General features: G+C 65.0%; 50 protein-coding genes. 28 read left to right on the top strand and 22 right to left on the bottom strand.

The annotated features are described in order from the left end of the window. Nucleotides 1-102 precede the first annotated feature (102 nt). The 11 genes from murG (at nucleotide 103) to ligA (ending at nucleotide 15994) form a co-directional block, all read left to right on the top strand. Nucleotides 103-1203, top strand: coding sequence for an undecaprenyldiphospho-muramoylpentapeptide beta-N-acetylglucosaminyltransferase (murG, locus tag Q2941_RS06795; protein WP_027522345.1), 1101 nt, complete (start codon nucleotides 103-105; stop codon nucleotides 1201-1203). Nucleotides 1204-1323: 120 nt separating this feature from the next. Next, complete coding sequence (gene murC, locus Q2941_RS06790; RefSeq protein ID WP_254111182.1) at nucleotides 1324-2727, top strand: UDP-N-acetylmuramate--L-alanine ligase; 1404 nt, start codon at nucleotides 1324-1326, stop codon at nucleotides 2725-2727. A gap of 193 nt (nucleotides 2728-2920) precedes the next feature. Beyond that, on the top strand, nucleotides 2921-3838 hold the full coding sequence (murB, locus tag Q2941_RS06785) for a UDP-N-acetylmuramate dehydrogenase (protein WP_458191993.1): 918 nt from the start codon (nucleotides 2921-2923) through the stop codon (nucleotides 3836-3838). A 130-nt stretch (nucleotides 3839-3968) separates the two neighbouring features. Continuing rightward, complete coding sequence (locus tag Q2941_RS06780; protein WP_027522342.1) at nucleotides 3969-4955, top strand: D-alanine--D-alanine ligase family protein; 987 nt, start codon at nucleotides 3969-3971, stop codon at nucleotides 4953-4955. Between the two features lie 346 nt (nucleotides 4956-5301). Continuing rightward, nucleotides 5302-6327 (top strand): cell division protein FtsQ/DivIB, encoded by a 1026-nt coding sequence (locus Q2941_RS06775; RefSeq protein WP_027522341.1) that lies wholly within the window; start codon nucleotides 5302-5304, stop codon nucleotides 6325-6327. Next, nucleotides 6324-7643 carry a cell division protein FtsA gene (ftsA, locus tag Q2941_RS06770; protein WP_027522340.1) on the top strand — a complete coding sequence of 440 codons (1320 nt, stop codon included), beginning with the start codon at nucleotides 6324-6326 and terminating at the stop codon, nucleotides 7641-7643. The genes Q2941_RS06775 and ftsA overlap by 4 nt, the downstream gene beginning before the upstream one ends. An 87-nt stretch (nucleotides 7644-7730) precedes the next feature. Then, nucleotides 7731-9518, top strand: a complete 1788-nt coding sequence (gene ftsZ, locus Q2941_RS06765) for a cell division protein FtsZ (protein WP_458191992.1) — start codon at nucleotides 7731-7733, stop codon at nucleotides 9516-9518. A gap of 360 nt (nucleotides 9519-9878) precedes the next feature. Next, on the top strand, nucleotides 9879-10841 hold the full coding sequence (gene lpxC, locus Q2941_RS06760) for a UDP-3-O-acyl-N-acetylglucosamine deacetylase (protein ID WP_027522338.1): 963 nt from the start codon (nucleotides 9879-9881) through the stop codon (nucleotides 10839-10841). Nucleotides 10842-11095: 254 nt separating this feature from the next. Beyond that, nucleotides 11096-11995 carry an outer membrane protein assembly factor BamD gene (locus tag Q2941_RS06755; protein ID WP_027522337.1) on the top strand — a complete coding sequence of 300 codons (900 nt, stop codon included), beginning with the start codon at nucleotides 11096-11098 and terminating at the stop codon, nucleotides 11993-11995. A gap of 16 nt (nucleotides 11996-12011) precedes the next feature. After that, nucleotides 12012-13685, top strand: coding sequence for a DNA repair protein RecN (gene recN, locus Q2941_RS06750; RefSeq protein WP_027522336.1), 1674 nt, complete (start codon nucleotides 12012-12014; stop codon nucleotides 13683-13685). Between the two features lie 161 nt (nucleotides 13686-13846). Then, nucleotides 13847-15994 (top strand): NAD-dependent DNA ligase LigA, encoded by a 2148-nt coding sequence (gene ligA, locus Q2941_RS06745; RefSeq protein WP_027522335.1) that lies wholly within the window; start codon nucleotides 13847-13849, stop codon nucleotides 15992-15994. A 164-nt stretch (nucleotides 15995-16158) separates the two neighbouring features. Here the strand turns inward: ligA and Q2941_RS06740 are convergent, their stop codons facing one another. Continuing rightward, nucleotides 16159-17436 (bottom strand): multidrug effflux MFS transporter, encoded by a 1278-nt coding sequence (locus Q2941_RS06740; RefSeq protein ID WP_027522334.1) that lies wholly within the window; start codon nucleotides 17434-17436, stop codon nucleotides 16159-16161. 274 nt (nucleotides 17437-17710) lie between these two features. Beyond that, entirely contained in the window at nucleotides 17711-19537 is a 1827-nt protein-coding gene (locus Q2941_RS06735; RefSeq protein ID WP_027522333.1) for an aminopeptidase P family protein, read from the bottom strand. 186 nt (nucleotides 19538-19723) lie between these two features. Here Q2941_RS06735 and Q2941_RS06730 point away from each other — a divergent pair, with 186 nt between their 5' ends. Next, complete coding sequence (locus Q2941_RS06730; protein ID WP_254111186.1) at nucleotides 19724-19906, top strand: hypothetical protein; 183 nt, start codon at nucleotides 19724-19726, stop codon at nucleotides 19904-19906. Nucleotides 19907-20069: 163 nt separating this feature from the next. Here the strand turns inward: Q2941_RS06730 and Q2941_RS06725 are convergent, their stop codons facing one another. Next, the gene (locus tag Q2941_RS06725) at nucleotides 20070-20957 is read right to left on the bottom strand and encodes a 50S ribosomal protein L11 methyltransferase (protein WP_027522331.1); all 888 of its coding nucleotides are present in this window, start codon (nucleotides 20955-20957) and stop codon (nucleotides 20070-20072) included. Nucleotides 20958-21127: 170 nt separating this feature from the next. Between Q2941_RS06725 and Q2941_RS06720 the strand changes: the two genes are divergently transcribed. Together Q2941_RS06720 and Q2941_RS06715 are read left to right on the top strand one after the other, a co-directional pair. After that, the gene (locus tag Q2941_RS06720) at nucleotides 21128-21283 is read left to right on the top strand and encodes a Flp family type IVb pilin (RefSeq protein ID WP_156944231.1); all 156 of its coding nucleotides are present in this window, start codon (nucleotides 21128-21130) and stop codon (nucleotides 21281-21283) included. 187 nt (nucleotides 21284-21470) lie between these two features. Then, nucleotides 21471-21716, top strand: a complete 246-nt coding sequence (locus Q2941_RS06715; RefSeq protein ID WP_458191991.1) for a DUF7336 domain-containing protein — start codon at nucleotides 21471-21473, stop codon at nucleotides 21714-21716. 181 nt (nucleotides 21717-21897) lie between these two features. On the opposite strand, the gene Q2941_RS06710 is transcribed toward Q2941_RS06715, so the two are convergent. Further along, nucleotides 21898-23508 (bottom strand): phytoene desaturase family protein, encoded by a 1611-nt coding sequence (locus Q2941_RS06710; RefSeq protein WP_027522328.1) that lies wholly within the window; start codon nucleotides 23506-23508, stop codon nucleotides 21898-21900. A 164-nt stretch (nucleotides 23509-23672) separates the two neighbouring features. On the opposite strand from Q2941_RS06710, the gene Q2941_RS06705 reads away from it, so the two are divergent. Beyond that, on the top strand, nucleotides 23673-25964 hold the full coding sequence (locus tag Q2941_RS06705; RefSeq protein ID WP_254111189.1) for a spermidine synthase: 2292 nt from the start codon (nucleotides 23673-23675) through the stop codon (nucleotides 25962-25964). Nucleotides 25965-26110: 146 nt separating this feature from the next. Here the strand turns inward: Q2941_RS06705 and Q2941_RS06700 are convergent, their stop codons facing one another. The 3 genes from Q2941_RS06700 to Q2941_RS06690 all read right to left on the bottom strand — a co-directional run bounded on the left by Q2941_RS06700 (nucleotide 26111) and on the right by Q2941_RS06690 (nucleotide 28757). Then, a complete protein-coding gene (locus Q2941_RS06700) occupies nucleotides 26111-27034 on the bottom strand; it encodes a glycerophosphodiester phosphodiesterase (protein WP_458191990.1) in 924 nt (307 codons plus the stop codon). Between the two features lie 137 nt (nucleotides 27035-27171). Further along, a complete protein-coding gene (locus tag Q2941_RS06695) occupies nucleotides 27172-27774 on the bottom strand; it encodes a YcxB family protein (protein ID WP_458191989.1) in 603 nt (200 codons plus the stop codon). Nucleotides 27775-27959: 185 nt separating this feature from the next. After that, nucleotides 27960-28757 (bottom strand): L,D-transpeptidase, encoded by a 798-nt coding sequence (locus Q2941_RS06690; protein WP_458191988.1) that lies wholly within the window; start codon nucleotides 28755-28757, stop codon nucleotides 27960-27962. Nucleotides 28758-29049: 292 nt separating this feature from the next. Here Q2941_RS06690 and Q2941_RS06685 point away from each other — a divergent pair, with 292 nt between their 5' ends. Beyond that, on the top strand, nucleotides 29050-29373 hold the full coding sequence (locus tag Q2941_RS06685; RefSeq protein ID WP_027522323.1) for a hypothetical protein: 324 nt from the start codon (nucleotides 29050-29052) through the stop codon (nucleotides 29371-29373). Nucleotides 29374-29474: 101 nt separating this feature from the next. On the opposite strand, the gene Q2941_RS06680 is transcribed toward Q2941_RS06685, so the two are convergent. After that, nucleotides 29475-30236 carry an ABC transporter permease gene (locus tag Q2941_RS06680; protein ID WP_027522322.1) on the bottom strand — a complete coding sequence of 254 codons (762 nt, stop codon included), beginning with the start codon at nucleotides 30234-30236 and terminating at the stop codon, nucleotides 29475-29477. Further along, complete coding sequence (locus tag Q2941_RS06675; RefSeq protein WP_254111192.1) at nucleotides 30233-31156, bottom strand: ABC transporter ATP-binding protein; 924 nt, start codon at nucleotides 31154-31156, stop codon at nucleotides 30233-30235. The genes Q2941_RS06680 and Q2941_RS06675 overlap by 4 nt, the downstream gene beginning before the upstream one ends. A 276-nt stretch (nucleotides 31157-31432) precedes the next feature. On the opposite strand from Q2941_RS06675, the gene Q2941_RS06670 reads away from it, so the two are divergent. Next, the gene (locus Q2941_RS06670; RefSeq protein ID WP_027522320.1) at nucleotides 31433-32152 is read left to right on the top strand and encodes a hypothetical protein; all 720 of its coding nucleotides are present in this window, start codon (nucleotides 31433-31435) and stop codon (nucleotides 32150-32152) included. Nucleotides 32153-32190: 38 nt separating this feature from the next. Here Q2941_RS06670 and Q2941_RS06665 read toward each other — a convergent pair whose 3' ends face one another. Next, a complete protein-coding gene (locus Q2941_RS06665; protein ID WP_458191987.1) occupies nucleotides 32191-33318 on the bottom strand; it encodes a threonine synthase in 1128 nt (375 codons plus the stop codon). Between the two features lie 297 nt (nucleotides 33319-33615). On the opposite strand from Q2941_RS06665, the gene Q2941_RS06660 reads away from it, so the two are divergent. Next, a complete protein-coding gene (locus Q2941_RS06660; protein ID WP_254111193.1) occupies nucleotides 33616-34566 on the top strand; it encodes a LysM domain-containing protein in 951 nt (316 codons plus the stop codon). Between the two features lie 13 nt (nucleotides 34567-34579). Here the strand turns inward: Q2941_RS06660 and Q2941_RS06655 are convergent, their stop codons facing one another. The 6 genes from Q2941_RS06655 to Q2941_RS06630 form a co-directional block, all read right to left on the bottom strand. After that, nucleotides 34580-35206: a methyltransferase family protein gene (locus tag Q2941_RS06655; RefSeq protein ID WP_458191986.1), complete on the bottom strand. Its 627-nt coding sequence runs from the start codon at nucleotides 35204-35206 to the stop codon at nucleotides 34580-34582. Between the two features lie 30 nt (nucleotides 35207-35236). Next, nucleotides 35237-36268, bottom strand: a complete 1032-nt coding sequence (locus tag Q2941_RS06650; protein WP_458191985.1) for an NAD-dependent epimerase/dehydratase family protein — start codon at nucleotides 36266-36268, stop codon at nucleotides 35237-35239. 32 nt (nucleotides 36269-36300) lie between these two features. Beyond that, nucleotides 36301-36750, bottom strand: coding sequence for a DUF962 domain-containing protein (locus Q2941_RS06645; protein WP_245287995.1), 450 nt, complete (start codon nucleotides 36748-36750; stop codon nucleotides 36301-36303). A 238-nt stretch (nucleotides 36751-36988) separates the two neighbouring features. After that, nucleotides 36989-37675, bottom strand: a complete 687-nt coding sequence (locus Q2941_RS06640; RefSeq protein WP_027522314.1) for an OmpA family protein — start codon at nucleotides 37673-37675, stop codon at nucleotides 36989-36991. Beyond that, the gene (locus tag Q2941_RS06635; RefSeq protein WP_027522313.1) at nucleotides 37675-38091 is read right to left on the bottom strand and encodes a hypothetical protein; all 417 of its coding nucleotides are present in this window, start codon (nucleotides 38089-38091) and stop codon (nucleotides 37675-37677) included. Before Q2941_RS06635 ends, Q2941_RS06640 begins: the two co-directional genes overlap by 1 nt. Nucleotides 38092-38182: 91 nt before the next feature. After that, nucleotides 38183-40756 carry an ATP-dependent helicase gene (locus Q2941_RS06630; RefSeq protein ID WP_458191984.1) on the bottom strand — a complete coding sequence of 858 codons (2574 nt, stop codon included), beginning with the start codon at nucleotides 40754-40756 and terminating at the stop codon, nucleotides 38183-38185. Between the two features lie 254 nt (nucleotides 40757-41010). Here Q2941_RS06630 and Q2941_RS06625 point away from each other — a divergent pair, with 254 nt between their 5' ends. Continuing rightward, nucleotides 41011-41184, top strand: a complete 174-nt coding sequence (locus Q2941_RS06625) for a DUF1328 domain-containing protein (RefSeq protein ID WP_027522311.1) — start codon at nucleotides 41011-41013, stop codon at nucleotides 41182-41184. A 129-nt stretch (nucleotides 41185-41313) separates the two neighbouring features. Here the strand turns inward: Q2941_RS06625 and Q2941_RS06620 are convergent, their stop codons facing one another. Further along, complete coding sequence (locus Q2941_RS06620; RefSeq protein ID WP_027522310.1) at nucleotides 41314-41829, bottom strand: thioesterase family protein; 516 nt, start codon at nucleotides 41827-41829, stop codon at nucleotides 41314-41316. A 97-nt stretch (nucleotides 41830-41926) separates the two neighbouring features. On the opposite strand from Q2941_RS06620, the gene Q2941_RS06615 reads away from it, so the two are divergent. Beyond that, nucleotides 41927-43345 carry an FAD-binding oxidoreductase gene (locus Q2941_RS06615; protein WP_027522309.1) on the top strand — a complete coding sequence of 473 codons (1419 nt, stop codon included), beginning with the start codon at nucleotides 41927-41929 and terminating at the stop codon, nucleotides 43343-43345. Between the two features lie 69 nt (nucleotides 43346-43414). On the opposite strand, the gene Q2941_RS06610 is transcribed toward Q2941_RS06615, so the two are convergent. Further along, nucleotides 43415-43681 carry a hypothetical protein gene (locus tag Q2941_RS06610; protein WP_458191983.1) on the bottom strand — a complete coding sequence of 89 codons (267 nt, stop codon included), beginning with the start codon at nucleotides 43679-43681 and terminating at the stop codon, nucleotides 43415-43417. Between the two features lie 6 nt (nucleotides 43682-43687). Between Q2941_RS06610 and Q2941_RS06605 the strand changes: the two genes are divergently transcribed. Together Q2941_RS06605 and Q2941_RS06600 are read left to right on the top strand one after the other, a co-directional pair. Next, entirely contained in the window at nucleotides 43688-44797 is a 1110-nt protein-coding gene (locus Q2941_RS06605; protein WP_254111198.1) for a Spy/CpxP family protein refolding chaperone, read from the top strand. A 122-nt stretch (nucleotides 44798-44919) separates the two neighbouring features. After that, nucleotides 44920-45315: a hypothetical protein gene (locus Q2941_RS06600; RefSeq protein WP_027522307.1), complete on the top strand. Its 396-nt coding sequence runs from the start codon at nucleotides 44920-44922 to the stop codon at nucleotides 45313-45315. A gap of 5 nt (nucleotides 45316-45320) precedes the next feature. Here Q2941_RS06600 and Q2941_RS06595 read toward each other — a convergent pair whose 3' ends face one another. The 3 genes from Q2941_RS06595 to Q2941_RS06585 all read right to left on the bottom strand — a co-directional run bounded on the left by Q2941_RS06595 (nucleotide 45321) and on the right by Q2941_RS06585 (nucleotide 49751). After that, nucleotides 45321-46988: a SulP family inorganic anion transporter gene (locus Q2941_RS06595; RefSeq protein ID WP_027522306.1), complete on the bottom strand. Its 1668-nt coding sequence runs from the start codon at nucleotides 46986-46988 to the stop codon at nucleotides 45321-45323. Between the two features lie 255 nt (nucleotides 46989-47243). After that, nucleotides 47244-48725 carry a caspase family protein gene (locus Q2941_RS06590; protein WP_027522305.1) on the bottom strand — a complete coding sequence of 494 codons (1482 nt, stop codon included), beginning with the start codon at nucleotides 48723-48725 and terminating at the stop codon, nucleotides 47244-47246. Between the two features lie 105 nt (nucleotides 48726-48830). After that, nucleotides 48831-49751, bottom strand: coding sequence for a LysR family transcriptional regulator (locus Q2941_RS06585; RefSeq protein ID WP_458191982.1), 921 nt, complete (start codon nucleotides 49749-49751; stop codon nucleotides 48831-48833). A 96-nt stretch (nucleotides 49752-49847) separates the two neighbouring features. Between Q2941_RS06585 and Q2941_RS06580 the strand changes: the two genes are divergently transcribed. The 4 genes from Q2941_RS06580 (at nucleotide 49848) to Q2941_RS06565 (ending at nucleotide 54549) form a co-directional block, all read left to right on the top strand. After that, nucleotides 49848-50288 (top strand): DoxX family protein, encoded by a 441-nt coding sequence (locus tag Q2941_RS06580; protein ID WP_027522303.1) that lies wholly within the window; start codon nucleotides 49848-49850, stop codon nucleotides 50286-50288. A 376-nt stretch (nucleotides 50289-50664) separates the two neighbouring features. Beyond that, nucleotides 50665-51696, top strand: coding sequence for a TRAP transporter substrate-binding protein (locus tag Q2941_RS06575; RefSeq protein ID WP_458191981.1), 1032 nt, complete (start codon nucleotides 50665-50667; stop codon nucleotides 51694-51696). Between the two features lie 7 nt (nucleotides 51697-51703). Beyond that, nucleotides 51704-53557: a TRAP transporter large permease gene (locus Q2941_RS06570; RefSeq protein ID WP_458191980.1), complete on the top strand. Its 1854-nt coding sequence runs from the start codon at nucleotides 51704-51706 to the stop codon at nucleotides 53555-53557. A gap of 14 nt (nucleotides 53558-53571) precedes the next feature. Next, entirely contained in the window at nucleotides 53572-54549 is a 978-nt protein-coding gene (locus Q2941_RS06565; protein ID WP_458191979.1) for a hydroxyacid dehydrogenase, read from the top strand. A gap of 129 nt (nucleotides 54550-54678) precedes the next feature. On the opposite strand, the gene Q2941_RS06560 is transcribed toward Q2941_RS06565, so the two are convergent. Next, nucleotides 54679-55077 carry a hypothetical protein gene (locus Q2941_RS06560; RefSeq protein ID WP_458191978.1) on the bottom strand — a complete coding sequence of 133 codons (399 nt, stop codon included), beginning with the start codon at nucleotides 55075-55077 and terminating at the stop codon, nucleotides 54679-54681. Between the two features lie 114 nt (nucleotides 55078-55191). Between Q2941_RS06560 and Q2941_RS06555 the strand changes: the two genes are divergently transcribed. After that, nucleotides 55192-55452: a hypothetical protein gene (locus Q2941_RS06555; protein WP_156944207.1), complete on the top strand. Its 261-nt coding sequence runs from the start codon at nucleotides 55192-55194 to the stop codon at nucleotides 55450-55452. 198 nt (nucleotides 55453-55650) lie between these two features. Then, nucleotides 55651-56325: a helix-turn-helix domain-containing protein gene (locus tag Q2941_RS06550; RefSeq protein WP_458191977.1), complete on the top strand. Its 675-nt coding sequence runs from the start codon at nucleotides 55651-55653 to the stop codon at nucleotides 56323-56325. Nucleotides 56326-56510: the final 185 nt, after the last annotated feature.

Below are 56510 nucleotides of genomic sequence, written 5' to 3'. Positions count from 1 at the left end.
CCACGCCGCGAAGAAGCGGCGCGCTGCGCTGCGCCCGGGGCACGAACTCTGTGACGTGGTCTGTCTCGCAATGACGGGAAAGTCCCTGTAAAACCCACGGCCATGGACACCTCCCCCTTGATTCTTCTCGCCGCGGGCGGCACCGGCGGTCATCTGTTCCCGGCCGAGGCGCTCGGCGTCGAGCTGATCCGGCGCGGATTTCGCGTGCGCCTCGTCACGGACGCGCGGGCGCTCCGCTACAGCGGGTTGTTCAGCAAGGACATGATCGACGTCGTGGCGAGCGAGACCGCGCGCGGCCGCAATCCGTTGCAGCTCGCCCATGCCGGCTTCACGCTCGCCGCGGGCACGCTGTCAGCCTTCAACCTGATGCGCCGATCGAGGCCGATCGCGGTCGTCGGCTTCGGCGGTTATCCGACGCTGCCGCCGCTGATCGCGGCCAGGCTCGCCGGCGTGCCCGGCATCATCCACGATGCAAACGCGGTGCTCGGTCGCGCCAACCGGTTCCTAGCGCGCTATGTCCGCGCGATCGCGACGTCCTTGCCGGGCGTGCTCGACCGCGATCCTGCGCTGGCGCCGAAGACCACGACGGTCGGCACACCGATGCGTCCGGCGATCCTTGCGGCCGCCGCGGTGAAGTACACACCGCCTGAGCCGAACGGTCCGCTCCGCCTGCTCGTCGTCGGCGGCAGCCAGGGTGCGCGCATCATGGCCGACATCGTGCCCGGCGCGATCGAGCGGCTTGAGCCTGCGCTCTGGAGCCGGCTGATCCTCACCCAGCAGGTCCGCGAAGAGGACATGACGCGGGTGCGCGCGGTCTACGACAAGCTCAAGATCAATGCCGAGCTCGCGCCGTTCTTCACCGATCTGCCGGCGCGGCTTGCTTCCAATCACCTCATCGTGTCGCGCTCGGGCGCCGGCACGGTCGCCGAGCTCGCCGCGATCGGGCGGCCCTCGATCCTGGTGCCACTGCCCGGCTCGATCGACCAGGACCAGTTCGCCAATGCCGGCGTGCTGGCCCAGGTCAACGGCGGCTTGCGCATTCCGCAGACCGAGTTCACCTCGGATCGGCTGGCTGCCGAGATCTCCGCTTTCGCCGCCGAGCCTGCCCGCCTTGCCGCCATGGCCGAGGCCGCCCGCGGCGCTGGCCGGCTCGATGCCGCCGAGCGGCTGGCCGATCTGGTGGTCAAAGTCGCCGGACTTTGACGCGAAAAAGCCCTTGTCTTCGCCTTCTAAAGCGGGGCATCCAGTACGAGGCGCGGCTGATTTGGGCCGTGAGATCAGCCAGATGCCGCCTTCGCAGGCGGCAAGGTCAGGGAACAGATCATGAGACTGCCGCGCGGGATCGGACCCATCCACTTCGTCGGGATCGGCGGCATCGGCATGAGCGGCATTGCCGAGGTGCTGGTCAATCTCGGCTACACCGTGCAGGGCTCGGACGCCTCCGACAATTACAATCTCGAGCGGCTGCGCAAGAAGGGCGCAAAGGTCTCGGTCGGCCACAAGGCCGAGAATGTCGATGGCGCCGACGTCGTCGTGGTGTCCTCTGCGATCAAGCGCGACAATCCGGAATTGATGGCGGCGCGCGCGCAACGCATTCCCGTGGTGCGCCGCGCCGAGATGCTGGCCGAGCTGATGCGGCTGAAGAGCTGCGTCGCGATCGCCGGCACCCATGGCAAGACCACGACCACGACGATGGTCGCCACGCTGCTCGATGCCGGCGGCCTCGATCCGACCGTGATCAACGGCGGCATCATCAACGCCTATGGCTCGAATGCACGGCTCGGTGCCGGCGACTGGATGGTGGTGGAAGCGGACGAGAGCGACGGCACGTTCCTGAAGCTGCCGACGGATGTCGCGATCGTCACCAATGTCGACCCCGAGCATCTCGATCACTTCAAGACGTTCGATGCCGTGCAGGATGCGTTCCGCCATTTCATCGAGAACCTGCCGTTCTACGGCTTTGCCGTGATGTGCATCGATCATCCGACCGTGCAGAGCCTGGTCGGCAAGATCGAGGATCGCCGCATCATCACCTATGGCGAGAATCCGCAGGCCGATGCGCGGCTCGTCGATCTCACGCCGATGGGTGGCGGATCGAAATTCAAGGTCGCGATTCGCGATCGCAAGAGCGGTGCCGTGCATGAGATTGCGGATCTCACGCTGCCGATGCCGGGACGTCACAACGCCTCGAACGCCACGGCCGCAATCGCGGTGGCGCATGAGCTCGGCGTCTCCGACGAGGCGATCCGCAAGGCGATGGCCACTTTCGGCGGGGTCAAGCGCCGCTTCACCAGGACCGGCGAGTGGAACGGCATCACCGTGATCGACGATTACGGTCACCATCCCGTCGAGATTGCTGCCGTGCTGAAGGCGGCACGCGAATCCACCAATGGCAAGATCCTCGCCGTGGTGCAGCCGCATCGCTTCACCCGCCTGCAATCGCTGTTCGAGGAATTTTGCACCTGCTTCAACGATGCGGACGCGGTTGTTGTCGCCGAGGTCTATCCCGCCGGTGAGGCGCCGATCGAAGGCATCGACCGCGATCATTTCGTCGCCGGCCTGCGCGCCCACGGCCATCGCCAGGTGATCCCGCTACCGGCATCCTCGGATCTCGCCGGCATCGTCAAGGGCATGGCGAAGCCAGGCGATCTGGTCGTGTGCCTGGGCGCCGGCAACATCACGCAATGGGCGTATGCGCTGCCCGGTGAATTGAAGGCGCTGGGGTGACGGCGATGACGATGGTCGGATCAGTTGCCCCACGGCACCCTGCGCTCCCTCTCCCCTTGTGGGAGAGGGTGGGGGAGAGGGGTAGCCACAAACTCCGACGTCGCTTGGGGCTACCCCCCTCCCTGGCCCTCCCCCACAAGGGGGGAGGGAACGGGGACAGTGTGCCTCCCTTGCATGAGGCGCGTGCTCTCGCATGAGCTTCCCCGACATCACCCCCGACCTCAAAGCCGCGATGCCTGACCTGCGCGGGCGTTTGCTGGCGAATCAGTCGCTGGCCGAGCTCACCTGGTTTCGCGTCGGCGGGCCGGCGCAGGTGTTGTTCACGCCGGCGGATGAGGATGATCTCGCTTACTTCCTCGCGCATCTCTCAACCGACATTGCGGTCTACGTCGTCGGCGTCGGCTCCAATCTCATCGTGCGCGATGGCGGCATGTCGGGCGTCGTGATCCGTCTTGCGCCGCGTGCGTTTGGCGATGCGAGTGCGAGCGGCGATATCGTCTCCGCGGGCGCTGCCGCGCTCGACAAGCGCGTGGCGGAAGTGGCGGCCAACGCTGATATCGGCGGGCTCGAATTCTTCTTCGGTATTCCCGGCACGATCGGCGGCGCGCTGCGCATGAATGCCGGCGCCAATGGCGGCGAGACCAAGGACATGCTGATCGAGGCGACCGGCATCGGTCGCGACGGCACGAAGCACACCTTCTCCAACGCCGACATGAAGTTCGTGTACCGCAACAGCGGCGTTGACCCCTCGATCATCTTCACCTCCGCGCGCTTTCGCGGCGTCATCACGGACGCGGAGGCGATCCGCGCCCGCATGGCGGAGGTGCAGACCCATCGCGAGACCGCGCAGCCGATTCGCGAGAAGACCGGCGGCTCAACCTTCAAGAATCCGCCCGGCCACTCCGCCTGGAAGCTGATCGACGCCGCCGGCTGCCGCGGCTTGCGCATCGGCGGCGCGCAGGTGTCGGAGATGCACTGCAACTTCCTGATCAATACCGGCGATGCGACCGGTCATGACATCGAGACGCTTGGCGAAACCGTGCGCGAGCGCGTGAAGGAAAATTCGGGAATTGAGCTACACTGGGAAATCAAAAGGATCGGGGTTCCATGATCACCGTCATTCCGGGGCGCGACGAAGTCGCGAGCCCGGAATCCATACTCCCGATCGTGGTTATGGATTCCGGGCCTGCGCCTACCGGCGCATCCCGGAATGACGAAGGTGGAAAGGCAGCTGGCTAATCATGCGCATCACCATTCTCTTCGGCGGCTCCAACAGGGAACGTCTGGTCTCGGTTGCAAGCGCGCAGGCCCTGCACCAGGCGTTGCCTGAAGCCGATCTCTGGTTCTGGGATGTCCAGGACAAGGTGCACGTCGTCCAGTCAAAGCAGCTCGCCGAACACGCCCGTCCCTTTGAGGACGAGTTCAATCCGGGCACGCGCGGAATTCCGCTGGAACAAGCGCTGGACCAGGCGAAAGCGGAGAACCGTGTGCTGGTGCTTGCGCTACATGGCGGCTGCGCCGAGAACGGCGAACTGCAGGTGATGTGCGAATCGCGCGGCGTGCCCTTCACTGGATCGGGCTCGGCATCCTCGCATCTCGCCTTCGACAAGATCGCCGCCAAGCAGTTTGCCGCGCTCGGCGGCGTGACGCCACCGACAGGTATTGCGCTGGAAGACATCGACGACGCCTTTGCCGAATACGGCAGGCTGATCGCAAAGCCGGCGCGCGATGGTTCGAGCTACGGCCTGATCTTCGTCAACGCCAAGCAGGATCTGGTTGCTGTTCGCAACGCTGCGAAGCACGAAGAGTACGTCATCGAGCCCTACATCGCCGGCATCGAGGCGACCTGCGGCGTGCTGGAGCGGCCGGACGGCTCGATGATCTCGCTGCCGCCGATCGAGATCATCCCGGGCGAGGGCAATTTCGACTACGCCGCAAAATATCTGCTCTCATCGACCCAGGAGATCTGCCCCGGCCGCTTCTCGCCGGAGGTCACGGCCGCGCTGATGGACCAGGCGATGCGGGCGCATCGGGCGATGTCCTGCACCGGCTATTCCCGGTCGGACTTCATCGTGTCGGACAAGGGCCTGGTCTATCTCGAGACCAACACGCTGCCCGGCCTCACCAAGTCCTCGCTCTATCCCAAGGCGCTGAAGGCGCAGGGGATCGAGTTCGTCGACTTCCTGCGCGACCTGATCGAGCTCGCCGAACAGCGCGTGCGGAAATAATTAGGGTTGGTTAACGGCCGGCCGGGCGAAACAGCCCGTTTTGGAACCCAAAATCGGTAAAATGCCGGAGATGGCGGCATAAATGCCTCACAAGACGAGGCAAAAAGCTCCGGCCGTTAACGAAGTTTACCTTTTGTTTACCAGGAAGTCCGAAGGTTAACGCTGGCGGCGCATATGGCGATTTGGCTGCCGGCGCGTGGGCTGTCACGGGTGTTCCCGTCTCCGGCCAACGCTTTGAAGGGGAGAGGCTTCTTCTGCTGAAGACCACCCGGCCGGCCGGTCCGAGACGTCATGGGCGCCAGGACCCGCGAGATTTCCGCGGGCTAACTGTTGACGAGCTCGTGCAATGGATGGTGCAGGCAGCCTCACCCGGTCAGTACTTCGATCTCTGAGGCCCCAAGCTGACCTGAAGGCGGCCGCTGTTGGAGCGGTCGTGCTTCTGCGCGAGTGGATCGAGCAGAAGCGCCAGGACAAGCGCGAAGAGAAGCTCCAGGAAAAGCGCGCCCGCGCCAAGGCTCTTCCGGAGCGCGAGCCGACGCCGCGCATCGTCGCGCTGGTCGAGCGCTTCCTGCCGCGCCGGGTCGGGATCAGCCTGACAGTCATCCTGCTCGCCGGCGCCACCGGCCTCGGCATCGTCAAGGGCGGCCATCTCCAGGATTTCATCACCGCGGTCAGCGATGCCCGCAATGCGCTGGCCAATTCCGCCGGCTTCCGAATCACCTCCGTCGTCATCAACGGCCGCAAGCAGCTCAGCCAGGACGAGATCCTCGCCATCGGCGGCGTCAGCGGCCGCTCCTCGCTGCTGTTCCTCGATGCCGACGGCCTGCGCGACAAGCTCAAGGCCAATCCCTGGATCGCGGATGCGACCGTGCTGAAGCTCTATCCGGGCCAGCTCCAGATCGACATCACCGAGCGCAAGGCGTTCGCGCTGTGGCAGGAAGCCGGCCGGCTCTCCGTGATTGCCGACGACGGCGCCGTGCTCGAGCCCTATGTTTCGCGCCGCTTCCTGACGCTGCCGCTCGTGGTCGGCAAGGGCGCCGCCACCCAGGCGCGCGATTTCCTCGCGCTCCTCGCGCGTTATCCGCAGGTGCAGTCGGCGACCAAGGCGGCGATCTTCATCGGCGAACGCCGCTGGAATCTGCGGTTGAAGGACGGCCTCGACGTGCGGCTCCCCGAGCAGGACGTCGGCAATGCGCTTGCCGCCCTGTCCAAGCTCGACAAGGAGGAGAAGCTGTTCTCCAGGGACATCGTCGCCGTCGACATGCGTCTGCCCGATCGTCTCGTAGTGCAGCTCTCCGACGACGCCGCAAAGGCGCGCGAAGAGCTGTTCAAGGCAAAGCAGCCGAAGAAGAAGGCCGGTGATTCCGCATGACCGGTCTCGATCGCACCCAGACGCCGAAGACCCGCCCGATGCCGCATAAGCGCGCCGGGCTCGTCGCCTGTCTCGACATCGGCACCAGCAAGATCGCCTGCATGATCGCGCGGCTGAAGCCGTCCGCGCCGAGCGAGGCGCTGCGCGGCCGCACCCATGCGGTTGAATTGACCGGCTACAGCCAGATCCAGGCGCGCGGCATGAAGGCCGGTGCGGTGATCGATCTCGGCGAATGCGAGCAGGCGGTGCGCCAGGCCGTCGGGCTTGCGGAAAAGATGGCCAAGGTGCGGGTCGAATCCGTGCTGCTGTCGGTCTCCGGCGGCAGGCTCGCCGGGCATATGGTCGAGGCTGCCGCCGACATCCGCGGCGGCGCGGTCACGCCGGCCGACGTCAGTCGCGTCACCTCCACCGGCATGCGTCATGCCACCGGCGAGGGCCGCACCGTGCTGCACGCGCTGCCCGTCGGCTACACGCTCGATGGCGTCAAGGGCATCCGTGATGCCCGCGGCATGGTCGCGCGCCAGTTCGGCGTCGACATGAACGTGGTGACCTGCGACGCCACCGTGGCGCGGAACCTGATGCTGGCTGTGGAACGCTGCCACATCAACGTCGAAGCCATGGCGGCGAGCCCCTATGTCGCCGGCCTCTCCGTGCTGACCGACGACGAGGCCGATCTCGGCGCCGCCGTCGTCGAGATGGGTGCGGGCACCACGACCATCGCCGTCTATTCCGGCGGCCGCTTCGTGCATGCGGCAGGCTTTGCAGTCGGCGGCCATCACATCACGATGGACCTGGCGCGCGGACTGTCGGCGACCATCGCCGACGCCGAGCGAATCAAGACGCTCTATGGCACTGTCATCACCGGTGGATCGGACTCGCGCGAGCTGATGTCGGTGCCGACCGCAGGCGACGAGCAGGATCTGCCGCAGATCGTCTCCCGCGCCACCATCGCCAACATCGTCAAGCACCGGGCCGAGGAAATCTTCGAGATGGTCCGTGACAAGCTGAAGGAATCGCCCTTCGCGGCCGAGCCGAATGGTCGCATCGTTCTCAGCGGCGGTGCCTCGCAACTCACCGGGCTCGTCGAGCTCGGCACGCAAATTCTCGGCCGTCCCGTGCGGATCGGCCGACCGCTCGGCTTCGGCCGGCTGCCCAATGAGGCGAAGAACGCCGCCTTCGCGGTGCCCGCCGGGCTCCTGGTCTACCCGCAATATGTTCACCTTGAACATGTCGAACCGCGGCATACGCGGCAGATTAAGACAGGGACCGGCGGTTATTTCGGAAAGGTCGGACGATGGCTTCGCGAGGGCTTCTGATGACAGGTTTCCACATTCCCGGATTTTCACCAACTCCCGCGGCCGCCGGCCGGGGCGAACCCACGCGCACGTGATCGAGAGGCAACCATGACCATCAGCATCAACGTTCCTGATATTCACGAACTGAAGCCGCGGATCACCGTGTTTGGCGTCGGCGGCGCCGGCGGCAACGCCGTCAACAACATGATCACGGCGGGCCTTCAGGGCGTCGACTTCGTGGTCGCCAACACCGACGCGCAGGCGCTGACGATGTCGAAGGCGCAGCGCATCGTGCAGATGGGTACGCAGGTCACGCAAGGCCTCGGTGCCGGCTCGCAGCCGAACGTCGGTGCGGCTGCCGCGGAAGAGGTGATCGACGAACTCCGCGACCATCTCTCGGGCGCCAACATGGTGTTCGTCACCGCCGGCATGGGCGGCGGCACCGGCACGGGAGCCGCTCCTGTCATCGCCAAGACCGCGCGCGACATGGGCATCCTCACCGTCGGCGTGGTGACCAAGCCTTTCCACTTTGAAGGCGGCCGCCGCATGCGCACCGCTGAAGCGGGCATCAACGAGCTGCACAAGGTCGTTGATACGCTCCTGATCATTCCGAACCAGAACCTGTTCCGGGTCGCCAACGAGAAAACCACCTTCGCCGACGCCTTCGCGATGGCTGATCAGGTGCTCTATTCGGGCGTTGCCTGCATTACCGACCTGATGGTGAAGGAAGGCCTGATCAACCTCGACTTCGCCGACGTCCGCGCCGTGATGCGTGAGATGGGCAAGGCGATGATGGGCACGGGCGAAGCCTCCGGCGACAAGCGCGCGCTGACCGCCGCTGAAGCTGCGATCGCCAACCCGCTGATCGACGATTCCTCGATGAAGGGTGCCAAGGGCCTCCTGATCTCGATCACCGGCGGCAAGGACCTCACCCTGTTCGAGGTCGACGAAGCCGCGACCCGCATCCGCGAGGAGGTCGACCAGGACGCCAACATCATCGTCGGCGCCACCTTCGACGAAGCCCTCGACGGCCTGATCCGCGTCTCGGTCGTTGCCACCGGCATCGAGCAGGCGGCGATCGCCCGCAACAGTCAGGCCTCGAGCGCACCGGCCGTCGCCGTTGCCGCCCCGCATGCTCCGGCCGCCGTGGCTGAAACCCGGCTCGCCGATCTCACCGCGCGGCTGCGGGCGGACAATCAGCGGCTCGCCGAGCGTGCCCAGAAGCTGGAAGCGCAGATCCCGCAGGCGGCGGCCGCTCCGGTTGCTGCCGCCCCCATGGCGCCGCGTCCCAATGTCGAGCGCGCTGCGCTGGCTGCGATTGCCGCCGCTGTGGCGCCGGAAGTGCCGCATGCGCCGGCGCCCCAGACCTATGGCGACGTCACCGTGCGCCCGATCGCGCAAAAGCCCTCGCTGTTCCCCGAGCCGGAAGCAGCACCCGTCGCGATGCATGAGCCGATGACGCCGGAAACCTTCATCCCGCCGCAGGCCGAGCGACCGCCGCTGCGAGCGCCGCGGATGCCGCGCCTCGAGGACCTGCCGATGCCGGCGCAGGCGGAGATTCGCCAGGGCCGCGAGACCGAGGACGAGCCGACTCAGAAGACTCGCCTGTCGCTGTTGCAGCGCCTTGCCAATGTCGGCCTCGGCCGTCGCGACGAGGAGAGCGAGCCGCCGGTCGTCGCCCGCACCGCAGCTCCCGCTATGCCGCCGCTGCCTGACCGCAAGCCACAGCGCAGCGTGGCTCAGCAGATCGCAGCTACCGAGCCGGTATCAGAGTATGCCCGCCGACCCCCGCCGCAAGGCTTGGACGTCCACGGCCGCCCCGCGCCTGTTGCGCCGGCGCCACAGGGAGACGACCATCTTGATATCCCGGCCTTCCTCCGCCGTCAGGCGACGTGAGGATTGTTACAATCAAGACGACGAAAAAGGTCCCGGCGAAATGTTCGCCGGGACCTTTGCTTTTGGCCTGCGGGATCTCGGCTGGCAGAGGCAACCGACTGATTTTAAATGATTAATTATGCATTTCGTGATGCAATAAAGTTGCCGAGACCGGCTCCAAACGTGGCGCAAATTGGTTCACGCCCCGCCTGAATGCGGCAGAGTTGGGGTAACAATTGGTAAAAAAGCGTGAGTTGGCTTGTTTGGGGCAGTGACTATGGTTTGCGCGTGACTTGGGGATACGGAGATTCGAGCTGGTGCCTCAGACGGCCAGTTCGGTCCGGTATAAGTCGCAGTGGGTCGTAGGGTGGGCAGTTCCTGATGAAATTTAGCCGGCAAACAACGCTCCGCGCGCAGGCCACAGTGGTTGGCGTCGGCGTTCATTCCGGTCTCCCCGTAACGCTGACCTTGGGGCCTGCACCTGTTGATGCAGGCCTGGTTTTTGTCCGCACCGGCCTCGAAGGTTGCGACCGCGAAGTGCAGGCCACTGCCGAGCAGGTCATCGCGACCGATTTTGCGACCGTGCTTGGCGACAGCGACGGTGCGCTGGTGTCGACGGCCGAGCACGTGCTTGCTGCTTTGCGTGGCATGGGCGTGGACAACGCGACCATCGAGATCGACGGTCCGGAAGTACCGATCATGGACGGCAGCGCAGCGGCGTTCGTCGCGGCAATCGACCAGGCCGGTATCGTGAGCCAGCCGGCGCAGCGCCGGTTCATCCAGATTTTGAAGCCGGTCTCGGTTGCGATCGGCGATTCCTTCGGCGAGCTGCGGCCTTACGCCAACGGCTTCCGCGCCGAGATCGAGATCAATTTCGCCAATCCGGTGATCGGCCGGCAGGCCTACACGTTCGAGCTCAGCCCGGAACGTTTCCGCCGCGAGATCGCGCGGGCCCGCACCTTCGGCCTGATGTGCGATCAGGCGCGTCTCTGGAGCGCAGGCTTCGCGCGCGGCGCCTCCTTCGAGAACACCGTCGTGTTCGACGAGGAGCGGCTGCTGAATACCGAAGGCCTGCGCTACGCCGACGAATGCGTGCGCCACAAGGTGCTGGACGTGGTGGGAGATCTGGCGCTGGCTGGCCTGCCGTTGCTGGGCGCCTATCGTTCGGTCCGCGGCGGCCACAAGCTCAACCACGCCGTCCTGACCGCGCTGCTTGCCGATCGGACCGCCTGGCGGGTGGTCGAGGGTGAGGCGGCTCGCCGCACCACGCGTCCCGTTGTCGAGGTCGGCAGCGGTATCGTCGGTGGCCGGATTGCCGCCGCCTACGGGCCGGACGTGTCCTGAACGACCGATTCCGGCCGCTTTGGCCCTTTACGCATTTCCTGGTAACCATGATCGGCTAGCTTCAGTGCACCGTCGCCTTAATCCGGGCGAAATGCCTGCCTATCCGGGACCTTAACGATCGTTTTTGGGTTACACCGGCTTGGGTCGCATGGCAGGGCGCCGAAGCACGGGCAAACTTATACGGCAGATTTCGCGGCCATGGCGGGGTCATGGCGCGGCGGGCAGCGCATCACAGGGCGTCAGGTCTTAAATTCATGTCAGCACAGCGTATGACGCGCGAATCATTCACGGCTTCGCTCGCACCCTCGGCACGGCGGTTGCTGCAGGCTGCCGCGTTCCTCGCGGTCGCGCTGCCGCTCGGTGGCTGCGGCACTGGCGAGCTGTGGGACAAGTTCACCGCCAAGGACGACACCTTCGTCGAGGAGCCGGCCGACAAGCTCTACAATGAGGGCCTGTACCTCATGAACGAGAAGAAGGACATCAAGGCGGCGAACAAGAAGTTCGAGGAAGTCGACCGGCAGCACCCCTATTCCGACCTCGCCCGTAAGTCGCTTCTGATGTCGGCTTATGCGTCCTATCAGGCCGGCGACTATGACAGCTGCATCGGCTCCGCGAGCCGCTACGTCACCCTGCATCCCGGCAGCCCGGACGCGGCGTACGCGCAGTATCTGATCGCGGCCTCCCATTACGACCAGATCCCTGACATCAGCCGCGACCAGACCCGCACCGAGAAGGCGATCGCCTCGCTCGAAGAGGTGGTGCGCAAATATCCGAACTCCGAATATGCGACCAGCGCCAAGTCCAAGATCGAGGGCGCACGCGACCAGCTCGCCGGCAAGGAAATGGCCGTCGGCCGCTATTACGCGCAGAAGCGCGACTTCACGGCCGCGATCAACCGCTACAAGACCGTGGTCACGCAGTACCAGACCACGCGCCACGTCGAGGAGGCGCTCTACCGCCTGACCGAGGCCTATATCGCGATCGGCATCGTCGGTGAGGCGCAGACCGCGGCCGCCGTGCTCGGGCACAATTTTCCTGACAGCCGCTGGTACAAGGACGCCTATAATCTTGTAAAATCCGGCGGTCTCGAGCCGAGCGAGAATCAGGGGTCCTGGATCAGCAGGACCTTCAAGAAGATGGGCCTCGGCGGCTAGGAAATTTTGGGGTTCCATGCTGGCGCGTCTGTCGATCCGTGACATCGTCCTGATCGAACGGCTCGATATCGAATTCGCAACCGGCCTTGCGGTTTTGACCGGCGAGACGGGCGCGGGAAAATCCATCCTGCTCGATGCCTTTGCGCTGGCGCTCGGCGGCCGCGGCGATGCCGGCCTCGTGCGCCACGGCGCGGAGCAGGGGCAGGTCACGGCCGTGTTCGACGTGCCGAAGGCCCATCCCGCGACGAAGATCCTCGCTGAGAACGGGCTGGAAGATACCGGTGAGATGATCCTGCGCCGCGTGCAGCTCGCCGACGGCCGCACCCGCGCCTTCATCAACGACCAGTCGATCAGCGTGCAGACCCTCAAGGCGGTCGGCGCTGCGCTGGTCGAGATCCACGGCCAGCACGACGAGCGCGCGCTGGTCGATGCATCCACGCACCGCCGCCTGCTCGATGCCTTTGCCGGCCTCGAAAAGGATGTCACAGCCGTCGAAGCGCTGTGGGATGCGCGCCGCACCGCCAACACCGCGCTGGAGGAGCATCGCACGGGCATGGAGCGCGCCGCGCGTGAGGCGGATTATCTGCGCCATGCCTCGGACGAATTGAAGCAACTCGCGCCGAAGGACGGCGAGGAGACTTCGCTGGCCTCCCGCCGCACCACCATGATGCAGGGTGAGAAGATCGCCTCCGACCTGCGCGAGGCGCAGGAAATCGTCGGCGGACACAATTCGCCGGTCGCGGCTCTTTCGGCGGCGGTGCGAAGGCTGGAGCGCCGCGGCGTCAATTCGCCGGCGCTGGTCGAGCCCGCGGTGAAGGCGATCGACGCCGCGATCAATTCGTTGGAGGAGGCCGACCAGCATCTCCAGGCCGCACTCGCCGCAACCGATTTCGACCCCTTGGAGCTCGAACGCATCGAGGAACGGCTGTTCGCGCTGCGCGCCGCCTCGCGCAAATATTCGACGCCGGTCGATGGCCTGGCAGCGCTTGCCGCGAAATACGCGGCCGATGTCAGGTTGATCGATGCCGGCGCCGAACAGTTGAAGAAGCTCGAGCAGGCCGCAATCGAGGCCGACGCGCGCTACGCCGGCGCCGCAAAGAAGCTGTCAGTTGCGCGGCAGAAATCGGCGGAAAAGCTCAACAAGGCCGTCAACGCCGAACTCGCCCCGCTCAAGCTCGAACGCGCGAAATTCATGACCCAGGTGGAGACCGATGAGCGCGCGCCGGGACCGCAGGGTTTCGATCGCGTCGAGTTCTGGGTGCAGACCAATCCGGGCACCAAGCCGGGGCCGATGATGAAGGTCGCCTCCGGCGGCGAGCTGTCGCGCTTCCTCCTCGCGCTGAAGGTCGTGCTGTCCGATCGCGGCTCGGCGCCGACCCTGGTGTTCGACGAAATCGACACCGGCGTCGGCGGTGCGGTGGCTGACGCCATTGGCGCGCGGCTCGCGCGGCTTGCCGGCCAGGTGCAGGTGATGGCCGTAACCCACGCCCCGCAGGTCGCCGCCCGCGCCGACCAGCATCTCCTGATTTCCAAGGACGCCCTCGACAAGGGCAAGCGCGTCGCCACCCGCGTCAATGCGCTCGCCGCCGACCACCGCCGCGAGGAGATCGCGCGGATGCTGGCGGGCGCGGAGATCACAGCGGAAGCGAGGGCGGCCGCGGAACGGCTGCTAAGGGCGGCGACGGCTTAATTTTCGTGTCCCGGACGCGCGTAGCGCGAGCCGGGACCCAGAGCGCTGCCACATGGGCCCCGGCTCTGCAGCGCATCGCTGAAGAAGCGCTGCGCTGGGTCCGGGGCACGAAACCGTGACCCGCCTTTACCCTCGCGCCGCGTCTGTCGTATTCAAGCACCATGGCAAGAGCAGCAAAATCCAAACCGCTTCCCGACGTCGCCGATCTCACCAAGGCGCAGGCCAAGGTCGAGCACGTGCGGCTTGCCCTCGAACTCGAGGGGCACGACAAGCGCTATTACCAGGACGACGCGCCGACCGTTACCGACGCCGAATATGACTCGCTGCGCCAGCGCTTCAATGCGATCGAGAAGCGCTTCCCGGAATTCGTCAGCGCGGAGTCGCCGTCGCAGAAGATCGGCGCGGCGCCGTCCGGACGCTTCAGGAAGGTCCGGCACGCGGTGCCGATGCTGTCGCTCGACAATGCCTTTGCGGAAGAGGACGTGCGCGATTTCGTCGGCCGCATCGCGCGCTTCCTGAAGCTTGCCGATGACAGGATCGATTTCTCCGCCGAGCCCAAGATCGATGGGCTCTCGATGTCGCTGCGCTATGAGGGCGGCGAGCTCGTCACAGCTGCGACGCGCGGCGACGGCGCGGAAGGCGAGGACGTCACTGCCAACATCCGTACGCTCGAGGACGTGCCGAAGAAGCTCAAAGGCCGCAACGTCCCCGACATCTGCGAGGTGCGCGGCGAGGTCTACATGACCAAGAAGGCATTCCTGGCGCTCAACGAACGGCAGAAAGCGGCGGGTGACACCATCTTCGCCAATCCGCGCAACTCGGCCGCGGGCTCGCTGCGGCAGAAGGACCCCGGCATCACCGCCTCGCGCCCGCTCGGGTTCTTCGCCTATGCGTGGGGGCAGATGAGCGCGATGCCGGAGGGCACGCAGAGCGGCATGATCCACTGGTTCGAGCGCTGCGGTTTCAAGACCAATCCGCTGACGAAGCTTTGTCACTCCGTCGAGGAGCTGCTCGCGTTTCATCATTCAATCGAAGAGCAGCGTGCCGAGCTCGACTACGACATCGACGGCGTCGTCTACAAGGTCGATCGCATCGACTGGCAGGAACGGCTCGGCTTCGTGTCGCGCACGCCGCGCTGGGGCATTGCGCACAAGTTTCCGGCCGAGCGCGCCATGACCGTGCTGCGCGACATCGAGATTCAGGTCGGCCGCACCGGCTCGTTCACGCCGGTCGGCAAGCTCGAACCGATCGGCGTCGGCGGCGTGATCGTGCAGAACGTCACGCTTCACAACGAGGACTACATCAAGGGCATTGGCAACAAGGGCGAGGTGCTGCGGGAGGGTCGTGACATAAGGATCGGCGACACCGTCGTGATTCAGCGCGCCGGCGACGTCATTCCGCAGGTCGTCGACGTCGTCATCGACAAGCGGCCCAGAAACGCGAAGGAATTCCACCTCCCGAAGAAGTGCCCGTGCCCGCTGCACACTGACGTGGTGCGCGAGGAGACGGCGACGGGCGAGGAGGGGTCGCGCGCCCGCTGCACCGGCGAGTTCGCCTGTCCCTATCAGAAGATCGAGCATCTGAAGCTGTTCGTGTCGCGGCGCGCGTTCGACATCGATGGCCTCGGCGAGAAGCAGCTTCAATACTTCTTCGACGAAGGTTTTGTGAAGGAGCCCGCCGACATCTTCACGCTACAGAAGCGCAACGCGAAGCTGAAGCTGGAGGAGATCGAGGGTTACGGCGAGACCTCGGTGCGCAACCTGTTCGGCGCGATCGAGAGCCGGCGCAACATCGCCCTGGAGCGCTTCATCTATGCGCTCGGCATGCGTCATGTCGGCGAGACCACGGCCCTGGCGCTAGCGCGCGGTTATGGTTCCTGGGACGCCTTCCACGACGCCTGTCTCAAGGCCGCCAAGGGCGACGAGGAGGCGATTGCCGACATGGATGCGCTCGACCAGATCGGTGACACCGTGATCAAGAGCATCGCCGACTATTTTGGCGAGAGCCACAACCGCGGTATCGTCGAGCGGCTGACAGGCGAGGTCGATATCATCGACGCCGAGAAGCCGAAGAGCAATTCGGCCGTTGCCGGCAAGACGGTGGTGTTCACGGGCTCGCTGGAGAAGATGACGCGAGATGAGGCCAAGGCGACCGCGGAGCGGTTGGGTGCGAAGGTGTCGGGATCGGTGTCGAAGAAGACTGACCTCGTCGTTGCCGGCCCCGGCGCGGGATCAAAGCTCGCTGAAGCCAACAAGCACGGCGTCAAGGTGCTGACCGAAGACGAGTGGCTGAAGCTGATCGGGGAGTGAGGCGGTACGTTCGCCCCTTGCTCCGCCGTCATCGCCCGCGAAGGCGGGCGATCCAGTACGCCGCGGCTTCTCTGTTTACGACCGCTGTCTCTGGAATACTGGATCCCCCGCTTTCGCGGGGGATGACGCTGAGATTGTTGCAACGACCATCGCTAGCGCGACAGCTACATCATCCCGCTCTCTTCCTCTTCCGCCTGCTCGATCAGCTCTTCGCTCACCACGACCTCGCGCCGCGGTACGACGAAGATCATGGTGGAGGCGCACAGCAGCGAGATCGCTGTTATGGCCGAGGTCAGTGGCAGCGTCGTCGCGGAGTGGCCGCCGAGATAGGCGCCGAACTGCGATACCAGCGAGCCGATGCCCTGCTGCAGGAAGCCCATCGCGCCTGACGCAGTGCCGGCGGCTTCGGGACGGACGCTGATGGCGCCGGCGGCCGAGTTCGCCATCACGAAGGCATTGCCGACCATCACGATCATCTGCGTGCCGAACAGCCAGCTTGGTGCCTCATTCCAGCCCGTGAGGCTCCAGACAAGGTTCAGGACGCTGCCGCTGAGTTGCAGCGCGAGCCCGAACCAGATCAGCTTCTCCAGCGAATGCCGCGGCGCAAAGCGCACGCAGAGGAGATTGCCAACCAGATACGCAAACGCCGTGGTCGCGAACCACGCGCCATATTCGGCGCTGCTGCGGCCCATCTGCGTGACCACGATGTAGGGACCGCCGCCGGCGAAGGTGAAGATGATCTGCGAAGCCAGCACCTGGCACAGCACATAGCCCACGAAGGCGCGATTGCGGATGAGGCTGCCGACGTCGCCGCGAAAGCCGCTGCCGGCGGCGCGGGCGCGGCGCGTCTCGGGCAGCGCCAGCGCGATGCCGACAGCGACTATAAGCGCGCCTCCAGTGATGGCGTAGAAGATCGCGCGCCAGCCAAACGCGGTCTCGATCAGGCCGCCGGTCAGGGGCGAGAGCATTTGCGCGATCATCATGACGGCGATGACGAGGCTGATCATCGCGCCGACGCGCTCGCGCTCGTAGAGGTCGCGGATGATGGCGCGGCTCACCACCATGCCGGTGGCGCCGCCCAGCGCCTGGAAGAAGCGTGCGGCGATCAGTTGCGGCAGGTTGTCCGCGAAGATGCAGGCAATGCTCGCACCGACCATCAGCGCCAGCCCTGCGAGCAGCACCGGCCGCCGGCCGAACCGGTCCGACAGTGGTCCCATGATGATCTGCGAGCAGGCGATGCCGACCATGTAGAGCGACACCGTCATCTGCGCGACGGAGATGTCGCGACCGAACGTCGTCGCCAGCACCGGCAGTGCCGGAACCAGCATGTAGAGCGAGATTGGCGCGACGCCGGTCATGGCGACGAGCAACATCAGCATCACGCGCGAGGTCGCGAGGTTCTGTTGCGCCGAGAGCGTCGGCTTGCCCATCATGCCATGCATGGATCGACACTAGCCGCATCGCGGGACCAGCGAATACGGATGTTTCGGCATGCGGCCATGCGCGATGCTGGCACCGCAAATTTACTGTCACCAGACACAGCGCGGCCGCCACAAAGCAGGTGTCATCGCCCGGCTCGACCGGGCGATCCAGTACGCCGCGGCTTCTCCGTATACGACTGCTGTCTCTGGAATACTGGATTCCCCGCCTTCGCGGGGAATGACGGCGGAGGTCGGGGCGAGAGCGTTGCGCTGAACGCGAGAATGCTATGCAGCGCTACGTCAGCTCCGCCGTCGCCTCATCGAGCCACGCCTTGGTGGCCTCATCGAGCGCCAGCCGCACTTCGGCCCTGACGCGGGCGTGGTAGGCGTTGAGCCAGTCGCGCTCATCCGTGCTGAGCATTGCCACATCGATCAGGCGGCGGTCGATCGGCGCGAGCGTCAGCGTCTCGAAGGCGTTCATCGGCTTCTCGGCGCCCGCGATGTCGGCGGCAACCACGAGCTCGAGATTCTCGATGCGGATGCCAAAACCGTCGGTCTTGTAGTAGCCGGGCTCGTTGGAGAGAATCATTCCGCGCTTGAGCGGCGTGGTGCCGAGCTTCGAAATCCGCGCAGGCCCCTCATGCACGGAGAGATAGCTGCCGACGCCGTGGCCGGTGCCGTGCTCGAAATCGACACCGGCGGCCCACAGATATTGCCGTGCCAGAGTGTCGAGCTGCGCGCCGGTGGTGCCGTCGGGAAACACCGCGCGCGCGATCGCGATATGGCCGCGCAGTACGCGCGTGAAGCGGTCGCGCATCTCCGCGGTGGGCTCGCCGACGGCCATTGTGCGCGTGACGTCGGTGGTGCCGTCCTCGTACTGCGCGCCGGAATCGATCAAGAGCAGATCGCCGCGCGCGATCCGCCGGTTGCTTTTGCGGGTGACGCGGTAATGCACGATGGCGCCGTTCGGGCCCGTGCCGGAAATGGTCGGGAACGATACGTCCTTCAGTGCGCCGGTGTCACGGCGGAACGTCTCCAGCGCCTCCACCGCGTCGATCTCGGTCAGCTTGCCCGAGGGTGCCTCGCGATCGACCCATGCGAGGAAGCGGGCCAGCGCCACCGCGTCACGCCGGTGCGCGGTCTTCGTCCCTGCGATCTCGGTGGCATTCTTGACTGCCTTCAGCAGCGTCACCGGATCGGCGCCGCGCAGCGGCTTGCCACCGCTGCTCGTGATCAGCCGGCTGAGCGCATCGGCGGCCGTCGCATTGTCCAGCGCGATCGCCGCGCCGCTCTTGGCGAGCGCCATCAGCGTCGGCGTCAACGCATCCGGCTCGCGCACGTCGGCGGATCGCTCGAGATGGTCGCGCGTCAGGTTGGAGAGCTTTCGGTGGTCGATGAACACGGTTGGCCGGCCGTCCTTCGGCACCAAGGCGTAGGACAGCGGCAAGGGCGTGTGCGCGACGTCGCCGCCACGGATGTTGAAGCTCCAGGCCACCGCATGGCTGTCGGACAGTACCAGCGCATCGGCGCCGAGCTTGCCGATCTCGCTACGGATCTGCGCGGCCTTCTCCGCCTCCGCGATCCCCGCATGTTGCAGGGCGTGAATCACGACCGGCGCGATTGGCGCGGGCGGCCGGTCGTGCCACACGGCATCGACCGGGTTCGAGTCGACCGCCACCAGCTCGGCGCCGGCCTTGGCGCAGGCGGCGGACAGGCGTTCGGCTGCCGCAAAGGTGTGCAGCCACGGGTCAAAGCCTAGGCGGTCGCCCGCCTTCAGATGCACGGAGAGCCAGGTTTCCGGTGGCGGTTCGATCAGCGACTCGACGGCCCAGGCCTTTGTGTCGACCTGCTTGGCCGCTTGCAGCGTATAGCGGCCGTCGACGAACACCGCGGCCTCCTGCGGCAGCACGACCGCCAGTCCCGCCGAGCCCGTGAAGCCGGTGAGCCAGGCCAGCCGCTCCTCCGACGGCGCCACATATTCATTCTGCTGCTGGTCGGCGCGCGGAATGACGAAGCCGGTCAGCTTGCGGCGGGCGAGTTCTTCGCGAAGTGCCGCAAGGCGCGCGCTCAATGCGACGCCGGCTTCCGGCTCCTCGAATGTCTGGAAATGAGCTTCGAACATGCTGTGACTATCTTAGGGTGATGGGGATTGCTCCGCAATGTGGACGCAATCGTTGTGCATTGGCATAGACCGTGCTTGCGAAGTTCCATTCGCGTCGAGTGGAGTAAAGGATGCGGCTTTTGCGCTTCGTCCGGGTAACAGGGCAAAACGAGCAAGTGGTTCATCTCAACGGCGAGGGGACACACGATGCCTGCGTTCACGTTTGAAAAGATCTCGCCTCCGGTCCGCCGTGGACCGTCCTCCCCCGAGCCAGAGAAGCCACGCGGCGTCCTCTACCAGATGATCGACCGCTTCGCCGAGCGCCGCGCCAGGCGGATCTTGCGTGAGGAGCGCGCGCCCGTCCGCCGCGACGACAAGGTGGCGGAGTAGCTAGGGCAGCATCGACGACTGCGTAGGGGGGGCAAAGCGACTTGTCCGCCGTAGCTCGAAGAGCGAAGGCGGAAGCGTGCCCACCACTTTTATCGCCAGGTGTGGATCGATGGTGGGCACGGCGCGCGAAGAGCGCGCCTTTACGCACCCTTGTAACAGCACCTCACCCGACCCGTCGCAGCAACAGGCTGCTCCAGCCCTCGATCCGCAAGTGTCGTATGGGCACGAGGCCGCGCGCGCGGTAGGCGGCGATCACGGCAGGGGCCTGGGGCGTCAGGAGGCCCGATAGGATGACGTGCGCCCTCGGCGCAAGGTGCCGCTTCATGGGACCTGCCAACTGCCGCAGGGGGTTGGCGAGGATGTTGGCCAGCACCAGGTCGAACGGTCCCCACGCGCCAAAATCGGGCGCGGCAAAGCCGGTGGCGCGGATCGCATGCACGTGGTGACCGGTCTCGTTCAGGCCAGCGTTCTCGCGGGCCACGCGCACCGAGGGCGGATCGATGTCGCTCGCCAGCACCGCGCGATGCAGCGCCTTGGCCGCCGCGATCGCCAGCACGCCGGTCCCGGTACCGAGGTCGAGCACGCGCTTCGGCCTAGAACCTTTCAAGATATGGTCAAGCAACAGTAAACAGCCGCGCGTCGTGCCGTGATGGCCGGTGCCGAAAGCCAGCGCCGCCTCGATCTCGATGGCGAGCTTGTTCGGCGGCACACGGTCGCGGTCATGGCTGCCGTGGACGACGAAGCGTCCGGCCGGAACGGGCACGAGGTCTTCTAGGCTCGCCTTGACCCAATCCCTGGCCTCGACGCTGTCGAACACCAGCGTGTCCGCGATCCGGCTACCTGCCGTTTCAGCGATGATTCCCCTCAGGAAATCCTGATCCGGCGCATCCGCGAAGTGCAGCGTGACGTCCCAGCGCCCATCGGGCTGCTCGAATGCCGCGACCGCCGCGTCGCCATCGAAAAAGATCTCGGTCAGGACATCGACAACGCGCTTGGCGGCGGCCTCGTCGCCGATCGCAAAGCTCGCGCGGTGGGTGGGTGAGGGGGGCATTTGCTTCAAATATACTCGCTCAATTCGGTCCAATTTGATGAGTTATCGCCTCGCATCATTCTCAAAACTTGTGCTTCCCGCGTTTATTCAACTTTAGGTTCCGCTCCGTAGATTACCGGATGTTGGGTGCAGCCAACGCAACTGGAAATTGGAGGCAAATCTTGAAGCGCATGGTTCAAAAGTTCTGGTCCGATGAGTCCGGCGCCACCGCGATCGAATACGGTCTGATCGCAGCCGGCATCGCCCTGGCGATCATTACCGTGGTCAACAGCCTGGGCACCAGCCTGAATGACAAGTTCGGTTCAGTTAGCAGCAACTTGAAGTAATTTCCGCCTCCCTTTTCCGAGCGGGGGCTATTGCATTGAAGACCACGACCGACGCCCGCGGGGGGAACGCCCCTTGCGGGCGAAGTCGTTTTTGGCGCGGCGGCGGTGCCCGGTAGTGTCTCTTTTTAAATCTGGCGGCCGATTTTTCTGATCCCATCGCGGGGGCTGTACAAGAAAGTGCAAGTCAATGACTAAACTGTTTCTCCTCCACCACGTCCATGAGTTCGACGACGGCCACGAAGAGATAAAGCTCATCGGGGTTTACAGCACCCGAACCAACGCCGAGGCAGCGCTGGCAGCCGTCCGCAATCAGCCGGGCTTTCGTGACGTTCCGGAGGGATTTACGATTGACGAATGCCTATTGGACCCAATGCGACCAGGATGGTCAGAGGGCTACGTGACGGCATTCCCAGACGGCACATTTTCAAGCTGAGACCGATCCGGTGCTCACAGGCTTTCAGCCGTTAACCCAAGGACGATCCACCGGCTGGTCCACAGGGATATCCCGGCGTTGTCCCCAGGATATCCCCGGCATGGTCCCCAGGATTTCCCACGATCCTCGCGCTACCTGTCCCTGCGCGTCGGACAGGCCTGTGCACAGGCTATCCACACACCTATCCACGGCCAGCGAACAACGAGCGATGATCCTTCAGGATCGCCCGCGCCGCATTGTGGCCGGGGGCGCCGGTGACGCCGCCGCCGGGATGGGCGCCGGAGCCGCAGTGATAAAGGCCCTTCAGCGGCCCGCGATAGTCGGCGTGTCCCAGCATCGGGCGGGCCGAGAACAGCTGGTTCAGCGTCAGCGCGCCGTGGAAAATATCGCCGCCCAAGAGGCCGAATTGTCGCTCGAGATCGAGCGGGGACAGGATCTGGCGGCCGAGCACGAGGCCTGCAAAGCCCGGTGCATATTCGTCCACCGTCGCGATCATGAGGTCGGCGACCTCCTCGCGGTGGTCGTCCCACGATTTGCCATCGGGCAGCTCCGGCGCGACGTGTTGGCAGAACAGGCTCGCGACGTGTTTTCCTTCGGGCGCGAGCGAATCGTCGAGCGTCGAGGGGATCAGCATCTCCACCACGGGTGAGCTGCTCCAGCCCTGCGCGCGCGCGTCGAGATAGGCGCGGTCCATGTAGCCAAGGCTCGGCGCGATGATGATGCCGGAGGTCAGATGATCGCCGTCGCCAGGGAGCGCCGTGAAAGACGGCAGGCGGTCGAGCGCGACATTCATGCGGAAGGTGCCGGAGCCGTTCTTCCAGTGCCGGATGCGGGCGAGGAAGTCGGCAGGGACGGCGTCCGCCGCGACGAGGCGCGTGTAGAGCAGTTTTGGGTTGACGTTCGAGACAACGTATTTTGCGCGGATGCTCTCGCCGCTTTCGAGCACGACGCCGACAGCGCGATCGCGCTCGACGATCACCTCGCGCACGCCGGCGTCCGTTTGAATCGCAACGCCCTGGTCGCGCGCGGCGCGCGCCATGGCCTGCGTGATCGCGCCCATGCCGCCGATGGCATGGCCCCAGACGCCCTTTTTGCCGTTCACCTCGCCAAAGGCGTGGTGCAGCATCACGTAGGCCGAGCCCGCCGCATAGGGGCTCGCGTAATTGCCGACGATGGCGTCGAAGCCGAACAGCGCCTTGACGAGATCGTGCTCGAAGCGCTCGTCCAGCATCTCGCCGGCCGAGCGCGTGAACAGGTCGAGCAGGCTGCGGCTCTGCTCCAGCGTGAGCTTGCGCAGGATGTTGGCGCTTTGCAGCGCGTTGACACTCTCGCGGATCGCGCCCGCGCCAAAGCTCTCCACGAGGTTCGGCGGCGCGCGCAGCACGAACTGGCGCAGCACGTCGGCGATGGCCTCGAGCTCGCGCGAAAAGCCGTCGAGCGCCTCGGCATCATGCGCGCTGAGCCGGGCCACGTGCTCCTTCGTTCGTCCCTCGCCGGTGAGGAGATAACTGCCATCGGGCGCGGGCAAAAAGTTCTGCGCGCGGCGCTCGACGACGCGTAGGCCGTGCTCGGCCAGCTTCAAGTCGCGGATGACCTGCGGATTGAGCAGGCTCACAGTATAGGCGGCGACCGAATTCTTGAAACCGGGATGGAACTCTTCGGTCACCGCGGCACCGCCCACCACCTTGCGCCGCTCGACCACCGTCACCCGCAGCCCCGCCATCGCGAGATAGGCCGCGCAGGTGAGGCCGTTATGGCCAGCGCCGATGATGACGACGTCGGTTTCGGTCATGAAAGGTTCAACATTCTCGACTGTTGCCGCAGAGGCGGTCCCGGAAATGACGTCTGTATATCAGGCATTCCCTGTCGCGACAGTCCCACCATTTATTGCCCGTTCATGCGCCTTGTGCTCCATTGCGCGCGTCCGGCGGCCGCCGGGATTTTGCCGGAGCTTTCATGGATTCGATCGTGCCTCCCGCCGTCACCGAGCAGCCGTCCGCCTCGCGCAACCGGCTGGTGCTGACGGTCTACACCGCCGCGATCTTCGTCAGCGCGCTGCTGCTGTTCTCGGTGCAGCCGCTGTTCACGAAAATGGTGCTGCCGCGGCTCGGCGGCTCGCCGGCAGTGTGGTCGGTGGCGATGGTTTTCTTCCAGTCGTTGCTGCTCGCGGGCTACGCCTATGCGCATTTCCTGATGCAGATCAGGAACCGCGCGATTCCGGTCGCCATCCATCTCGTGCTGCTGGTCGTGGCCTTGCTGACGCTGCCGCTCGGGATCGCGCATTCGTTCGGTGAGCCGCCGACCTCGGGCTATGCGTTCTGGCTGCTCGGCCTGTTTGCGGTGTCGATCGGGCTGCCGTTCTTCGCGCTCGCGGCCAACAATCCGCTGCTGCAGGCCTGGTTCGTCCGCACCGGCCACCCGGATGGCCCCGATCCCTATTTCCTCTACTCCGCCTCCAACATCGGCAGCTTCCTCGCGCTGTTGTCCTATCCGGTGCTGCTGGAGCCGGTGTTCACGCTGCGCACGCAGAACATGCTCTGGACCGCCGGCTATGGATTATTGATCCTGCTGATCGCCGGCTGTGGCGTGCTGCTGCTGCGCTCGCCGGCTCTCGCTGCGGCCGACGCGCGGACCGAGGACACGAGCTCGCCGGCGCCGAGCTGGCTCGTTCGCGCACGCTGGATCTTCCTTGCCGCGGTACCCTCCGGCCTTCTGATCGCGGTGACCGCGCACATCTCGACCGACGTTGCCGCCGCGCCGCTGCTCTGGGTGGTGCCGCTGTCGCTTTACCTCTTGACCTGGGTGCTGGTGTTCCAGTCGCGGCCGCTGTTGCCGCACAAATGGATGCTGATGCTCCAGCCGCTCGCCATTGCGGGCACCGTGATCCTGCTGGCTTTCGGCGGCGAGCAGAACCTCCTGCTGACGCTGGGCGGCCACCAGCTCTGCTTCTTTGTCATCGCGATGGCCTGCCATGGCGAATTGGCGCGCACGCGGCCGGCCGCGAAATATCTCACCGGCTTCTATGTCGCGCTGTCGTTCGGCGGCATGGTCGGCGGCCTGTTCGCAGGCCTCGTCGCGCCCTTCACTTTCTCCTGGATCGCCGAATATCCGATCCTGATCGCACTTGCCGCGCTATGCCGGCCATCGGCGGGCGAGCGGCTTGCCCCGGTCATGAAGTGGTACTGGCTCGTGCTCGCCGCGCTCGCGATCGCGCTGGTGGCGCCATCCTATTCAACCGGCCAAATCCCAGAGCAGGTCACGACCTGGTTCGAGGATCACCGCGTCTGGATCGCCGGTGGCGTCGGCCTGCTCGCAGCGCTTCTGGCGCTCGCGCTCAATGCCAACCGCTGGAAGATCTTTGCAACGATCGTGCTCGCGCTGGCGCTGACCCGCGTCTATCCGGCGGACGAGGGTCGTGTCGTCACCATTCGCAGCTTCTTCGGCGTGCACAAGATCGTGGTGACGCCTGGCGGCTACTTCCACGTGCTGATGCACGGCACCACGATCCACGGCGCCGAGCGCTTCCTCAACAATGACGGCACGCCGGTCGAGGGGCGGCCCGAGCCGATCACCTACTACCACAAGGACGGCGGCATCGGTCAGGCCATCACCGCCATACGCGAGCGCAAGGGCGCGCCGCTCAAGGTTGCCGCCATCGGCGTCGGCTCCGGCACGCTCGTCTGCGCCGCCGAACCCGGTGAAAGCTGGAAGTTCTTCGAGATCGACCAGACCATGGTCGATACAGCAAGCGATCCCAAATATTTCCGCTACATCTCGAGCTGCGCGCCGGGCCTGAAGCCAGTGATCGGCGATGCGCGCCTGACCTTCGCCAAGGAGCCCGACGGTCTCTACGACCTCATCATCGTCGACGCCTACTCCTCGGACGCGATCCCGATCCACCTTGCGACCGAAGAAGCGATGAAGATCTACAAGGACAAGCTCGCCCCGCATGGCGCGGTCGTGATGCACGTCTCCAACCGCCATCTCGACCTCGAGCCGGTCGTAGTCGGCATTGCCGATGCCAACGATCTCAAGAGCTGGGTCTACAACGAGGATTCCGGGCGCGACGCCGACTACATCTTCTCGACCGACGTCGTGGTCTCTGCGCGCGAGGAAGCCGATGTCGGCAAGCTCGCCTCCTCCAAGCAATGGGAGGAGATCGAGGCCGACGACAAGGTGCGGGTGTGGACCGACGACTACTCCAACATCATCGGCGCGCTGTATCGGCGCCTGCGGGATGGGGAGTAACGCTGTTGGGAGAGTAGAACATCTCGTGTCCCGGACGCGGCGCGGCATGAAATGACGCGACGCAGAGCCGGGACCCATATAGGCCCCGGCTCTGCAGCGCACCGCTACGCGCTGCGCCGCGTCCGGGGCACGAGATCATTTGCGATTCACGGACTGACCGGCGTGCCCGCGGGCAGCGCGATGCCTTTATCGCCGGCGACCTGCCGCAACAGGTCGGGGCGATCGGAGATGATGCCGTCGACGCCGATCTCGATCATCCGCGCCATGTCGTCCGCCTTGTTGACGGTCCAGACCACGACGCGCAGGCCGAGCTCGTGGGCTTCCGTGACCAGCGCGGCGTTGACGTCGCCGAAATAGGGTGACCAGACCGCGCCGCCGGCCGCCTTGATCGTGCGCGGCAGCGAGCCGCCGTGATCGGCCGGATTGAAGCCGGCCGTCCAGTTGGTCGCCGCGTCGAGCGCGATGGTCGGCGCTTTGCCCTGCTGCAGCGTCAGGTAGACCGTCGGAATTTGCGGCGCCTGCTTTTGGACCAGAAGCAGCGTCCGCCAGTCGAAGGACTGGATCATGACGCGGCCCGAAAACACCGCAGCGTCGATGACGCCGAGGAGCCGCGCGGCGAAAGCTTGCGGATCGAGCGACTCGCCCGGATGGTTCGGATCGATCTTGGTCTCGATGTTGAAGCGCACGCGCGTGTTGCCGGATTTTTCGACCAGCGCGAACAACTCCTTCAGCGTGGGAATGCGCGTTCCCGGTACCGCGCGCTGCTCGGGAAACTGCTTGGCATAGGCGCTGTCGGGGCGGATCTGGCCGACGTCATACGTCCTGACCTCGTCGAGCCGCAGTTTGACGAACGGCGTGCCGGGCGTGGCGACATAGCCGCCCGCGGCGTCGCGCGCGAGATCCGGATTGAGGCCGCGCTCATGCGACACGACGACCTCACCGTCTGCGGTGATGCCGACGTCGAGCTCCAGCGTGTCGACGCCCATCGACAGCGCGTTGGCAAAGGCGGGCAGGGTGTTTTCCGGCAGCAGCGCGCGCCCGCCGCGATGCGCTTCGAGATCGAAGGCCATGACCTCTCCGGCAATGAGACAACAGAAAGCTGACAGGATCGCGACAACAGGGGATGGAATGGCAGGGCTCATGGCGTGGTTCGCGTTTGCTGGCCATTCTAGCTCTATCCGTGTGCCTCCGGTCATTTCAAGGGCGATCATGCCCCCTGGGCTTGCGCGTTCGTCGCATTGGCGTCGCGCAGGCGCGCGCGGACGAACGCAAAGGCGGCGTCGTAGGCGGCGGCGTCGCCAAAGCTTCGGTCCGGGATCGCCACTGCCGAGCGGGGCGTGATCCACATCAGAAGAAGGCTCCTCTCGCGGGTGCACTGACGGATCCGGGTCCATTCGTATCTGTACTGGGCCCCCGTGGCCGTCACGGTAAGCCCGGTCAGGTCGAGTTCGAGCGTGCTGAATTCCCTGGGGGTCGCCATCGCTTCGAAATATCGTCTTCTGAAGATGCGGTGCGCGACGGAGCTCCCGATGATGGCGGCGAGCATGCCAAGTGTGAAGGCGTAAAGGCTGTAAGATCCGATCATCTCGATCGCTTCGGTGTCGAGCTGACGGCCAGCAGCCTGCAGTCGGAATAGCAATGCGACGGGGATTGCGCCGAACCCGGCTGCAGCCCAAGCTGTGACTCCCAACCAGCTCCTGTTGCGCCGCCCTATGACCGCCGCGTGGCGGGCGTAGTCGTCGGCGGTCATGTTGAATTTCAGTGTGATACGATCGGGGGCAGGGTCGCTCATCGCCAGATTGCCGTTCATCTCCGCAGGCTTCTTGCGGTAGCCACCGTATGACGCCGGCAACTCCTCTCGGGTTCACGGCATGAGGCACTAATTCTGATGGTAGTTGCCGCACGAGCCGGTTGCCTGCGCCTTCGTCGACGCAGGGTGCAAGGCGATTGAAAGCGGCACTGCCGCGTTCAGATAGCGCCGGCGATCCTCAGCCGTCAGTTCTGGTAATTGTAGTAGGTGCGCGGCTGATAGTACTGGCGGGGCTGCTGCTGATAATAGCCCTGCTGGCCGTAGCTCGGATCGTAAGTCTGGTACTGCCGCTGCTGCTGATAGACCTGCGGCTGATAGACCTGTGCGTCATAGACCTGGCGCGAGCTGCGCGGCGCCGGATAGCGCGCGCCGGTGTCGGTGCCGTCGGCCGGATAGATGTAGCCGTCGTCCTGCGGCATCGCGCGGCGGCCGGGCTGCATCTGCGGTGTCAGGTCGACAGGCTCGCCGGCCGCGCTGTACTGGTCACCGTATGGCTGCGCCGCGCGCGCCACCGCGCTGGTGCCGCGGCCGCGCGGATTGCGCATCAAGGCCACCTGCGCCGAACCGGTCAGCGTCACCGTGGTGTTGAGCACGCCCTGCTCCTGGACCAGAGCGTAGAGCGTCGAGGCGTTCTCGCGCGACAGCCGCACGCAGCCATGGGACGCCGGCGTGCCGAGCCGGCCGACCGAGTCGGTGCCGTGGATCGCATGCCCGATCTTGGTGAAGAAGATCGAATGAGGCATCGGCGCGTCGTCGAACTCCTTGGAGTAGTGATCCTCTTCCATGCGGAAGGCACGGAAGCTGCCGTTCGGCGTCTCGCGGGAGGGGATGCCGGTCGAGACCGGCCAGTGATAGCGCGCGACGCCGTCGACCGCGACGGTCATCCGCTGATTGTCCTTGTCGATGGTAATGTCGACCTTGGCTTGCGCGGTGCCCGCGCTGAAAAGCATCAATGAGACGATTGTAACAAATAAAGTACGCATTTTACTTCCGGCCTCCGGCCTGTTCGCGCAAGTGCCGCGGCTGTCCGTCCCCCGGCGTGTACTATGCCCGCAATCAGGTTTCGGTTCCAGTGGCCCGTCTTGGCCATCGTTAACTTGGCGCCGGGCGTAAGCAAGGCTGCTTCATCACGAATCCGCGCGTGCGGTGCTGACATTTTCGCGAGCGCGACGCGTCGCCAATTCGTCACGGCTGCGCAACCATTTGGCCGCAGCGGCGTTTCAGACTGCCTGCCTTCACCGGCCAACTCGCCGGTCCATCCGCTGGGATATTGAGATGAACAAAGCTCGCTTAACCGCGGCCGCGTTGCCGGCCAGTGTGCCTTTCCGCCTGCTTTTTGCCGCGAGCCTCCTGCTTGCGCTCGTGGCGCTGCCGCGGCCCGGACACACTCAGGGCATCGTGCGCGGCGCCCAGGAAGGTGCCTATGAAGGCAACCGCGTCGCCGGGCCCGTCGGCGGCGTGGTCGGAGGCGCGGTCGGGGCCGGTGTTGGCGGCGCCGTGGGCGCGGTCGAGGGCGTGTTCGGCATTCCTCATCACGGCTGGCGCCATCGCTGCCGCGGCTACTATGACGGGTACCACCACTTCCATTGTTACAGGTGACGGCTCAGGTCGTCATTCCGGAGCGCGCGAGCCCGCAATCCGGAGGTTGTGGTTCGAGATTCCGGGTTCGTGCTTCGCACGCCCCGAAATGACGGCAAGGGTCAATTCTTCAGCCGATAGCCGGTTCGGAAAATCCAGCCGATCATGACGAGGCAGATCACCAGGAAGGCGGCAGTCATGCCGATGCTCAAGACGACGCTGACATCGGCGATCTCGTAAAAACTCCAGCGGAAGCCGGAGATCAGATAGACCACCGGGTTGAGCAGCGCGACCGTGCGCCAGCCCGACGGCAGCATGTTCACGGAATAGAAGCTGCCGCCGAGGAAGGTGAGAGGCGTTACCACCAGCATCGGAATCATCTGAAGCTTCTCGAAGCCGTCGGCCCAGATGCCGATGATGAAGCCGAACAGGCTGAAGGTCACCGCGGTCAGTACCAGGAAGGTCAGCATCCAGATCGGATGATGGATGTGCAGCGGCACAAACAGCCCGGCGGTGGCGAGAATGATCAGGCCGAGGATGATCGACTTGGTCGCGGCCGCCCCGACATAGCCGAGCACGATCTCGAAATAGGAAATCGGCGCGGACAGGATTTCGTAGATCGTGCCGACGAATTTCGGGAAGTAGATGCCGAAGGAGGCGTTGGTGATGCTCTGGGTCAAGACCGACAGCATCACGAGACCCGGCACGATGAACGTGCCGTAGCTCACGCCCTCGACATGGTCGATGCGCGATCCGATCGCGGCGCCGAACACCACGAAGTACAGCGAGGTCGAGACCACCGGCGAGACGATGCTTTGCAGCAGCGTGCGCCAGGTGCGCGCCATTTCGAACAGATAGATGGCACGAACGGCGTGCAAATTCATGACGTCCTCACGAGGTCGACGAAGATGTCCTCGAGCGACGATTGCGTCGTGTCGAGGTCGGAGAAGCGGACGCCGGCGCTGCGGAGGTCGCCGAGCAGGCTGGTGATGCCGGTGCGCTCGCCCTTGGTGTCGTAGTCGTAGACCAGCGTCGCGCCATTGTCGCAGAGGTCGAGCTTGTAGTGGGCAAGGCTCTCCGGCAGCGTATCGAGCTTGCTCGCAAGGTGCAGCGTCAGCCGCTTCTTGCCGAGCTTCTGCATCAAGGTGGCCTTGTCCTCGACCAGCACGATCTCGCCCTTGTTGATGACGCCGATGCGGTCGGCCATCTCCTCGGCTTCCTCGATGTAGTGGGTCGTGAGGATGATGGTGACGCCGGATTGCTGAAGGCCGCGCACCACCTCCCACATGCCCTTGCGCAATTCGACGTCGACGCCGGCGGTGGGCTCGTCCAGGAACAGGATCTGCGGCTCGTGCGACAACGCCTTGGCTATCATCACGCGGCGCTTCATGCCGCCGGAGAGCGTGATGATCTTGTTGTCCTTCTTGTCCCAGAGCGAGAGGTCCTTCAGCACCTTCTCGATATGGGCGGGGTTCTTCGGCTTGCCGAACAGGCCGCGGGAAAAGCTCACCGTTGCCCACACACTCTCGAAGGCGTCGGTGTGCAGCTCCTGCGGCACCAGCCCGATCAGCGAGCGCGCCTTGCGCCAGGAGGTGACGATGTTCTCGCCGCCGACCATGACCTTGCCTTCGCTCGGATTGGCGATGCCGCAGATGATCGAGATCAGCGTGGTCTTGCCGGCGCCGTTGGGGCCGAGCAGCGCAAAGATCTCGCCGCGCTTGATGTCGAGATTGACGTTTTTCAGCGCCTTGAAGCCGGACCCATAGGTCTTCGACAGGTTGGCGACGGAGATGATGGAGGACATGATGGCCGGAGGGCTGGGGAGGGGAGGCTGGAACCCGCCCCTGGCGGGCAGGTCAGCGGAGCCCTGAAATAGGAACGCCGTTGCCCGGTCGCAATTCCCCGGAGAAAAATGGTCTCAAAACAGCCCCTTCAGTGGCCGGTTTCGGGTAACTGTTGCGCAACAGTCACGGGCCGCTGCTAAGATTGTCAGTCACGCGGCTCTTTGTTGCGTCTGCGAGCGGGCCATGGCTACGATTCCGGCAAATTGCGAAGCGTATTGTTCCCGGGGAAGAGATCGATGAGACCGAACGGCCGTTACGCAGCCGGCGCCAGCCAGTTGTCCACCATCCGCGTGTGGGCGACGTGCCTGCTGCTTCTGTCAGCTGTTGCCATGAGCCCGACCAGCGCCAAGGCCGCGCCGAGCCAGGCGGCCGCGACCACGCATGTTTATCTGCTGCGCGGTGTGCTCAACATCTTCTCGCTCGGGCTCGACACCATCGGCTCGCGGCTCGAGGCGCAGGGCATCCCGGTGACGGTTGCGAACTTCGTCTCCTGGTCCTCGCTCGCGGATGAGGCGGCGGCCGCCTACAAGGCCGGCCGGCTGAAGACCATCGTCCTGGTCGGGCATTCCTCGGGTGCGACCGCGCTGCCCGACATGATCGCCAAGCTCAATCACCTCGGCGTGCCCGTGAAGCTCGCGATCGGCCTCGACTCCGTGTTCAAGACCAAGCTCTCGACCGGCGCCGAGCGCTACATCAACCTCTATATCGGCGACGGCCCCGGCGAGCCGGTGCGCGCAGCGGATGGCTTGCGCGGCAAGCTCGACAATGTCGACGTGCGCGGCTCCGGCGCCGGCCACATCACGATCGACAAGAACGAGTTGATCCAGCGGCGCGTGATCGCCGAGATCGATGCGGTGGTGATGCGCTCGCGCGCGCCCGCGGCCCCGCAGGCCGAGCCGCGTGCGGCGAGGCCGGTCGCCCGCTCGGCCGCGGCAACGGCGCCAGCTCGGAACTAGGCGAGCCCCGCGGGACGTCTCGTCCCGCTGCCTCGGCGTTAGCCGAGGATCTCGGTGATGAGCGACGCCGCCTTGATCCCCGTTCCCGTGATGACGACGACGGTGCGCTCATTCGGGCGAATGGCGCCGCGCCGGGCAAGCTCGTCGAGTGCAGCGGCGGCGCTTGCCGATGTCGGCTCGGGAAACAGGCCCGTGGCCGCGAGCTTCTTCAGCCCCGCGACGATGCCCTCTTCGGCGACGGCCACCGTGCCGCCGCCCGTTTCCTTCAGTGCGGCCACCATCTGACGCAGTCGCAGCGGGCTCTTGATCGCGGTGCCCTCGGCGATGGTCTTGCGGACTTCGCGCGAGACCGGCGTATCGACGCCTGCCGTGAAGCTCGCATCGAGTGGCGAGCAGTTCAGCGGCTGCGAGGCGAACAGTTTTGGCATCCGCGCAATCTGCCCCGCCGCAAGCAGCTCCTTGAAGCCGAGATAGCAGCCGAGCAGGCTGCTGCCGGCACCGACGGGAACGACGACGTTGTCGGGGGCCGAATAGCCGAAATCCTCCCACATCTCGTAAGCGAGGGATTTCGTGCCTTCGAGGAAGAAGGGCTGCCAGTTGTGGCTCGAATAGAAGATGTTGCCCGACTGGCGGATCGCTTCCGCCTCCGACTCCTCGCGCGGCCCTTCCACCAGCTGGATGTCCGCTCCATAAGCGCGCACCTGCGCGATCTTCATCGGAGAGGTGGACGCGGGTGCCAGGATCTTGATCTTCATTCCGCCGGCCGCGCCATAGGCGGCAACCGATGCGCCGCCATTGCCCGAACTGTCCTCGAGGACGGCGTTGACGCCGAGCTGGCGGATGAAGGACAACATCACCGTGGTCCCGCGATCCTTGAAGCTGGCCGTCGGGTTGAACCATTCGAGCTTGAAGTATGGCCTCAACTCGCCCCACTCCTTCTGGACGAGGGGCGTGCAGCCTTCGCCCATGGAGATGGGGCTCGCGATCTCGACCGGCAGCGCCGCGCGATAACGCCACAGCGAGCGCACGCTGCGATCGACCTCGTCGCGTGAGATGCCGCGCAGCGGCGTTACCATCAGCGGCTTGCGGTCGTCGGAGCACCAGCGCGGCTGGTCCAGCGGATAGAGCGTGCCGCTGAGCGGTTCGATGTAGGATGGCGTCTTCATGGGGCGATCTCGGATACGAGCATTTTGAGGCCGATCGCGCCGCCTGATGATCAGACGAGAGACGCGAACAGACTGACCGCTCGATTGAACGATTCTAGGTGCCGAAACGGAATATCGATGTCAATTCCGGCGTTCCGGAGTTGGCGAAATGTGGTTCTCGATAGTGAGCGGCAGACTTTCGCGTTGGCGTTGGAGCGCGATTGGGCAAGCTTTGCGCCCCAAATTCTGCCAAATCAGTGGTCAGTAAGGCCGGAATAGGGAAGGCGCCCGCCTTCCCGCGGTGGGGTTGCAAGACGAATGGTTGTTTTGAGGCGAGTGGTCCTGCTGGCGGCCGGCGTGCTGCTCGCCGTCTCGACGGCCGTGGCGGTGGCTTCACCGGCAAAGCTGAAGAAAGCCGTCGCGATCGTGGCGCCGTCCCTGCCGCAACCGCCCCCGCTGCCCGCTGAGGCCGAGCCCGGGCCGCCGCCGCGCATCTATCTCTTCCGCGGCGCGCTCGGGCCGATCTTCTCGACCGGCATGGACCGGCTCGCGGAGCGATTGACTGAAGCTGGCTTCAAGGCCGACGTCTACGAATTCACGATCTGCCGGCTGGTCGCCCAGCGCGCGATCTCCGCCTACCGCGAACAGCCTGCGCCGATCGTGCTGATGGGGCATTCCATGGGTGGGCTGTGCTCGATCATCTTCGCCGAGATGCTTGCCGAGGAGAAGATTCCGGTCAGCCTCGTGATCACCATCGATCCTGCGCATGCGACCGGAAACGTGCCGCTCAATGTCGAGCGCTTCATCAACATCTATCTGTCCGACAGCGTGCTCGGCGGCGGCGACGTGATCGCGGAGCCCGGCTATCGCGGCCATTATGCAAGCTTCGATCTGAAGCAGAACAAGCGCGTCACCCACATCAACATCGAGAAGTCTGAAGATATCCACCGCCAGATCGTCGACATGGTCGCGCAATTGCCGCGCGTGCCGGCGCAGGCGCAGGGCGACCCCGTGCCGCTGCGCTATCTCGTTCCCGGCGACACGCTGGTGGAACTGTGGGACTCGGGCGTGAAGCTGCCCATGCGCGCCGGCGATACGCTCGAGCGGATCGCCACGCAATATCACGTGCCGGTGTGGTCGCTCGCGCAGGCCAACGGGTTGTCTGAAGGCACGCCGCTTGCCGCCGCTCAGGACGTCATCATCCCGCGCCATCTGCTGCCGGCCATGCCGGCGCAGGCCGCCGAGGCGAAGCCGCGACCGGCGCGCTGACGGCGCGCGGAAATCACCGCGGCGACAGGAACGGAATGATCATCGGGACGCGGCGGCAATAGGCGCCGTAGGCGTCTTCGCCGAGTTCCTTCGACAGGAAGACTTCCTCCATCCGGCCCTTCTGCCACATGCCTAGCGAGATCAGGATGGCGCCGAGTATCGCCGTCACCGTGCCGACCGCGATGCCGGTCGCGAGCATGCCGGCGATCAGGCCGGTGTAGATCGGATGACGAACGATGCCATACGGGCCGGTGTCGATGACGCGGTGGTCTTCCTTCTGGGTGATGGTGTTCGACCAGAACTTGCCGAGATGAAGGCGTCCCCACCAGGTGAAGGAGATGCCGGCGAGCACGACGAGTGCTGCGATGTAGACGCTGACCTCGCCGAACACCCATAGTGGTTTCTCGTTCAGCACTTCCGCGGTCCACGGCGTGAACAGGATGCCGCCGATCAGGATCGGCAGGCGATAGCGTTGCGAGTCCAGCGTCATCACCTGCTTCTTGGTGCGGCCCTGCCAGAACGAGGCCCCGACCCAGCTCGCAAGCCAGGCGAGCCAGATCAGCGCCAGGAGTTTGGTCGGCCAGGTCGTGGTCCAGCCACCCCAGGCGAAAGAGAGAAGCTTGCTGAAATCAAAGGACATGCGGAAAGGTTCTTGCTTTTGGGCTTGGGCTCAGCTCGCGCGCGAGCTGAGCGCGTGACGCTCGATGCCGGCCTGCGTTTGCAGGCCGCCGCGTGCGAGCAGATGGGTGATGGTTTCGCGCAGCAACGGCTCGATCGGGCGCGGCGAATAGCCGAGCTCGGTACGCGCCTTGTCGATCGAGAGGTCGCTGGCGGCAAGCGCGATGCGCACGCCCTCGCCGGTGCCGTTGGGCGGCCGGTGCGTGACGTGGTCGGAGATGTATTCGAGCATGATCGCCGAAAGTTCTGCGAGCCTGCCGGGCACCGCGATGGGGTACTGCTTGCGGCCGCTGATCACCGACATCATGCGCAGGATCTGTCCGAGCCGGACGCAGTCGCCGCCGAGAATATAGCGCTGCCCGATGCGGCCGCGCTCCATCGCGAGCACGAGGCCCATGGCGACGTCGCGCACATCGACCAGGTTGACGAGGAAGTTGATGTGCGGCTGCACCTTCTTTTGCAGGAAGTACCACAGCATCGCGGTCGGCGGCGTGAGGTTGTGATCGACCGGCCCGATCGGCATGGTCGGCGTGCCGATGACGAGCGGGAAGCCCGCCGCCGCGGCCTTTGCCGCGCAATGTTCGGCGAGCGACTTCGACCGCGTATAGGCGCCCGGCATCGCATCGGCCGGCTGCAGCGCCTCCTCGGCGGGAACGCCGCCGAGCTGCGAGTAGGGGAACAGGATCGATTCCGTCGAGCAGTGCAGGAAGCGCGACACGCCACGCAGTTGCGCGGCCGTCAGCACGACCTCGGTGCCGCGGCAATTGACCTCGTGGAAATCCCGCTTGTCGGCGACCCACATGCCGGGCAGGCCGGCGAGGTGATAGACCTGATCGACGCCCGCGAGCGCGCGATCGACCGCGTCGCCGTCGAGCACCGAGCCCGCGACGTAGTCGACGTCAGCACACGGCGCGGCCGGCGGCCGCACATCGAGAACGCGCACCCGCTGCCCCCTGGCGCGGAGCGATTCTACAAGATGATGTCCGATGAAGCCGCTGCCACCGGTAACCAGTACGAGTGCCATGAAGAAAGTTGCTGCTGTTCCGCTCTGGAATCTTATCGGGTTGAAAGGGAATTGGTCGGAACAGGCGCGAGAATCGCGGCAAGGTCACGACGAAAACCCAGCGCAATGAATAATTTTGCCATTACAAACATCGGTCCAAGCAAAAGATGAGACGGAAAGGTGAACAGCGAGGCCTCGCGCCCCTCAAAAACCTTGTGGCCGATCGCCTGTGCGGCAAAGCCGAGCGCGACCAGGGTGGCGAAGATCGCCCACATCATTACGGTGCTGACTTGCGCCGCAATGGTCGTCGCGATTGAAAACAGCACGATCGACACGGCCAGAATGCCGGTCCCGAGCGCCACATCGAGCAGCAGCCAATAGATGAGGACCGGCAACGCCAGGATCACCGCAAGGCTGAATTCGAATCCGAACAGCGGGACCGCCACCAGCGTCAGCGGCATCACCGCACCCGTGAACAGCAAGAGGATACCGATCACATGCATCGCCGTGTTCCGGGGATCGCGATGGTACTCGACATAAACGGCAAGTTGGCGTTGAAAAAAGCCACCCATCTTGGTCTCACTGAGAATGCAGGTCGGAGGAAGCGACCAGCCTATAGCATCTGCTTGTCCCCTGCACAAACCGTGCAGTTGTCGCGCAGAGCAGCCATTCGAGGCGGCCTGCGCGTGAAAAAACAGTCAGGGGTTCAAGGGGTTCCGGGCACGGCCCAGATGCGATCGATTAGCGTTTTTTGGCCGGCTTCTTGGCCGGTGCCGCAGGTTTGGCCGCGGCGGGCTGGCTGGCTTGTTCCTCGGGGAGTTTTGCAAGCGTCAGGATCTGCAACTGTCCGTTTGCGGTCGAGGTCGGGCGTGCGCGGTCGAGGAATTGCTCCTCGCCAAGGCCGATCGACTGGATTCGCTTGGCGGAGATCTTGAACGTGTTGACCAGCACGTCGCGAATCGCATCCGCGCGGCGCTGGCTCAGGATCGCATTGGCTTCCCGCGTCTTCGAATTGGATTCGACATGGCCGACGATCAGGAAGGTGTAAGGCAGCAGCGAGGCGTGAACCAGCGCATCCGCGATGCGGCCGACCGTCTGGTAGGACGAAGGCTGGATGATCGGCGTGTCGGCGTCGAACTGGATCAGCGTAGTGAAAGCCGGCAGGCTCGCAAGGTCAGGCGCGATCAGTGGGCGATTCACCGGGCCCGGATCGTTCTTGATCCGCGCCTTCGCTCGCTCCATCACCTGCTGCTTCAGCGCCGCGAGGTCGACATCAGGCGCTGATTCGAAATGGTTGAGCTTGCCGACGATGTCGTCGCGGGTCGGCGGCGCCGTCTGCGCGCCCACGGGGCCTGCCGCGAGCGCCAGACCAAGTGCAAGTCCGAGAGCGAGGCCGATCGATTGCAAAGTGAGCCCGGCCGCGCGCATCAGCGATACCCCGCGTCGTCCACCGCCTTCAGGCAGTTGTTGCTGATGCCCTTTGGCGTCGAGATCAGGCAGGGGATCGACTTGCTGGTCTCCTTGGTCGAGCCGCCGCAGACCTTGACGATCTCGCGCTGGCAGGCGTTCGCCACGGTCACGCGCGCGGCGACTCGCTTCTGGATCGCGTCGAAGGCCGCGAGATAGTCGGTCTGGCACTGCGGTGACAGCACGTCGCGGTTGCGCGACAGGCATTCCTTCAGCCGCGTCGAATCCGGGTTCACGCCGCGGCAATTGGCCACGATCTCCGCGCCGCAGCTCTTGGCCAGCATGCCGATCGCATCGCCAAAGCTCATCGTCTCGGCTGCCGCCAGCGACGGCATGCCAAATGCAAGTACGGCGAATGTGATGAAGCCCCGGGCCATGGCCGCATCTGATACGGGGAAGTTCGCCATGGTCAAGGGGCGTGGAGCAAGGAAAGCCGGCGGCGTAACGCCGCCGCAACAGGGCGCGGGCTCACGCCCGCTGCACGAAACTGTCCACGACCTTCTTCTCGCCGGCCTTGTCGAAGGCGATGGTCAGCTTGTTGCCGTCGATCTTGGCGACACGGCCGTAGCCGAATTTCTGGTGGAAGACGCGGTCGCCAATCGAGAATTCGGACGTCGTGCCGGTCGATTTGGCCACCAGCTCGCCTTCGATCGTCATCGGGCCGCGACGGCGCGACGAAAAACTGCCGCCGAAATCGGGCGCTGTGGAAAACGGCGAGGGCTCCTCCTCGAAGCCACCGCGTCCGCCGCCGTTGCGGCCACCCTGGCCACGGTTGCGATTCGCCTGGGCGCGCTGCCAGCCCGGCGTCGAATAGCTGGAGCCGAAGGCTTCCATGTCGTCGAAGCGCGAGGCGCCGTAGCCGCCGGTGCCGCCCCAGGCGGAGCCGCCCTTGGATTCCGTGATCTCGACATTGGCCGCCGGCAATTCGTCGAGGAAGCGCGAGGGGATCGTGGTCGACCAGGTGCCGTGAATCCGGCGGTTGGTCGCAAAATAGAGTTTTGCGCGGCGGCGGGCGCGGGTCAGGCCGACATGGCCGAGCCGGCGCTCTTCCTCGAGGCCGGCGCGGCCCTGTTCGTCCAGCGTGCGCTGGCTCGGGAACAGGCCTTCCTCCCAGCCCGGCAGGAATACGTTGTCGAACTCGAGCCCCTTGGCCGAATGCAGCGTCATCAGCGACACCGCATCTTCCTCGGCACCGCCGTCGCGATCCATCACCAGCGAGATGTGCTCGAGGAACCCTTGCAGGTTCTCGAACTCCTCCATCGAGCGCACGAGCTCCTTGAGGTTTTCGAGTCGGCCCGCGGCGTCCGCCGAGCGGTCCTTCTGCCACATCTCGGTATAGCCGCTCTCGTCGAGCACGATCTGGGCCAGATCGGTATGCGAGGTCACCTCGCGCTGGGCGCGCCAGCGGTCGAATTGCGTGACGAGGTCGCGCAAGGAGCCGCGCGCCTTCGGCTTCAATTCGTCGGTCTCGACCACGGCGCGCGCCGCCTCGAACAGCGGAATGCGGCGCTTGCGGGCATGATCGTGCAGCATCTGCACGGTGGCATCGCCAAGCCCGCGCTTGGGCGTGTTGACGATGCGCTCGAAGGCGAGATCGTCGGCGGGCGAGTTGATGACGCGCAAATAGGCGAGCGCATCGCGGATTTCGGCGCGCTCATAGAAGCGCGGGCCGCCGATCACGCGATAGGGAAGGCCGAGCGTGACGAAACGATCTTCGAACTCGCGCATCTGGTAGGATGCGCGGACCAGGATCGCGATCTCGTTGAGCCGCTCGCCCTGGCGCTGGAGTTGCTCGATCTCCTCGCCTATGCCGCGGGCTTCCTCTTCCGAATCCCAGGCGCCGGTGACCGTGACCTTCTCGCCGTCCTCGTCCTCGGTGCGCAGCGTCTTGCCGAGCCGGCCTTCATTATGCGCGATCAGATGCGAGGCGGCGGCGAGGATGTGGCCGGTCGAGCGGTAGTTGCGCTCCAGCCGGATGACCTTGGCGCCGGGAAAATCGTGCTCGAAGCGCAGGATGTTGTCGACCTCCGCGCCACGCCAGCCATAGATCGACTGGTCGTCGTCGCCGACGCAGCAGATGTTCTTGGTCTTCTCCCTCTCCCCGTCCTTCACGGGGAGAGGGCTGGGGTGAGGGGCTGCCTCCAAGAGCTCGGTGCTTGGAGAGTCCCCCTCACCCGGATCGCTGCGCGATCCGACCTCTCCCCGCAAGCGGGGAGAGGTGAAAGAAGAGGGCGCCTGCGACAACAGCCGCAGCCACAGATACTGCGCGACGTTGGTGTCCTGATATTCGTCGACCAGGATGTATTTGAAGCGCTGCTGGTACTGCCGCAGGATATCCGGGTGCTCGCGGAAGATGCGGATGTTCTCCAGCAGCAGATCGCCGAAATCGGCGGCGTTCAGGATCTTCAGCCGCTCCTGGTAGCTCGCATAGAGCTTGCCGCCCTTGCCGTTGGCGAACATCGCGGCTTCACCTGACGGCACCTGCGTTGGGCCGAGCCCGCGGTTCTTCCAGCCGTCGATCAGACCGGCCAGCATGCGCGCCGGCCAGCGCTTGTCGTCGATGTTTTCGGCTTGCAGGAGCTGCTTCAACAGCCGCACCTGATCGTCGACATCGAGCACGGTGAAATTCGACTTGAGCTGCGCGAGCTCGGCGTGCGTCCGCAGAATCCGGCCGCCGATCGAGTGGAAGGTGCCGAGCCACGGCATGCCCTCGACCGCCTGCCCAAGCATCTGGCCGAGCCGGTGCTTCATCTCGCGCGCGGCCTTGTTTGTGAAGGTCACCGACAGGATCTCGCCGGGGCGCGCGCGGCCCTGGCTCAGGATATGGGCGATGCGTGTGGTGAGCACGCGCGTCTTGCCGGTGCCGGCGCCGGCGAGCACCAGTACGGGGCCGTCCAGCGTCTCCACGGCGTCGCGCTGCTCGGGATTGAGGCCGGCCAGATACTTCGGGCCCACGGAGGCGCGGGCGCGCGCGGCAATGCCGCCGGCCGCGGGCTGATGGTCGGGGACGCTGTGAGAGGTAATTTTGCTCGGCTCGGTCATGCGAATCAGTGGCCCCACGATGGCACCGCGGGGTGGCGGAGGGGAGCCTTCATAACAGGGATTAACCCCTATATGGGGCGGCGGCGAGGGGTTTTCCACGTACGCCGAAGGCCGATTTGTTCCTGCCCTCTCAGCGAATTTCCGCCCCGCTCAGCCAGGAACCATCGTTTCGAGCTCGAGATTGTCTGTGCAAACGAGGCGTGGCGCGAGGCCGCGCCGATCGTCCGCAGACAATCGAGACGGAGGTTTTGACCATGCTTGGCTGGGTTGTGACGTTTCTGGTTATCGCACTGATCGCCGGTATCCTGGGCTTCGGTGGCATCGCCGGCGCTTCGATCGAAATCGCCAAGGTCATCTTCTTCATCGCGGTCGTATTGTTCCTGATCTCGGCCGTGGTCGGATTGGCCCGCGGCCGCACCAGGGTTTAGCGTGACAAGCCCCTCATGGTGAGGAGCGCGAAGCGCGTCTCGAACCATGAGGCCCCACCGTGGCTTGCATCCTTCGAGACGCCAGCTTCGGGGGCTCCTCAGGACGAGGTGTTACAGCGGTCTAAGTCGCTAGCGCTTCGAGGGCATCGCGACGTTCCTCCCGATGCCCTCGGGTCGCGGCGCCGCGCTGTGGTCCTTGACCACGGACGCGATGTTCTCGCGAATGTCGGCCGGGAAGGGCGCCACTTTCCGCAAGGCCATGTCCATGTGCAGCGACATGTTTTCGGAGGTTGCCGACAGCCAGCCCTCGGTTGCGTGACGAAGCTCCTCGAAAGTGTGCAGCCGCTTGTCGTCGGCTTCCAGCAGCCACACCGAGATCTGCACGGGATCGCCGAGATGGATCTCGCGCAGATAGCGCACATGGCACTCGGCGGTGAAGGTCGAGCCGTGGCGCTCCTTCATATAGGTCGGCCCGATCCCGAGCTTCAGCCAGAGTTGGTCGATCGCCCGATCGAACATCACGTTGTAATAGGCCATGTTCAGATGGCCGTTATAGTCGATCCATTGCGGCTCGATCTGCATGATCGAAGAACGGAACGGCTGGGACGTGAGCGTGGCATCTCCCGGGGCAGCACTCTGCATCATCTTCCTTCCCGCCGTGTTCCTTTCCGACATGCGTCGGGTCCCTTGACTTGACCCGCCATATGTCCTTTGCCACGGTCCTCTGTCGGGAGGAATGTCCGTGGGTATGACCATCACCAATAATCCGCCGCGGCCTGAGCCGAAAGCCCTCGCGAGTGCGCTCGAAGCGCTCACCGCGCGCTTCGGCAATCGCTTGATCACCTCGCAGGCCGTGCGCGAGCAGCACGGCCACACCACGACCTGGCTCGCCAACCAGCCGCCGGATGGCGTGGTGATGGCGCAGGAGACCAAAGACATCCAGGACGTGGTGCGGATCTGCGCTGGGAGCGGCGTGCCCGTGATCGCGTTCGGCACCGGCACCTCGCTCGAGGGCCAGGTCAATGCACCCGCGGGCGGCATCTGCATCGACCTGCGCGACATGAACAAGGTGCTCGCGGTGCATGCCGAGGACCTCGACTGCGTGATCGAGCCCGGCGTGACGCGCAAGGCGCTGAACGAGCATCTGCGCGACCAGGGCCTGTTCTTCCCGATCGATCCCGGCGCCGATGCCTCGCTCGGCGGTATGGCATCGACACGCGCCTCGGGCACGAACGCGGTACGCTACGGCACCATCCGCGAGAGCGTGCTTGCGCTGAAGGTCGTGCGCGGCGACGGCGAGATCATCACGACCGGCACGCGCGCGAAGAAGTCGTCGGCCGGTTACGATCTGACGCATCTCTTCATCGGCGCCGAAGGCACGCTCGGCATCATCTCGGAGCTCACCATCCGCCTGCGCGGCATCCCCGAGATGATCGCGGCCGGCGCCGTCTCCTTCGAGACAGTGCATGGCGCCTGCCAGGCAGTGATCCTCGCGATTCAGACCGGCATTCCCGTTGCGCGCATCGAGCTCCTCAACGCTGCTCAGGTGAAGGCCTGCAATGCCTATTCGAAGCTGACTCTGCCGGAGACGCCGCTGCTGCTGCTCGAATTCCACGGCAGCGAGATCGAGGTGGCCGAGCAGTCGAAAGCCTTCGCCGAGATCGCCAAAGACTGCGGCGGCGGCGATTTCTCCTGGACCACCAAGCCCGAGGATCGCACCAAGCTGTGGCAGGCGCGGCACGATGCCTATTGGTCGGTCAAGGCGCTGCGGCCCGGCGCCGGCGTGGTCGCAACCGACGTCTGCGTGCCGATCTCGCGCCTTGCGGATTGCGTCACCGAGACCGAGGAGGATTTGAAGCGTCTCAACCTGCTGTCGCCGATCGTCGGCCATGTCGGTGACGGCAATTTCCACTGTTCGCTGCTCTGCGACGTCGACAATGCCGACGAGATGGCGCGCGGCGAGGAGTTCATGCATCGCCTGGTCGAGCGCGCGCAGGCGATGGGCGGCACCTGCACTGGCGAGCACGGTATCGGCCAGGGCAAGCAGAAATATCTCCAGGCCGAGCTCGGCCCTGAAGCGCTCGATGCGATGCGGGCGCTGAAGAAGGCGCTCGACCCGCAAAACATCTTCAATCCCGGCAAGATCGTGCCGGCGGGCTAGCGCCGCCGGCCTCGGCGCGGGAACTTTCGGCAAGTGCGCCGGTTCCAATTCCCGACACGTTCCGATGCCTCAATGGCGCGGTACTCTCGGGAGGATGCGATGTTGCGACCGGTCATTGGAATTGCCGCGATGGTGCTTGCCTGCATGCTGGCGGGTGCGGCTCTGGCCAAGGGCGGCGGCGGTGGCCATGGTGGTGGTCATGGTGGTGGTCATGGCGGTGGTCATGGCGGCGGGCACGGTGGTGGACGTCACGGCGGTGGGCATGGCGGTGGCCATCATGGTGGCGGCCATTTTGGCGGTCACGGCTTCGGTCATGTGCACGGCGGCGGACATCATGGCGGAATGCGCTTCGCAACCGGTGCCCGACATGGCGGTCGGAACTTCGGTCAGATCCGCAATGCGGCTGTGCGCCCTGCGGGCTTCCGCAATGCGCTGAACGTCCACTCCAGTGCCTTCCGCAATGGCCGGCTGATCAGCAATCCGGCGGCGCGGGCCCAGATTGCGGCCGCGGCCGCACTCGCCGGCTGGCACGGCGCAAGCAGCGGGTGGTGGCAGCATCCCGGCGGCTTCTATGGCTGGGTGGGACCGCTGTTCTGGCCGTTCGCCTATAACGACCTCTACGATTATACGATCTGGGGCGATGGTCTCGGCTTCTGGGGTTATGGCTACCCGGATATCTATGCCGGCATCTTCGGCCCCTACGGCTATGACGGCCTTGCAACCTATCTGCCGCAACGCTCGTATGGACGACGGCGGGCGCGCGGCGTTGGGCTCGATCAGCTCTGCGGCAGCGACCGCCGCGAGATCGTCGGTCTGCCGATCGACCAGATCGCGGATGCGGTGCAGCCGACGGACGCGCAAGGCGCCGATCTCGATGCTCTCGGCAATGCCTCGATCCAGGCGGCCGAGTTGATCCGCGCGTCCTGTCCAACGCAGGTCGCGGCGACGGCGCCCGGCCGGCTCGCGGCCATGCAGCAGCGCGTCGAGGCGATGGCGAAGGCCGTCGGGCTGGTGCAACCGGCGCTCGACAGATTCTACGGCTCGCTCACCGACGAGCAGAAGGCGCGCTTCAATGCGCTGGCCGAGGAGCAGCGCCGCGCGCCTGCGTCCAGCAATGCCAATGCATCGCTGGTGCAGAATTGCGGTACGCCTGTTGGGCTCGATTGGCCGGGCGCCGAAATCGAAGCACGGCTTCATCCCGACGACACCCAGCGCGCCGCGCTGCAAGTGCTCCAGGATACCAGCGCCAAGGTCAGCGCGTCGCTCAAGGCGGCCTGCCAGCCCAGTGACGTGATGACGCCGCCGGCGCGCATGGCTGCGATCCGCAAGCGGCTCGACGTCATGCTCGACGGCGTCAAGTCGGTGCGCGACGCGCTCGAGGATTTCTATGCCACGCTCAATGACGAGCAGAAGGCGCAATTCGAGGCGATCGGTCCGCGCCGGACGTCCTGAGCGCGTCGCAAGCCAAAGGCTTGACGGGAAAAACTGCCTCGCCGAGCGCGACGGGGTTCTTTATGCTGCGCAGAGCTGAAGCTCGACAATGCGGTGGCTGGAAGACCACGGGTGGCGGGGCGATGAAGTGGTTCGCAAGGCGAAAGCCGTCCGACGTCTGGGATGAGCCGATCCAGTGGCCGATCGGCGACATCGAGGCCGCCGATCGCATCCGCAACATCTGCCAGTCCGCATCCGCGAGCGCAGAACTGGTTGGCGGTTCTGCCGACCACGGCCGAAAATCGCTGGAGAAACAGCGCAAGCTCGAAAGCGAGCGCTATGAGCGCGCGGCGCGCGCTGCGATGGAAATCGCGATGAAGATCTCGGACGATCTGATGCGCGACGACGCCGTCCGCCGCATCGTCGATCTCTGCATGAAGGCGGGCGACATCAAGACGGCGCAGATCCTCTATCGCGCGATCCAGGCGAGCTGGGTTCGGGAGGCCACGCAAAAGGATTACCCCGCGCTCGGCCAGTGAGGCCCTTATTTGGCGAGCGTGACGACGGCCTCGTGTACGCTGTGAAAGACGTGGTTTCTCGGCAGGACGTCAAACAGCGCAAAGCGTTCGAACGCGTTCTGCGCCCGCACCGATTCCAGCCGCGCCACGGCGACGGTGACGTCCTGTTCACGGCATGCCCTGAAGACGTCCAGCAGGACCTGGGCCGCGGTGAAGTCGATCTCGACCATGCCGCTCGCTTCCAGCACCATCAGCTTCGGCGTCGCGGTCTTCAGCAGATTGGCGACGTCGTTGCGGAATCCGGGCGCGTTGAGGAACGACAGCGGCGCCTGCAATCCGATCACGGCGACGCCGGGAAGACGCTCGCCCGCGATGTGCGGATGTGCCGGCCACCAGATCGTGGTGCCGGGCACGCGATCGAACTCGACGAGTTTGGCGCGCGTCGTGCTCCAGATTCCGTGCAGGAGCGACAGCACGATGCCGAGGAAGGCGCCCTGCTGGATCGGCAGCACGATGATCAGCGCGGCAGTAGCAAGGATTAGCAGGAACTCGCTGAAGGACTGGCGATAGATCGTGGCGATCTGCTTCACGCGGATGATCCGCAGCGCCACGAACAGCAGGATGCCGCCGAGCGCCGCGTCGGGCACGTGTTTCAACAGCCCGGTGCCGAAGGCGAGCAGCGCCAGCACGATCACGGCTGCGGCGAGCCCCGACAGTTGCGACTGCCCGCCGGTCTCGACCACGATGCCCGTGCGCGGCGGGCTGGCGTTCACCGGAAACGCGCCGAATACGCCCGCAAGCAGGCTGCCGGCGCCGGCGCCGAGAAAATCGCGGTCGACGTCGGCGGGCTTGTCGGGATCGGAGGGAAACGATCGCGTCGTTGCCGCGGTCTGAACCATCACGACGACGGTGATCACGAAGGCCAGCGGAACGAGGCGCACCCACGCCTCGGGTGCAAGCTCCGGCAAGGTCGGCATCGGCAGCGTGCCGGGGACAGTGCCGACCACCTTCACGCCCTTGGCTTCGAGCCCGGCCCCGATCACCGCCAGCGTCGCCCCGACAAGTCCGATCAGCGCGCCCGGAATCTTGGCGCTGATCATCTCGGCGATGAAGACGACGGCGAGCACGCCGAAGCCGATAAAGATCGTGGAGGGATTGGACCGGCCGAGTTCGCGCGCCAGCGTGCCGATGCGATCGAGCGTCGGTCCGCTTGGCGCCTCCACGCCGAGCACGCCCGGCAGTTGCGAGACGATGATGTGGACGGAGATGCCGGCGAGGAATCCGACCATCACCGGCACCGACAGAAGGTTGGCGATGCCGCCAAGGCGGAAGATGCCGCTCGCGACCAGCATCGCGCCGACCATCAGCGCGAGCGCGATCGCAAGCGATTGATATTCCGGCGAGCCGGTCGCGGCGGCCGCCGCAAGGCCGCCGGCGAAGATCGGCGTGATCGTGGAATCGGCGCCGCAGGACAGGAAGCGGTTGCTGCCGAGCAGCGCGAAGCCGAGCGAGCCCGCCATGAAGGCGAAGAAGCCGATCTGCGGCGCGAACCCGCCGAGCCGCGATGTCGCCATCTGCTCGGGGATGGCGATCGCCGCCAGCGTCAGGCCCGCCATCAGGTCTGCCGGCAACGAATAGGACGCAAGCGACCGGAACAGCGGCCATGCATGTTTGGTGTGTGCGTCTTGCGGCATCGAGGTCCTCGGAAAGTCCGTGTTGCTCGATCAGACTATAGCATTTCCGGAACGGGGAGCGGCCGATGGCGTGGCTTCGCGGCCATCAACAGAAAAGTCGGGGTGATAGTTGGTGCTCGGCGGCTTCTCAGTCGTCATTGCGAGGAGCTCTTGCGACGAAGCAATCCCGAACTTTCCACAGAGGCAGCCTGGATTGCTTCGCTTCGCTCGCAATGACGGAGGGCGCACCTGTCCTCCGCATCGTGCGAGGTGGGCTCAGTATCTGCCGCGATTGTATTCGCCGCCGCTGCGGCCGCCGCCCATACCCATGCCCATGCCAATTCCGACACCAATGCCGATGCCTTGCATGACGGCGCCGGGCGGCGGCCCGCGATCAGGGGGCGGGGCGCGCTCGTAGACCACTTCGTCGGGTGGCGGCCGGCGCGGTTTTGGCGGCGTGTCGACGACCTTCCTCTTTGGCGGCGTGTCGTCGACGCGCTTCTTGATGATCGGGGCGACCGTCGGATTGATCGGCGTCGCTGGTGTGGACGGCGTCGAGCACGGGCAGGTCGGTGCCATCGCGACGGCGACCGGTACTGCGGCGGCCGCAGCCGTCGGCCCGTAGTTGCGGTTCTGCACGCGGAGCAGCAGCCTGCGCGCGGTTGCCGCAAGGTCGCTGCTGCCCCAGTTCGTGAGATAGGTCTCGTATGAGGCGCGGGTGTTGATCGCGACCGCTAGCTCCCAGGCCAGCATCTGGCGCCGACGCTCCAGGATCGTGCGCAGGCGCGGCGTTGCGGGGGCCTGCGCGAACAGCTCGACATAGGCCTGATACGCGGGCACGGAGTCGTCCGCGATCACAAGATCATAGGCGACCTTGGGCTCCTTGCCGCGCAGCTCCTGGCGCCAGTCCTCGACGGTGCGGCTCGCGCTGGCCAGCGCCGGCGAACCCGCGCCGGGAACGGAAAGCTGCTGCCCGCTGCTGTCGCCGAAGAACTTGAAGTCGGCCGTCAGCGACGAGCTTTCCCACGGGATCTGCCGGCCGTCCGTCGACTGGGCGACGGCGACGCGGATGCGTTTGAAGACTTCCTCGATCGGCAGATTCGGCTGCTTGGCGATCGTCAGCGCCGCCGTGGTGTAGGGACTGTCGATGCCGGCGCCGTCCTCGGCTTCCGCGCCGGGCGAGGTCGAGTAGGAAATGAAGGAGCCCGGCGCGCCGGCCTTGGTGTCGACGATCGCAAGCCCGTGGCCGGCGCCATTGAGCGCCGGGAACGGATTGTTGCGGCAGGCATCGAGCATGAAGATGCGCGCGCGCGTCGGCAGTGCGCCGAGCGTGTTGAGCAGGTCGTTCAGCCGCACGCCCTGCAAGGGAATGTCCGCCTCGCGCTTCGGATCGAGATCGACCGGCACCAGATAGTTCTCGCCGTCGATCTGCAAGCCGTGGCCGGCATAGAACACCAATGCGACGGTGTCGGCGCCGCTGGCGCTGACCTTGCCGGCGAAATCGCTGATCGCCTGACGCATCTCGTTCTGCGCCAGGTTGGGTGCGGTGGTGACGTTGAAGCCGGCATTGCCGAGCAGCTCCGTCATGCCCTTGGCATCGTTGGCGGCGTTGGGCAGTTCGGGCACTGTGCGATAGGCGGACTGGCCGATCACGAGCGCGAGCCGTGTTTCGGCGGAGGCGTCCGTCGGTGCGATGAGCTGCGAAAGAACGAGAAGGCTGGATGCAAGAAGCAAATTGCAAAGGGCTGGACGGCGCATGGTGTCACCTCCATCGGCGATGCGCGCGAGGGTGACAGCTCTTCTAGCCGCGCGCCGTGACGGCGTCTGTGCGCTAGCTCACTTTGGGATGTGCGGCAAAATGGGTCAGAACAGGCCACGATCCCAGGGCGGGTCCGGCGAAAAGCGCGCCGCCAGGAAATCGATGAAGGCGCGGACCTTCGCCGGCGGCCGCCGATCCGGCAGATAGACCGCATGCACCGCCGACGACCGGACCTCCGGCTGGTCGAGCGGAAGCGCCACCAGGGTCCCGGCGCGCAGATCATCGGCGACGATGAAGGTCGGCTGCCGCGCGATGCCAAGGCCAGCGAGGCTCGCGGCACGCAGCGCATCACCATTGTTGGCGCGGAGGTTGCCGTTGACCTGGACGCGGATCTCGCCGTCCGCGCCGAACAGCCATTCCGCGGCGCTCGCCTGCTGCGACAGCGTGTAGCCGAGGCAGTTGTGGGCGGCGAGGTCGGCGACCTTGCGCGGAGTGCCGTATTTGGCGAGATAGGCCGGCGCAGCGCAGACTACTAGGCGGTTCGGTGCCAGCCGCCGCGCCACCATGCTGGAGTCGCGCAAGCGTCCGATGCGGATCGCAAGGTCCCAGCCTTCCTCGGCCAGGTCGACCAGCCGGTCGTTGAGGCCGAGCTCGGTCGTGACCTTCGGATAGCGCTCGGCAAAATCGCCGAGCAGCGGCGCGATCTGTCGTGTGCCGAACACCACCGGCACGTTGACGCGGAGCAGCCCGCGTGGCTCGACCCGTTCGGCGGCGGCCGCGGCGTCGGCGGTCTCCATGTCGGCGAGGATTCGCTCGGAGGATTCGAGATAGCTGCGCCCGGCCTCGGTGATGGACAGCCGGCGCGTGGTGCGATGGAACAGCTTGATGCCGAGGCGGCTTTCAAGCGACGCAACGTGCTTGGTGACCATGGTCTGCGACAGGCCCATTGCGCGCGCGGCGCCAGACAGGCTGCCGACCGCCGCCACCTTGGCGAAGACTTCCAGGCTGGTCAGGCGGTCGAGCAATGATCTCACTCTATGGGTGTGAACTATTTTTCCAGAATAGCAGATTATCACCGAATTGAGAATAGATCATAAGGTGGGCCATCAAAGGAGACCGCTATGATCGATTCCCGTACCGCGCCCTATGCGGCGCTGGTGTTGCGCGTGACGCTGGGTGCGCTGTTTCTCGCCCATGCCAGCTTGAAGTTGTTCGTCTTTACCCCGGCCGGGACTGCAAAGTTCTTCGGCAGCCTCGGCTTTCCGCCCGAGCTAGCCTATCTCGTGATGACGGTTGAGGTGCTGAGCGGCGTCGCCCTGATCCTCGGCGTGTGGACCCGCTACGCTGCGCTCGCCGGCATTCCGATCTTGCTCGGCGCCATCTTCACCGTGCACGGCGGCGCCGGCTTCTTCTTCACCAATCCAAAGGGCGGCTGGGAATTCCCCGCCTTCTGGGCCATCGCACTGCTTGCGCAGGCGCTGCTCGGCGACGGCGCCTATGCGCTTCGCCCCTCGCGCCAGAGCGATGCGATCGGCCAGTTGAGCGGCGCGCATTCGCGCTGAGATCGTTCGCGAGGACTGATTGAGAGACAGGGCTGCGGGACCACATCCCGCAGCCTTTTCTCGTTCCGTTGCGCCAACGGCGAGAGCCGAGAGCAATCAATATGACTTCTGCATCGATCCATACCTGAATTGGATCGATCGGTCTTGGGCTGGCCGAGCGCCGCACCATCCATCGCGCATCGCGCCGGCCTGCTGGAAACAGCTGCAAAGATAGGCCAATCGCGCGTCTCGTCGCCAAAACATCCGCGCCTGCCGCCCTCCGGGTCGCCACGTGCCGCTACCCTTGCCTGTCTCGTCGCTTTGGCCCTACAGTCGATCAAACGGCTGCGGCAACGACTGCGGCACAAAATAAAAAAGACTTGGGGAGAAGAGCACAATGACGTCAGTGCCAGTGAGCCGTCGCGCGTTCATCAAATCCTCGACGGCGATAACCGCCGGCCTCGTATTCTCGCCCGCTATCATCGGCCGCGCGGAAGCCGCGACATTGAAGCTGAAATGCTCCTCATCGCTGCCGAACGATCCCAAATATGCCAACGGCCGCGTCTACTACGACAATCTGGTCAAGCAGCTGAAGGCCAACGGGCTCGGTGAGCAGGTCGAGGTCGCTTTCTTCCCCGACAACCAGCTGGGCCAGGAAATCGACGTCATCAATTCGGTGAAGCTCGGCGTCATCGACCTGATGGTGTCGGGCTCGTCGATCTCGGCCAATCTGGTGCCGCTCGTCGGCACCTTCGACCTCGGCTATCTCTTTGCGAGCTTCCCGCAGCAGACCAAGGCGTTCGATGCCGGCGCCGCCAAGCCGATCGAGGATGCGCTGCTCAAGGGCGCAAACATCCGCATCATCGCCTGGGCCTATAATTTCGGCTCGCGCAGCGTGCTGGCGAAGAAGCCGGTGAAAACGCCCGAGGACCTCGCGGGCCTCAAGATCAGGACGCTGCCAAATCCCGTCATCACGGAATGCCTACGGTTGATGGGCGCAGCGGCGACGCCGCTGGCGTTCGGCGAAATCTACACTGCGCTGCAGGCCGGCGTGCTCGACGGGCTCGAGCACGACCCGCCGACCATTCTCGCCAGCAAGTTCTTCGAGACGGCAAAGTTCTATGCGCTGACGCAGCACAACTTCTCGCCGCTCGCGATCTACTTCAGCGACATGACCTACAACCGCATGGATCCGAAGCTGCGCGACGGCTTTCTCGATGCTGCGAAGAAGGCCGCGGCCGACACGCGTGCGCACGGCCTTGCGGTTGAGAAGGAGGCGCTGGCGGCTCTGACCGAGAAGGGCGTGACGGTTGCCGAATGCGACCGCGAGGCGTTCAGGAAGCGCGTCATGCCGCAGACCGATAACTTCATCAAGGCGCGGCCTGAATCCAAGCCCGTCATCGACATGATCCGCGCGACCCAGGCCTGAGATGACGATGACCGCCGCCGCGTCCCTCTCAGGCGGCCGCCGCGGGAGCATCACCCTTTTGCTGCGCCTGAGCGACGCAATCGCGGCCATCCTGCTGGCCGCCGACCTCGTGGTGGTCTGCGTTTCGGTGCTGCTGCGCTTCCTCTTCAACGCGCCGGTCGAATGGTCCGACGACGTCGCGCGCGGTCTGATGGTCGGATCGGCCTTTTTTGGTGCGGCGAGCGCGCTTGCGCGCGGCGAGAATGTCGGCGTGTCCTTCTTCCGCGACATGCTGACTCCACGGCTGCGGGCGCTGGTCGATGCCGCGAGCGCGCTGCTGATCGTGCTGATCTCGGCCTACGTCGCCTACAACGCGATCAAGCTGGGGACCCTGACCACGGGCCAGACCACAGGATCCGGGCTGCCGCTGGAGCTGACGTTCTACCCGATGGGCGTCGGCGCGCTGTTCATGACGGTGTTTGCGATCGATCAGCTCTGCGCAAGGCCGCTTTCCGACATCGCCAGGGGCCTCGTTGCGATCATCGTGGTCACCGGTCTCTATCTCGCCTGGGACGCGCTGCTGCCCGCGTCGGTGCCGTCATCAGGCACGCTGATGCTGATCGGCTTCTTCGTCACGCTGTTCGGCGGACTGCCGATCGGCTTTGCACTGGCGCTGGCGGCGTTGATCTTCATCTGGGTGGAGGGCGCGCTGCCCGGCGTCATCTTCGCCCAGCAGATGGCGCGCGGCATCGACAATTTCGTACTGCTCGCGATCCCGTTCTTCATCCTGGTCGGCTACCTCATGGAAGCCAACGGCATGTCGGTGCGCCTGATCGAGCTGTTGCAGCGCGCGGTCGGCCGCATGCGCGGCGGCCTCAACGTCGTGATGGTCACCTCGATGGTGCTGTTCTCCGGCATCTCCGGCTCGAAGATGGCCGATGTCGCCGCCGTCGGCTCGGTGCTGATCCCGGCGGCGCGCCGCTCCCGGCAGAATCCGGGCAGCGCCGTGGCATTGCTCGCGGCCTCCGCAGTGATGGCGGAAACCATTCCACCCTGCATCAACCTGATCATTCTCGGCTTCGTCGCGAACCTCTCGATCGGCGGGTTGTTCATGGCGGGCCTGCTGCCGGCGGCCTTGATGGCGCTGGTGCTGATCGCCGTGTCCATCATCTTCGGCAAGCCGCCGGCGGCGACCGAGGAGGCGGAGCCGCAAGTCCCGGTGTCCGGCCTGTGGAGCGGTGCGATCGCATCCTTCGGCCTGATCTTCATGATCTTTGCGGGCTTCAAAACCGGCTTTGCCACCGCGACCGAGATCTCCGCCTTCGCCGCGGCCTATGCCATCCTGGTCGGCAGCCTCGTGTTCCGCGAGCTCACGCTGAAAGCCGCCGCCCACAGCTTCGTGCAGGCGGCGACGCGCGCGGGGCTCGTGCTGTTCATCGTCGCGGCCGCGCAGTCGCTGGCGTTCACGCTGACCCTGCAGCAGGTGCCGCACGCGGTCGGCGACTTCATGCTGGGCCTGTCGAAGACCTCCGGCGTCTGGCTATTCATGCTGCTCGCGATCCTCGTGCTGATCGTGATGGGCTCGGTGCTGGAGGGCGCGGCCGCGCTGATCATCTTCGGGCCGCTGCTCCTGCCCGTCGCGGTGCAGCTCGGCATCGATCCCCTGCATTTCGGCGTGGTGCTGGTGATCGCGATGGGCATCGGCCTGTTCGCACCGCCGCTCGGGCTTGGGCTTTACGGAGCCTGCCTGATCGGCAATGTGCCGATCGAGCGGACTGTGAAGCCGATCATGGGGTATCTCGGGCTGTTGATGCTCTGCCTGCTCGTGATTGCCTTCGTGCCGTCGATCTCGACCGCGTTGCCGCGCGCATTCGGCTACTAGAGGGAGTTCTTGCCGTGAAGGTTCTGTTGGCCCACACGCCGGAGATGCGCAGGAATTATTACGGCGAGCGCAGCCTGAGAGGCTTGCAAGCGCTGGCCGAGGTGATGCTGCATGAGGGCGACCAGCCGCTCGATGCCGCCGGCCTCGTCCGCGCCGCGGCCGAAGCCGACATCATCGTCGCCGACCGCATGACCGAAGGCCGCGGCGAGATCTTTGGGCAACTGCCGCGCCTCTCCGCCTTCGTCCGCTGCGCCGTCGATATCCGCAACGTCAGTGTCGAGGCCGCCTCGGAAGTTGGCGTGCTGGTGACGCGCGCCGGCCCCGGCTTCGTCCAGGCGGTGGCCGAGCTTGCGCTTGGCTTCATGGTCGACCTGTCGCGCGGCGTGTCGCGAACTACGGCGGATTACCAGGCGGGCCGCAAGCCGGTGGCGCGGATGGGGCGCCAGCTCGCCGGCAGCAGCCTCGGCATCATCGGCTTTGGCAGCATCGGACGCTATCTTGCCGAGGTCGCAAAGGTGCTGCGCATGGAGGTGCTGGTCGCCGATCCCTTCGTGACGATCGAAGATGCCGCAATCAGGCACGTCCCGCTCGACGAACTCCTGGCGGCATCCGACTATGTCGTCTGTCTCGCCATCGCCAATGAGCAGACGGAGAATCTGATCGGCACGGCGGCGCTGGCGCGCATGCAAAGGCACGCCGTCTTCATCAACCTCTCGCGTGGCAATCTCGTCGATGAGGCGGCGCTTGCAGCGGCGCTACGCGAGAGGTGCATCGCCGGTGCCGCGATGGACGTCGGCCGCGCGCCGGACCAGATGCCGTCGCCGGAGCTGGCGCATCTTCCCAACGTCATCGCCACGCCGCATGTCGGCGGTCTGACGCCGCAGGCGATCGAATATCAGTCGCTGGAAACAGTGCGTCAGGTCGAGGCGATCATCAAGGGCGAGGTCCCGCCGGGCGCCGTCAATGCCGAACGCTGGACGCGCCGTCCGTGAAGAGCGCTTGAACCGGGGCATGTGTTCATAAAGGCCCGGACGTCAGCTCTCTGGCGGTCAGGCGGAAATCCTTCGATCAGTCATGGCGTTAACGCTCCTGCGCCGGATTAGACGCGACCTGCGCCGTGATCATTCCTGCAATTGAACCAACACCAAATCCGGGCTCATGACCGCACCTAGCCTGTAACCCTGCCGATTGACGCGCAACACGGCCTGGTCATCAAACCGGTTACTTGGTGAACGGATTTTTGAATGCAGTTCTTTCTTTATGAAATCGTCGCTCGCATCGTCGCAATCTATCTTTGCGTCGATTGCTTCCGCACAGTGCGGTCTGGCCTTGTCGAGAGAAAGATCACGGCTTGCCCGCATAGTACTGGTATTCTGGACATGATTGTAGACAGTCTTGCAGGCTTGTCGAAGCGGGTTGTTCATAGAGATACCGCTCCGGTCCAGTACTGGCTGGAAATGGGCCTGCAGACATTCGGCCTGCTTGGATGCGCCGGCGTTGCAATGTTCGGCTGGTTTCACCCAAACACCTGAGCATCCGCGGATGGCCCTGAGCCGAACAGCGCAATAGCCACCGCCATGTCGGCGGTCTGCGGGAAACCGGACGCCACACGATCGTTAGGCCGACCGCTCCTGTTGACCCGGAGCGGACGCGCCCGGCTTTCACCGAACGCGCTCCATGCCTCCAACTTCGATCGACCACACGTTGATTTAGCTCAATGGGCCATTTCAGCCCTGTTCGACGGTTGCAACATGAAATCGACCGATGGTCCACGTCCGGATGAAAAGGAGCTGCCGTTGAAACCGATGCGAACCGAGGAGGCCCTGCGGATCATCGAGGAGTACGCAAACGAATTGCGGGCAATCATCAAGAAGCTTCGCGATCGCCTCAACTAATTGCCCACTCGCCGGGGAGGTCCCCAACTCGCGCTACTAAACGATTGGGCCTCAGTTGTCGCATTGTCCCTTGGTACAATGATCCAACGGACGGGCATGGAATACGCTTGCCGGATTTACGATTCAACCATTGCGGGAGGTGCGCCACTACTCTGTTGGGATGTTCTGCGAAAAGTTCGATTGATTTGGGAGGTGGATTTGTTTGTTCGCATCACCACGGAGTCTCGTTCTAACACACTCAGCGATCTTGGCCTGACGAGCAGTTCAAACCCGATCGTGAGCCTAAATGAGTTCACTTACAAAAAGGGAAGCGAGATCTACGGTGAAAAGGAGCCTGCCGAGTACGTCTATCAGGTTAGAAGTGGAGCAGTGCGAACTTACAAGATGCTTCCTGATGGTCGGCGTCAAATCGGTGCCTTTCACTTGGCGGGCGATATTTTCGGACTGGTGAACGGCGATGCCCATCGATTTACTGCAGAGGCAATTGTCGAAACCACTCTGCGCCTCATAAAGCGGAAAAGCCTTGAGACGGCGGCCGATAGCGACGCGGTCGTGACCCGTAACCTGCTTAGTGTGACTACCACCAACCTTCAGCACGCGGAAAATCATATGCTTCTTCTGGGGCGCAAAGACGCCTTGGAAAGAGTTGCCGCGTTTTTGGGTGAAATGGATAAGCGGCTCAGTGCTGCTGGCGTCGTGACACTCCCGATGACCCGCCGAGATATTGCCGACTACCTTGGCTTGACGCTCGAAACTGTATCTCGCTCAATATCTCGACTACACCGTGCAGAAGTCCTCAGCTTTGTTGGTAGTCAGCGCGAGATCACGATCCTCAACCGAAAAAAGCTGCTTGCGTTGGATCTGCAAGGATAGTTCGTAAACTTCCGCTTGTGGCCCATCAGCGAAGTGCCGGCACGCCGCGTAGAGGTCCGGACAGCAGGGTATAGCGGACTAGATTTGCTCACGTTGAGTTCTTCATTTTGACCCGGAACGGAGTGCGCCAGGAAAGCTGGCAAAGAATAGGAGGTGAAAGTCCCCCATGGGGTAAGGACTAGCCA

This window comes from Bradyrhizobium sp. UFLA05-153 (assembly GCF_054185185.1).
This window is presented reverse-complemented; position numbering and strand designations above follow the sequence as displayed.

Bases quoted from the DNA above. Each gene is read 5' to 3' on its own strand.
- ftsA (WP_027522340.1), top strand. From the start codon at position 6,324: ATGACCGGTCTCGATCGCACCCAGACGCCGAAGACCCGCCCGATGCCG.
- murG (WP_027522345.1), top strand. From the start codon at position 103: ATGGACACCTCCCCCTTGATTCTTCTCGCCGCGGGCGGCACCGGCGGT.
- Q2941_RS06695 (WP_458191989.1), bottom strand. From the start codon at position 27,774: ATGAACGGCAATCTGGCGATGAGCGACCCTGCCCCCGATCGTATCACA.
- Q2941_RS06725 (WP_027522331.1), bottom strand. From the start codon at position 20,957: ATGCCCCCCTCACCCACCCACCGCGCGAGCTTTGCGATCGGCGACGAG.
- murB (WP_458191993.1), top strand. From the start codon at position 2,921: ATGAGCTTCCCCGACATCACCCCCGACCTCAAAGCCGCGATGCCTGAC.
- Q2941_RS06775 (WP_027522341.1), top strand. From the start codon at position 5,302: ATGGATGGTGCAGGCAGCCTCACCCGGTCAGTACTTCGATCTCTGAGG.
- ligA (WP_027522335.1), top strand. From the start codon at position 13,847: ATGGCAAGAGCAGCAAAATCCAAACCGCTTCCCGACGTCGCCGATCTC.
- Q2941_RS06740 (WP_027522334.1), bottom strand. From the start codon at position 17,436: ATGCATGGCATGATGGGCAAGCCGACGCTCTCGGCGCAACAGAACCTC.
- Q2941_RS06600 (WP_027522307.1), top strand. From the start codon at position 44,920: ATGAAGTGGTTCGCAAGGCGAAAGCCGTCCGACGTCTGGGATGAGCCG.
- Q2941_RS06755 (WP_027522337.1), top strand. From the start codon at position 11,096: ATGTCAGCACAGCGTATGACGCGCGAATCATTCACGGCTTCGCTCGCA.
- Q2941_RS06650 (WP_458191985.1), bottom strand. From the start codon at position 36,268: ATGGCACTCGTACTGGTTACCGGTGGCAGCGGCTTCATCGGACATCAT.
- recN (WP_027522336.1), top strand. From the start codon at position 12,012: ATGCTGGCGCGTCTGTCGATCCGTGACATCGTCCTGATCGAACGGCTC.
- Q2941_RS06635 (WP_027522313.1), bottom strand. From the start codon at position 38,091: ATGGCCCGGGGCTTCATCACATTCGCCGTACTTGCATTTGGCATGCCG.
- Q2941_RS06625 (WP_027522311.1), top strand. From the start codon at position 41,011: ATGCTTGGCTGGGTTGTGACGTTTCTGGTTATCGCACTGATCGCCGGT.
- Q2941_RS06690 (WP_458191988.1), bottom strand. From the start codon at position 28,757: ATGCGTACTTTATTTGTTACAATCGTCTCATTGATGCTTTTCAGCGCG.
- Q2941_RS06780 (WP_027522342.1), top strand. From the start codon at position 3,969: ATGCGCATCACCATTCTCTTCGGCGGCTCCAACAGGGAACGTCTGGTC.
- Q2941_RS06700 (WP_458191990.1), bottom strand. From the start codon at position 27,034: ATGGCCTTCGATCTCGAAGCGCATCGCGGCGGGCGCGCGCTGCTGCCG.
- Q2941_RS06595 (WP_027522306.1), bottom strand. From the start codon at position 46,988: ATGCCGCAAGACGCACACACCAAACATGCATGGCCGCTGTTCCGGTCG.
- Q2941_RS06630 (WP_458191984.1), bottom strand. From the start codon at position 40,756: ATGACCGAGCCGAGCAAAATTACCTCTCACAGCGTCCCCGACCATCAG.
- Q2941_RS06710 (WP_027522328.1), bottom strand. From the start codon at position 23,508: ATGACCGAAACCGACGTCGTCATCATCGGCGCTGGCCATAACGGCCTC.
- Q2941_RS06685 (WP_027522323.1), top strand. From the start codon at position 29,050: ATGAACAAAGCTCGCTTAACCGCGGCCGCGTTGCCGGCCAGTGTGCCT.
- Q2941_RS06620 (WP_027522310.1), bottom strand. From the start codon at position 41,829: ATGATGCAGAGTGCTGCCCCGGGAGATGCCACGCTCACGTCCCAGCCG.
- Q2941_RS06605 (WP_254111198.1), top strand. From the start codon at position 43,688: ATGCGCTTCGCAACCGGTGCCCGACATGGCGGTCGGAACTTCGGTCAG.
- Q2941_RS06730 (WP_254111186.1), top strand. From the start codon at position 19,724: ATGCCTGCGTTCACGTTTGAAAAGATCTCGCCTCCGGTCCGCCGTGGA.
- Q2941_RS06670 (WP_027522320.1), top strand. From the start codon at position 31,433: ATGAGACCGAACGGCCGTTACGCAGCCGGCGCCAGCCAGTTGTCCACC.
- Q2941_RS06640 (WP_027522314.1), bottom strand. From the start codon at position 37,675: ATGCGCGCGGCCGGGCTCACTTTGCAATCGATCGGCCTCGCTCTCGGA.
- Q2941_RS06660 (WP_254111193.1), top strand. From the start codon at position 33,616: ATGGTTGTTTTGAGGCGAGTGGTCCTGCTGGCGGCCGGCGTGCTGCTC.
- Q2941_RS06655 (WP_458191986.1), bottom strand. From the start codon at position 35,206: ATGTCCTTTGATTTCAGCAAGCTTCTCTCTTTCGCCTGGGGTGGCTGG.
- Q2941_RS06715 (WP_458191991.1), top strand. From the start codon at position 21,471: ATGACTAAACTGTTTCTCCTCCACCACGTCCATGAGTTCGACGACGGC.
- Q2941_RS06680 (WP_027522322.1), bottom strand. From the start codon at position 30,236: ATGAATTTGCACGCCGTTCGTGCCATCTATCTGTTCGAAATGGCGCGC.
- Q2941_RS06675 (WP_254111192.1), bottom strand. From the start codon at position 31,156: ATGTCCTCCATCATCTCCGTCGCCAACCTGTCGAAGACCTATGGGTCC.
- Q2941_RS06610 (WP_458191983.1), bottom strand. From the start codon at position 43,681: ATGATGTCCGCCGCCGTGCACATGACCGAAGCCGTGACCGCCAAAATG.
- lpxC (WP_027522338.1), top strand. From the start codon at position 9,879: ATGAAATTTAGCCGGCAAACAACGCTCCGCGCGCAGGCCACAGTGGTT.
- murC (WP_254111182.1), top strand. From the start codon at position 1,324: ATGAGACTGCCGCGCGGGATCGGACCCATCCACTTCGTCGGGATCGGC.
- ftsZ (WP_458191992.1), top strand. From the start codon at position 7,731: ATGACCATCAGCATCAACGTTCCTGATATTCACGAACTGAAGCCGCGG.
- Q2941_RS06590 (WP_027522305.1), bottom strand. From the start codon at position 48,725: ATGCGCCGTCCAGCCCTTTGCAATTTGCTTCTTGCATCCAGCCTTCTC.
- Q2941_RS06705 (WP_254111189.1), top strand. From the start codon at position 23,673: ATGGATTCGATCGTGCCTCCCGCCGTCACCGAGCAGCCGTCCGCCTCG.
- Q2941_RS06720 (WP_156944231.1), top strand. From the start codon at position 21,128: ATGGTTCAAAAGTTCTGGTCCGATGAGTCCGGCGCCACCGCGATCGAA.
- Q2941_RS06575 (WP_458191981.1), top strand. From the start codon at position 50,665: ATGACGTCAGTGCCAGTGAGCCGTCGCGCGTTCATCAAATCCTCGACG.
- Q2941_RS06645 (WP_245287995.1), bottom strand. From the start codon at position 36,750: ATGCATGTGATCGGTATCCTCTTGCTGTTCACGGGTGCGGTGATGCCG.
- Q2941_RS06665 (WP_458191987.1), bottom strand. From the start codon at position 33,318: ATGAAGACGCCATCCTACATCGAACCGCTCAGCGGCACGCTCTATCCG.
- Q2941_RS06570 (WP_458191980.1), top strand. From the start codon at position 51,704: ATGACCGCCGCCGCGTCCCTCTCAGGCGGCCGCCGCGGGAGCATCACC.
- Q2941_RS06735 (WP_027522333.1), bottom strand. From the start codon at position 19,537: ATGTTCGAAGCTCATTTCCAGACATTCGAGGAGCCGGAAGCCGGCGTC.
- Q2941_RS06580 (WP_027522303.1), top strand. From the start codon at position 49,848: ATGATCGATTCCCGTACCGCGCCCTATGCGGCGCTGGTGTTGCGCGTG.